The sequence below is a fragment of the Azohydromonas lata NBRC 102462 genome (assembly GCF_001571085.1).
Classification (GTDB): domain Bacteria; phylum Pseudomonadota; class Gammaproteobacteria; order Burkholderiales; family Burkholderiaceae_C; genus Azohydromonas; species Azohydromonas lata.
The window spans coordinates 1-56,711 of record NZ_BCTC01000012.1 but is presented as its reverse complement, the minus strand read 5'-3'; the positions used below and the strand labels follow the sequence as shown (position 1 = coordinate 56,711).

Here is a 56,711-nt window from a genome sequence, read left to right as displayed (position 1 = left end):
CACGGCGCAGGCGCAGGCCGAGGCGCAGGCCGCCGTGGTGGCCGCGGACCGCGCCGCGCTGGATGCCGCCAAGGTGGCGCTGTCCTACAGCCGCATCACGGCGCCGGGGGACGGGCGCATCGGCACCGTGAACGTCTATCCCGGCACCAGCGTCTCGCCCACGGGCGCGGCGCTGCTCACGCTCACGCAGATCGACCCCATCGCCGTGGCCTTCAACCTGCCGCAGCGCGAGCTGCCCGCGCTGCTGGAGCTCATGGGCCAGGGCGGCGGCCAGGTGCAGGCCGTGCTGCCGGAAGGCCGCAAGCCCCGCACCGGAAAACTCCAGTTCGTGGACAACGCGGTGGACCTGGCGTCGGGCACGGTGCGCGTGAAGGCCCAGTTCGACAACGCCGACCAGTCGCTGTGGCCCGGCGCCTTCGTGGACGTGAGCCTGACCGTGCGCACGCTGCGCGGCGCGGTGGTGGTGCCGCAGGCGGCCGTCATCCAGGGCCCGCGCGGAACGACCCTCTTCGTGATCGAGGGCAACAAAGCCGCGGCGCGGCCCGTCACGGTGACTTACGCCGCCGGCAACGACGCGGTGGTGGACGGTGTGCGCGCGGGTGAACGCGTGGTGGTGGACGGCAAGCAGAACCTGCGCCCCGGTGCCCCGGTGGTCGAGCGCGGCGCGGGGGCCCCCGCGGGCCGCGGCGGCGAAGGCCACGGCGGGCAGGGCGGCGGTGGCGCGGGTAGTGCCGGGAGCGGCAGCGGCGGTGCCGCGGCGCCCGATAAATCGGTGGCGCTGGCCACGGCGGCGTCGCAGGCGGAGGCGCTGCGGTGAACCTGTCGGAGCTGTTCATTCGCCGTCCGGTGATGACGGTGCTGCTCAACCTGGCCATCGTCGTGGCCGGTGTGCTGGCCTATGGCCGCATCCCGGTGGCGGCGCTGCCCAGCTACAACACGCCCGTCATCAACGTCTCGGCCTCGCTGCCCGGCGCCAGCCCCGAGAACATGGCCACCTCGGTGGCGTTGCAACTGGAAAAGCAGTTCCAGACCATTCCGGGCCTGAACGTCATCAGCTCCACCAGCACGCTGGGCAACACCTCGGTGACGCTGGAGTTCGACGAGGGCCGCGACATCGACGCCGCCGCCGTGGACGTGCAGGCCGCGCTGCTGCGCGCGCAGCGCCAGTTGCCGCAGGACATGACGCAGCCGCCGTCCTACCGCAAGGTCAACCCCGCCGACGCCCCCGTGCTGCTGCTGGCGCTGACCTCGCCCGCGCTGAGCCTGCAAGACCTCAACGACTACGCCGAGCACCTCATCTCCCCGACGCTGTCCACGCTGCCCGGCGTGGCGCAGGTGAACATCTACGGCCAGAAGCGCTTTGCCGTGCGCGTGCGCGTGCTGCCGGACCAGCTTGCCGCCCGCAACATCGGCCTGGACGAAGTCGCCGGCGCCCTGCGCGCGGCCAACGCCAACACGCCCGTGGGCACGCTGGAAGGGACGAGCCAGACGCTCACGCTGCAGGCCAACCGCCAGTTGCGCAACGCGGCCGAGTTCTCGGAAGTGATCGTTGCCAGCCGCAACGGCAACGCCGTGCGGCTGCGCGACGTGGCGCAGGTCGAGGACAGCTACGAGATCGTCCGCAACTTCAACAGCTTCAACGGCGAGCGCTCCATCACGCTGGCCATTCAAAGGCAGCCCGACGCCAACACGGTGCGGGTGGTGGACTCCATCAAGGCGGCGCTGCCGGGGTTCCAGGAACAGTTGCCGCAGTCGGTGAAAGTGAGCCTGGTCAACGACCGCTCGGTGTCCATCCGCGAGGCGCTGCACGACGTCAACCTCACGCTGCTGGGCACGGTGGTGCTGGTGGTGCTGGTGATCTTCCTGTTCCTGCGCCGCTTCGTGGCCACCGTCATCCCGTCGCTGTCGCTGCCGGTGTCGCTGGTGGGCGCGCTGTCGCTGCTGTGGGGGCTGGGCTACTCGCTGGACAACATCTCGCTGCTGGGCCTGACGCTGGCCGTGGGCCTGGTGGTGGACGACGCCATCGTGATGCTGGAGAACATCATCCGCCACGTGGAGGAGGGCGTGCCGCCCTTCCAGGCCGCGCTGCGCGGCTCGCGCGAGGTGGGCTTCACCATCATCTCCATCTCCACCTCGCTGATCGCGGTCTTCATCCCCATCTTCTTCATGCCCGGGGTGATTGGGCTGTTGTTCCACGAGTTCGCCGTGGTGGTGTCGCTGGCCATCGTGGTGTCGGCCTTCGTGTCGCTCACGCTGGTGCCCATGCTGGCCAGCCGTTTCCTGAGCGACGAGGCGCACAAGAAGCCGCCCGGGCTGCTGGTGCGCGGCTTCGAGCACGCTTTCGATGCCGTGCTGCGCGTCTACAGCCGCACGCTGGACGCCGCGCTCAAGTTCCGCGGCGTGGTGATGCTGGTGGCGCTGGGCACCCTGGTGGCCACGGTCTGGCTGTTCATGACCATTCCCAAGGGCTTCTTCCCCGAGGAAGACATCGGCCAGCTCTCGGTGAGCACGGAAGCGGCGGAGGACATCTCCTTCCAGGGCATGGTGCAGTTGCAGGAGCGCGCGGCGGCCATCATCCGCGACGACCCCAACGTGCTCAGCGTCAACTCCTTCCTGGGCGGCGGCGGCAACACCACCAACACCGGGCGCATGTTCGTCAACCTCAAGCCGCGCAAGGACCGCGCGAGCATGAAGGAAGTGGTGGAGGGCCTGCGGCGCAAGCTGCGCACGGTGGCGGGCATCACCGTCTACATGCGCCCGGTGCAGAACCTGCAGCTCGGCGGCCGCTCCAGCAAGGCGCAGTACCAGTACATCCTGCAAAGCGTGCAGGCCGGCGAGATCTACGAATGGGCCACCAAGCTGCAGGAAAAGCTGCGCGGCGATGCGCTGTTCCGCGACGTCACCAGCGACGCGCAACTGCGCGGGCTGCAGGCCTCGCTGTCCATCGACCGCGACCGCGCCAACACCCTGGGCGTGTCCATAGACGCCGTGCGCACCGCGCTCTACAGCGCGTTTGGCGAGCGGCAGGTCTCCACGATCTACACCAACACCGACAACTACCAGGTGATCATGGAGGCGGCGCCGCAGGCCAAGGAGGACGAGGCGGACCTCTCGCGCATCTACGTGCGCTCCGCCGGCGGCACGCTGGTGCCGCTGTCGGCCTTCGCCACCGTCTCTCGCACGGTGGGGCCCATCTCGGTCAACCACGTGGGCCAGCTGCAGGCGGTGACGGTGTCCTTCAACCTCGCCCCCGGCGTGGCGCTGGGCGACGCGACGGAGAAGCTGGAGGGCTACCGCACGGCCATAGGGATGCCCGAATCCATCATCACCCGCTACGGCGGCGACGCGGCCGTTTTCAAGAGCTCGCAGGGCAGCCAGGCGATATTGATCGTGGCGGCGCTGCTGGTGATCTACGTGCTGCTGGGCGTGCTGTATGAGAGCTACATCCACCCGCTGACCATCCTGGCGGGCCTGCCCTCGGCCGCCGTGGGCGCGCTGCTGATGCTCAAGTTCTTCGGCCAGGACCTGACCATCATCGCCACGATCGGCATCCTGTTGCTCATAGGCATCGTCAAGAAGAACGCGATCATGATGATCGACTTCGCGCTGGAGGCGCAGCGCGAGCGCGGCATGAAGCCGGTGGAGGCCATACGCGAGGCCTGCGTGCTGCGCTTTCGTCCCATCATGATGACCACGCTGGCCGCGCTCATGGGCGCGCTGCCCATCGCGCTGGGCATAGGCGCCGGCGCCGAGCTGCGCCAGCCGCTGGGCCTGGCGGTGGTGGGCGGCCTGGTGTTCTCGCAGGCCGTGACGCTCTACATCACCCCGGTGATTTACCTCGCGCTGGACCGCTTCAGCGGCAAGGGGCCCATCACGGCGCCGGAGCAGGGCGAGGCGGATGAGCCGGGGCAGGCGGCCAAGGCGGCTTGAGCCGCCAGGCGCCGCCCAATGAAAAAGCCGGCCCGCGGGCCGGCTTTTTCGCGTCGGGCAAGCGCTGTCAGCGCGGCGACACCAGCAGCCTCAAGCCCAGGATGAGCATGAGCGCGCCGCTGAAGCGGAAGGTGCTCACCACCGCGCGCGGGTTGCGGCGCAGCGCCTGGCTCAGCGATCCGGCCACCCAGCCCGCCACGGCCTGCACCGGCACGCCAATGGCGCCAAAGGCCAGGCCCAGCAGCACCGTGTCCAGCGCCGGCGAGGCGCTGTCGGCCGGGACGAACTGCGGCAGGAAGGCCAGGAAGAAAAGGGCCAGCTTGGGGTTGAGCAGCGCGGACAGGGCGCCTTGCAGGAAGAGGGCGCGCGGGCCCAGGCGGTCAGACGCGGCGTGGATGTCCATGCTCGGCGCCGCGCGCCACAGCTGCACGCCCATCCACAGCAGATAGCAGGCGCCCGCGACCTTGAGCGCCGTGAAGGCGATCTCCGAGGTCTGCAGCAGCACCGTCACGCCGAAGGCGGCGAAGAAGGTGTGGGCCGCCACGCCCAGCGTCAGCCCGGCCGCGGAGATCAGCGCCGCCTTGCGGCCCTGCGCCAGCGCGCGCGAGACGACGTAAATCATGTCCGGCCCCGGCGTGAGGGCCAGCGCCGTGGCAGCGGCGAGGAACAGGTCCCATTGGATGCCGGAGCTCATGCCTGTACTTCCTTCTCTTTACTTCGGCGCTGTCAGTGCAGCGTTTCGTCGCGCGGCGCGCCGGGCGGCGGGGCCAGGAGGGCCAGCACGCTGTCGCCGACGCTGCCGGCCTCGATTTCTTCCTCGGTGGCCTCGCGCACGTCGCGCACCTTGATGTGCAGCTGCAGCGCGATGCCGGCCAGCGGGTGGTTGCCGTCCAGCACCACGTGCTCCGGGTACACCTCGGTGACCATGTAGACGGTGTCGGCGGGCATGCCGGTGGTGGCGCTGCCCTCAGGCAGCCCTTCGAAGGCCATGCCGGGCTCGACCTGCTCGGGGAACAGGCTTCTGGCCTCGAAGCACACCAGCTCAGGCTTGTAGTCGCCGAAGGCGTGCTCGGGCTCCAGGTGCAGCCAGGCCTCGTGGCCGGTCTCGTGGCCGGCCAGGGCTTCTTCGACCTTGGGCAGGAGGTCTTCGCCGCCGTAAAAGAATTCGACCGGATCGGCCAGCTCGTCGATGGTCTGGCCTTGTGCGTCGGCCAGCGTCCAGGAGAGGCTGACCACGCAAGGTGCGTTGATGTTCATCGTCCGAGGATGCCACAGCGGGCATGACAATCCCGGGAATGCAGATTGACCAAGCCACGACCCTTCTCGGCGGCATCAGCCCCGCCACCTTCATGCGCCGCTACTGGCAGAAAAAGCCCTTGCTGGTGCGCCAGGCCCTTCCCGGCATCACGCCGCCCATCACCCGTGCCGACATGTTCGCGCTGGCGCAGCAGGAGGACGTCGAATCCCGCGTCATCGTCGCCAAGGGCGACGCCTGGAAGCTGCGCCACGGGCCGCTGCCGCGCCAGGCACTGCCCGCGGTCAAGCAGCCGCGCTGGACGCTGCTGGTGCAGGGGCTGGACCACCACGTGCCGGCCGCGCACGAGTTGCTCTCGCGCTTTCGCTTCGTTCCGCAGGCGCGGCTGGACGACCTGATGATCTCTTGGGCCAGCGAGGGCGGCGGCGTCGGCGCCCACATGGACAACTACGACGTGTTCCTCATTCAGGTGCAGGGCAAGCGCCGCTGGCGCATAGGCCCGGTGCAGGACGAATCCCTGGTGCCCGGCGTGCCGCTGAAGCTGCTGGCCAACTTCCAACCCACCGAGGACGTGGTGCTGGAGCCCGGCGACATGCTCTACCTGCCCCCGCGCTGGGGCCACGACGGCACGGCCGTGGACGGCGAGTGCATGACCTGCTCGGCGGGCTTCCGCGTGCCCTGCGAGGACGACCTCGCCCGCGAGTTGCTGCAGCGCCTGCCGGAGCTCATGGACGAGGAGGAGAAGGGCCGCCTCTACCGCGACCCCAAGCAGCCCGCCACCGCCACGCCGGGCGAGATTCCGCAGGCGCTGTCGGACTTCGCGCGCCGCGCTCTGGAGCGTGCGCTGCGCGACCCGGCGCTGCTGCAGGCGGCGCTGGGGGAGATCCTGAGCGAGCCCAAACCCATCGTGTGGTTCGAGCAGAACGAGGACGCGGACGTCGCGGGCGGCGTTGCCCTGCACCGGCGCAGCCGCATGATGTATGACGAGAAATTCGTCTTCATCAACGGCGAGTCCTTCCGCGCCGGCGGGCGCGACGCGCGGCTCATGCGCCGCCTGGCCGACGAGGGCCGGCTGTCCGCGCGCGACGTGGCCGCATTGAGCGAGGACGCACACGAATTGCTCCGCGATTGGGCCTGCGCCGGCTGGGTGCAGCCGCTGGAAGCTTGAGGCCTCAACTTCCAATCAAGGCAGCAATCGTTACAGGCACGAAAGTGATGCGTGGCCGCAACGCTTGCACCGTCCAAGGGCGCAGCGGCCCGTTGCAGTAGGGACCTACCCTAGTGCAACGGTATAATTTCAGGTTGGACAAGGTTCACAAGTAACGATCCGCGTCCCCGTGAGTCGGGGCTTCGAACACCCCAGCCGATTGGTAATTGTTCGACTACTTTTCGAATTCGAGGACACACAAATGAACAAGTCGCTCCTGCTGGCTGCCGTCATTGCCGCCGCTGCCCTGACCGCTTGCGGCAAGAAGGAAGAAGCTCCTGCCCCCGCCCCGGCTCCCGCTCCCGCCGCTGCTCCGGCCGCCGAGTCTGCCTCCGCTGCCGCTTCCGCCGCTGCTGGCGCCGCCGACGCTGCCGCTTCGGCCGCTTCCGCCGCTGCCTCTGCCGCTTCGCAGTAATCTGCAAGCCACAGCTGGAAAAGAAGCCGCCTGCGGGCGGCTTTTTTTATGGCCGGGAGCGGATGCGGCCCGGGACGGGGCGAAGAGCGGGATGCGCGATGCGCTCCACAAGCCGCCTGCGCTTCACTTGCGGCGTGGCGCCGGACGATTCGTGCGCACGCATGCACGCTCCGGGACGCGGGAGCCGTGCTGGGGACATTGAAAAGCGCGCCGTGGCGCGCGCCCGTTCAGTGCAGGTCCAGCCAGCCGCAGCCGTGCACGGGGTCGGCGACGAGCACGTCCTGCACGCCCGTGCCCAAGGCCGCGGCCAGCGCCTGCGCGGCCAGCTCAGGCGTGTTGTTCTGGCGGCTCAGGTGCGCGGCCACCACGTGGCGCAGCCCGGCGTGGTGAAGCCGCTGCAGCAGCGCGGCGGACAGGCTGTTTTCCAGGTGGCCGAAGCGGCCGCTGATGCGGCGCTTGAGCACCCAGGGATAGGGCCCGGCGGCCAGCATGTCGCGGTCGTGATTGGTTTCCAGCAGCAGGGCATCGCAGCCGCCAAGGGCTTGGGCGACGGCGTCCGTCACCTCGCCCAAGTCGGTGAGCAGGCCCAGGTGGTGCTGGCCATCGTGCACGCGCAACTGCAGCGGCTCGCGCGCGTCATGCGGCACGCCAAAGGGTTGAAGCTGCAGCGCGCCCAAGTCCAGCCTGTCGCCGCAGGCCAGCACCTGCAGGAAAGCGGGCTCGGCGTCGGACTCGTCCAGCCCCGCCTTGCGGCGCAGCGCGGCCCAAGTGCCCGCGCTCATGCACAGCCGCACGCCATGGCGGCGTGCCAGCGTGAGGGCGCAGCCCACGTGGTCGCCATGCTCGTGCGTGACGAACACGGCGTCGATCTGCCCAAGCTCCACGCCGCGCAGCGCCAAGCGCCGGCCCAGCTCGCGCATGGAGAAGCCGCAGTCCACCAGCAGCCGCGTGGGCCGGCCGGCGGGGCCGGCCTCGACCAGGGTCGAATTGCCTGAGCTGCCGCTGCCCAGGTTGCTGAAGCGCATCACCCGCGGTACTGCCGGGAAGAGGTTGTCAGCGAAAGGCTTACTTCAGGTCGTCCAGCAGCGCCTGCACGATGCGCTTGGCGACTTCACCGCCGTCCGGCGCACCTTGGGCGTTCTGCACCGACACGGTGCTGGCGTTGCCCTCGGACTTGACGGCCACGCGGTAGCGGTCCGTCACGGCGCGCTTCTCGTCGCGGCCGAAGAGGCGGCTGAAGAAGCCGGGCTCCTCGCGCTTGACTTCCTTGGGGTCGACGTAGCGCACGTAGTACAGGCCGCTGGTGCGGTCCCGGTCCTCGACGGTGAAGCCGCTGCGGTCCAGCGCCACGCCGACGCGGCGCCAGGCGCGGTCGAAGCTGTCGTCCAGTTGCAGCGCGGCGGCCTGGCCGTCAAGCGCGCGGGCGCGCGGGGCCTGCACCGGCGCTTGGGCCACGGTGGCGCGGGCCACTTCCTCCTTGGCGCCGAGCTTGACCATCAGGCGGCTGAGGAATTCGGCCTCCAGGCCCGGATCGCTGGGACGGGCGGTCCACTTGGTCTGGTCGCGCATCTGGCTGACGAAGACCTCTTCCATCCCGCGGTGCGTGATGGTGATCTCGGTGCCGCGCGTGGTGCGCTCCACGCGGGTGCGGAACATGTCGCGCTCGCTGGTGGAATAGGCGCCGTCAAAGATCTTGCCGATGGAGCGGCGGATGAAGTCCTGCGGCAGCTTGGCGCGGTTCTCGGCCCACTCGGTCTCGATCACGCCGGCCTGGGCATCGTCCTTGGCGATGTTGAAGCCGCGCTCCTGCCAGAAGGCCACGAGCTGAGGCCAGAGCTGGTCGGGCGTGGCCGAGGTGACCAGCCAGCGCTCGTTGCCCGCGCGCTCGATGCGCATGTCGCCGAGCTGCGTGGGTGCCACGGCACCCGTGCCGGCAGTGGCGGCGCCGCCCGCGGCGGGCGTGGCCGCCGCCGTGGGGGCGGCCCCTGCGGCTGGCGCGGCCTGCTGGTAGGTGGCGGCGCTGACCGGGCCGTTTTGCGGCTGGTAGCGCTGCTGGTCGCGGGCGAGCTGGGTCAGGTCCGGCGGGATTTCCAGCGGCGCGGTCTTGGTGGCCTGGCTGCGGTAGTCCAGCTTGTCGCCGGACAGCGCGTTTTCCATGGTGGAGCAGCCGGCGAGTCCAAGGGCCAGCACAAGCGCGGACGGGACGACGAGACGGTTCATTTCAGGCATCGCGAAAAGCCGCCGCCGCGCGGCGGACGGAAGGTCTGGAGGGCGAGAGCGGCGCAGCCGGCGTTGTGGCCGGCTGCCGGGTCGGCTCAGAGCAGGCCGCTGTCGCGCAGGGCCTGTTCCACCAGCGGCTGCGCCGCCTCGGACAGGCCGGTGAGCGGCAACCGCAGCGCCGGGCCGCAACGGCCCATGCGCGCCAGCGCCCACTTCACGGGAATCGGGTTGGGCTCCACGAAGAGCTGCTTGTGCAGCGGCAGCAGTTGCATGTGCAGCTCCACGGCGCGCTTGGCGTCGCCCGCGATGGCGGCCTTGCACAGCTCGGCCATGGCGCGCGGGGCCACGTTGGCCGTGACGCTGATGTTGCCGTGGCCGCCGGCCAGCATGAGGGCGAAGGCGGTGGGGTCGTCGCCGGAGTAGATGCCAAAGCCCTGCGGCGCCTGCTTGATCAGCCACGTGGCGCGGTCGATGTTGCCGGTGGCTTCCTTGACGCCGATGATGCCGGGCACCTGCGCCAAGCGCAGCACGGTGTCGTGCGCCATATCGGCCACGGTGCGGCCGGGCACGTTGTAGAGCACCACGGGGATGTCCACGGCCTCGGCGATGGCGCGGAAGTGGCGGTAGATGCCCTCCTGCGTGGGCTTGTTGTAGTAGGGAACGACCTGCAGCGTGCAGTCGGCGCCGACCTTGCGGGCGAACTCCGACAGCTCAATGGCTTCGCGCGTGGAGTTGGCGCCGGCGCCGGCCATGATGGGCACGCGGCCCGCGGCCTGCTCGACGGCCACGCGGATGATCTCGCAGTGCTCCTCCACCGACACCGTGGGCGATTCGCCCGTGGTGCCCACGACGCCTATGCAGTCGGTGCCTTCGGCGATGTGCCAGTCGATCAGGCTGCGCAGCGCGGCGTAGTCCACGCTGCCGTCTTCGTGCATGGGCGTGACCAGTGCAACGATGCTTCCGGTGATGGGTTTCATGGGAGAGAAGCTTCCTTTAATCGCGAGATTCTATCCGGCCCGTTTCGGCAGCCCGCCGGGCCGGGTCTACAGAAGACGGCGCGCCGGTGCGGCGTCCGGCGCGGGTGGGGCTTCGCGCACGGCGGCAATGCGCTGCACGAAGCGCGCGGGCTCCTGCAGGAAGCCGTCCTCGAATGCCACCACGCGCAGGCCACGCGCCACGTCGAGCAGCTCGCCCGGGCGCAAGAGGAAATCCGGGCTGCGCGGGCGGCCCACCGTCTCGTTGCCCGCGGCGAAGGTTTCATAGAGCAGCACGCCGCCGTCTTGCAGGCTCTCCAGCAGCCGCGGCAGCAGCGGGCGCCACAGGTAGTTCGTGACCACCACGGCGCCGAAGCGCTCGCCCGGCAGCGGCCAGGGGCCGTTTTCAATGTCGGCCACCACCACGCGCGCGATGCCCCGCAGCGGTGCCACGGCCTCGGCGTCGCGGTCCAGCGCCACCACCTCGTGGCCCCGTTGCGCGAACCAGTGCACGTGGCGGCCGCCGCCGCAGGCCACGTCCAGCACGCTGCAGCCCGCAGGCAGCAGCGGCGTGAAGCGGCGAATCCAGGGCGAAGCGGCGTCAGCGGGGGAGGAGCTGGAATGCATGCGCAGAACTCAGGTTGAAGCGGGGGGCGCCGCCGGCTCTAGAAACAGCTCCAGAGCTGGTTGGCGACGCTGAACACCATGGACGGGCGCAGGTAGGCCAGGAACACCAGGGCCAGCACCAGCGCGGCCACGGCCCAGCCGAGCAAGCGCCTGGTGCGAGAGCGCGGTGCCATGGCGGTGCGCCATCAGGCTGCGGAGGCCGTGGCGGGCGTTGGGCGGGCAATGGGCTGCTCGCGCACGGGCTGGTTGATCAGCGCCGCGACCACGCCCAGGGCCACCGCGATCCACCACACCACGTCGTAGCTGCCCGTGGCGTCGAAGAGCTTGCCGCCCAGCCACACGCCCAGGAACGAGCCCACCTGGTGGCTCAGGAACACGAAGCCGCCCAACATGGACAGGAAGCGCACGCCGAAGATCTGCGCCACCACCGCGTTGGTCGGCGGCACCGTGGACAGCCACAGCACGCCCATGACCGAGGCGAACACGTACACGCTCATGGGCGACAGCGGCAGCGTGATGAAGGCCGTGATGGCCACCGCGCGCAGCGCGTAGATGGCCGAGAGGATGTGGCGCTTGGCCAGGCGCTGGCCCAGCGTGCCCGCGGCGTAGGTGCCGAACACGTTGAACAGGCCTATGAGCGCCAGCGCCGTGGTGGCCACCTGCGGCTCCAGCCCGCGGTCCTTGAGGTAGCTGGGCAGGTGCACGCCTATGAACACCACCTGGAAGCCGCAGACGAAGTAGCCGGCGGTCAGCAACTGGAAGCTGCGCGAGCCCAGCGCCTCCTTGATCGCCGCGCCCATGCTTTGCTGCGGCGCGCCGCCCGCGGCCGGCACGGCGCGCGGCTCGCGCAGGCCGAAGGACAACGGGATGATGGCCAGCGCCGCCGCGCCCAGGATGAAGAGGGCGTTCTGCCAGCCCACCCCGCCGATGAGGCCGTTTTCCACCGGCACCATCAGGAACTGGCCGAAGGAGCCCGCCGCCGCAGCCACGCCCATGGCCCAGCTGCGCTTTTCCGGGGCCACGTGGCGGCCGATGACGCCGTAGATCACGGCGTAGGTCGTCCCCGACTGCGCCATGCCGATGAGCAGCCCCGCGCTGCCGGTGAAGGCCAGCCCCGTGGTGGACAGCCCCATGAGCACCAGGCCCAGCGCATACAGCAGCGAGCCGCTCACCAGCACGCGAAACGCCCCGAAGCGGTCGGCCAGCATGCCGGCAAAGGGCCCGGCCAGGCCCCAGGCGATGTTCTGCACCGCCAGCGCGAAGGCGAAGGTCTCGCGCGTCCAGCCCCGCTCGGTGGTCACGGGCTGCAGCCACAGGCCAAAGCCGTGGCGTATGCCCATGGACAGCGTGACGATGGCGGCGCCGCACAGCAGCACCTGGGTCATGGAGAGACGGGTCGGGGAGGAGGTTGGCGCGGGGCTCATCCCGCCACTGTAGCGACCGCGGCACGGCCGCTTGGGCCGCGGTGTTTCCATGCGCCGCTGCAGCGGCGCGGGAAGCCGCGTTTGGCCCTTACAACAGCTGTTCAAAAACACAGCACTGCGCCTGGGGTCCTTACAATCAAGCCATGGCGACGAAAAGCACCAACTCCGCCCCCGTTTACGGCGAAAGCTCCATCCGCGTCCTGAAGGGCCTGGAGCCCGTCAAGCAGCGGCCGGGCATGTACACCCGCACCGACAACCCTCTGCACATCATCCAGGAGGTCATAGACAACGCCGCCGACGAGGCGCTGGCCGGGCATGGCCGGCGCATCGCCGTGACGCTGCATGCCGATGCCTCCGTTTCCGTGGAGGACGACGGGCGCGGCATCCCCTACGGCCTGCATCCCGAGGAGAAGGTGCCGGTGCTGGAGATCGTGTTCACCCGGCTGCACGCCGGGGGCAAGTTCGACAAAGGGGCCGGCGGCGCCTACAGCTTCTCCGGCGGCCTGCACGGCGTGGGCGTGAGCGTGACCAATGCGCTGGCGACCCGGCTGCAGGTGGAGGTCTGGCGCGAGGGCAAGGCCGCGAGCCTGGCCTTCAGCGGCGGCGACGTGATCGAGCCGCTGGCCGTGCGCAAGGCCACCGGGTCCGAGAAGAAGTCGGGCACGCGGGTGCGCGTGTGGCCGGACGCCAAGTACTTCGAAAGCTCCGATCTGCCGCGCCAGGAGATCGTCCACCTGCTGCGCAGCAAGGCCGTGCTCATGCCCGGCGTGAGCGTGACGCTGCACGTGGAAAAGAGCGGCGAGACGCTGGAGTGGCTCTACAAGGGCGGCCTGCGCGACTACTTGCAGCAAAGCCTGAGCGCCGACGCGCTCATCCCGCTGTTCGAGGGCGAGCGCTACGCCACGCCGGCCGAGACCGAAAACTTCGCCGAGGGCGAGGGCGCGGCCTGGTGCGTCGCGTTCACGGAAGAGGGCGGCACGCTGCGCGAGAGCTACGTCAACCTCATCCCCACGGTGGCCGGCGGCACGCACGAGGCGGGCTTAAAGGACGGCCTCTTCACGGCGGTCAAGGGCTTCGTGGAGCTGCACGGGCTGCTGCCCAAGGGCGTGAAGCTCATGCCCGACGACGTGTTCTCGCGCGCGAGCTTCGTGCTGTCGGCCAAGGTGCTGGACCCGCAGTTCCAGGGCCAGACCAAGGAGCGGCTGAACTCGCGCGACGCGCTGCGGCTGGTGTCGGCCTTCGTCCGTCCCGCGCTGGAGCTGTGGCTGCACCAGCACGTGGAGCACGGCAAGAAGCTGGCGGAGCTGGTGATCAAGCAGGCCCAGACGCGCCAGCGCGCGGCGCAAAAGGTCGAGAAGAAGAAGGGCTCCGGCGTGGCCGTGCTGCCGGGCAAGCTCACCGACTGCGAAAGCCGCGACATCGCGCTCAATGAGCTTTTCCTGGTGGAAGGCGACAGCGCCGGCGGCAGCGCCAAGATGGGCCGCGACAAGGAGACGCAGGCCATCCTGCCGCTGCGCGGCAAGGTGCTCAACGCCTGGGAGGTCGAGCGCGACCTGCTGTTCAAGAACAACGAGATCCACGACATCGCCGTGGCCGTGGGCGTGGACCCGCACGGGCCCAACGACCAGCCCGACCTCTCGGGGCTGCGCTACGGCAAGGTGTGCATCCTGTCGGACGCGGACGTGGACGGCTCGCACATCCAGGTGCTGCTGCTCACGCTCTTCTTCCGCCACTTTCCCAAGCTCATCGAAGCGGGTCACGTGTTCGTGGCCAAGCCGCCCCTCTTCCGCATCGACGCCCCGGCGCGCGGCAAGAAGCCCGCGGCCAAGCTCTACGCGCTGGACGAGGGCGAGCTCGAAGCCATGCTGGACAAGCTGCGCAAGGAAGGCGCGCGCGAGGGCAGCTGGACCATCAGCCGCTTCAAGGGCCTGGGCGAGATGAATGCCGAGCAGTTGTGGGACACCACGCTCAACCCAGATACCCGGCGGCTGCTGTCCGTGGCTTTCGGCCAGCTCGATTTCGCCGCCACCACCGAGTGGCTGAGCAAGCTCATGGGCAAGGGCGAGGCCGCGGCGCGACGCGAGCTCATGGAGCTGCACGGCGACGCGGTGGAGGTGGACGTCTGAGGAGCGTCCGGGGACGCCGCCACAGGCGCGGTTTTCACAACCCATTCAACGGCGGCAGGCCTTTGGAGCCTGCCGCCCTCAGTCCTTGAGGGCTGGCGAAACAACAAGACATGGACCAAAGCACGCTTGAATTCGATGGCGGCAGCGAGGGCGGCGACGGCGCCGCCAGCGATGCCATCACCCTGGCGCATTACGCGCAGCAGGCTTACCTGGAGTACGCGCTCAGCGTGGTCAAGGGGCGGGCGCTGCCGGACGTGTGCGACGGCCAGAAGCCGGTGCAGCGCCGCATCCTGTACGCCATGCAGCGCATGGGGCTGTCCTTCACGACGGCCGCCGGGCCCAAGCCCGTCAAGAGCGCGCGCGTGGTGGGCGACGTGTTGGGCCGCTACCACCCGCACGGCGACACGGCTGCCTACGACGCGCTGGTGCGCATGGCGCAGGATTTCTCCCTGCGCTACCCGCTCATCGACGGCCAGGGCAACTTCGGCAGCCGCGATGGCGACGGCGCCGCGGCCATGCGCTACACCGAGGCGCGGCTGGCGCCCATCACGCGGCTGCTGCTCGACGAGATCGACGAGGGCACGGTGGAGCTGGTGCCCAACTACGACGGCTCCACCGCCGAGCCCAAGCTGCTGCCCGCGCGGCTGCCCTTCGTCCTGCTCAACGGCGCCTCCGGCATCGCCGTGGGCTTGGCCACCGAGGTGCCCAGCCACAACCTGCGCGAGGTCGCGGCGGCCACCGTGGCGCTGCTCAAGAACGAGCAGCTTTCCGACGACGAGCTCTACACGCTGCTGCCCGGCCCCGACTTTCCCGGCGGCGGCCAGATCATCAGCAGCCCGTCCGAGATACGCGACGCCTACGCCGGCGGCCGCGGCAGCCTCAAGGTGCGCGCGCGCTGGAAGATTGAAGAACTGGCCCGCGGCCAGTGGCAGGTCGTCGTGACCGAGCTGCCCCCGGGCGCCAGCGCGCAAAAGGTGCTGGAGGAGATCGAGGAGATCACCAACCCCAAGGTCAAGGCCGGCAAGAAGGCGCTCACCGCCGAGCAGCTGCAGCTCAAGCAAAGCGTGTTGGGCGTGCTGGACGCGGTGCGCGACGAGTCCAGCAAGGACGCGCCGGTGCGCCTGGTGTTCGAGCCCAAGAGCCGCACCGTCTCGCAGCAGGAGTTCATGACCGTGCTGCTGGCGCACACCAGCCTGGAAGGCAGCGCGCCGCTGAACCTGACCATGGTCGGCGCCGACGGCCGGCCCACGCAAAAGAGCCTGCGCCAGGTGCTGCTGGAGTGGATAGGCTTCCGTATCGACACGGTGCAGAAGCGCACCCGCCATCGCCTGGCCAAGGTGCTGGACCGCATCCACGTGCTGGAAGGGCGCCAGCTCGTCCTGCTCAATATCGACGAGGTCATCCGCATCATCCGCAACGCGGACGAGCCCAAGCCCGCGCTCATGGACCGTTTTCGTCTGAGCGACCGCCAGGCCGAGGACATCCTGGAAATCCGGCTGCGCCAACTGGCGCGGCTGGAGGCCATCAAGATCGAGCAGGAGCTCAAGGCGCTGCGCGCCGAGCAGGAGAAGCTCGAAGCCATCCTGGCCTCGCCCGCGGCGCTCAAGCGCACGGTGGTCAAGGAGATCGAGGCCGACGCCAAGACCTTTGGCGACGAGCGCCGCACGCTCATACAGGCCGACAAGCGCGCCAGCGTCGAGCTCAAGGTGGCCGACGAGCCGGTGACGGTGGTGGTCAGCCTCAAGGGCTGGGTGCGCGCGCTCAAGGGCCACGAGGTGGACGCCGCCACGCTCGCCTTCAAGGCCGGCGACTCGCTCTACGGCGTCTTCCCCTGCCGCAGCGTGGACACGCTGCTGGTGTTCGGCAGCGCGGCCAAGGGCAGCGGCCGCGTGTACTCGGTGGCCGTGTCGGCGCTGCCGGGCGGGCGCGGCGACGGCGTGCCCATCACCAGCCTGATCGAGCTGGAGGCCGGCACGCAGCCCGCGCATTACTTTGCCGGCAACGCCGCCACCACGCTGCTGCTGGCGCACACGGGCGGCTTTGGCCTGATGGCGCGGGTGAGCGACCTGCAGGGCCGCAACCGCGCCGGCAAGGCCTTCCTGACGCTGGAGGACGGCGAGCTGCTGCTGCCGCCCTCGGTGGTGATGCCCGCGCACAAGCAGGTGGCTTGCCTCACGCTGGACGGGCGGCTGCTGGTGTTCCCGCTCACCGAGCTCAAGCTGCAGCCCGGCGGCGGGCGCGGCCTGGTGCTGATGGAAGTCGACGCCAAGGAGCCGCTGCTGTCGGCGGCCACCTTCGCCGAGGTGCTGACCGTGATGGGCAGCGGCCGCGGCGGCAAGGCCAAGGAGGAGGTGCTGCGCTGGGCCGGCGTGGCGCCTTACCTGTCCAAGCGCGCCAAGCGTGGCCGCAAGGTCGAAGGCTTCGTGAAGGCCTTGCGCGTGGTGGGCTGACGCGCCCAAGCTGCCCACGGCCGGCACCGGGTTCGCGGTGCCGGCCGCTCTTTGCGCGCAATGCGCCCATGCCCGGCCCCGCGCGGGCATGACGTTGCTTAAGACAGCGTGATTTTATTGGCGCTTGTCGTCTCTTCAATTCTGCACTTGTCCCCTACAGTATTCGTCTGCACTAATAAGTGGCGACTTTATAGGATGTATGGACGCCAGATTTGAATATCAAAACGCGTTTTCCAGGAATATCGGTTGGGTAACGCGTGCCGAACAAAATATATTGCGCGGCAAACGTGTGGCCATTGCCGGCATGGGTGGCGTGGGGGGGGTGCATCTGCTCACGCTGGCCCGCCTGGGCATTGGGGCCTTTCATATTGCTGATTTTGACGTTTTCGACGTCGTCAATTTCAATCGCCAGGTGGGTGCCACCATGAGCAGCCTGGACCGTCCAAAGGCCGAAGTGCTCAAGGCCATGGCGCTGGACATCAATCCTGAGCTTGATATCAGGGTGTTCGGCCAGGGCGTGGACAAGGCCAATATCGATGCCTTTTTTGATGGTGTCGATTTGTATATAGATGGGCTGGATTTTTTTGCGTTTGCCGCGCGGCAAATGGTTTTCGAAGCCTGTCATGTCAAGAAAATTCCGGCCTGCACGGCGGCGCCATTGGGCATGGGTTCGGCGGTGCTGAATTTCCTGCCCGGGCGCATGTCCTTTGAGGAGTATTTCGGCTGGGGCGATTTGCCGGACGGCGAGAAGGCGCTGCGTTTCCTGCTGGGCCTGGCGCCGGCGGGGCTGCACGGGGCCTATCTGGTCGATCCCTCGACGCTGAACCTGGCCGAGCGGCGCGGGCCGTCCACCATCATCGGCTGCCAGCTTGCGGCCGGGATGGCAGCGGGCGAGAGCGTCAAGCTGCTGCTGGGCCGCGGCAAGGTGTGGCCTGCGCCCTATGGGCTGCATTTCGACGCCTACCGCAACAAGTACGTGCGCACCTGGCGCCCGGGCGGGCACCGCCACCCGCTACAGCGCCTGGCCTTGTCGGTGGCCCGCCGGCGCATGGGCGCAGCCCTGGAGGTATTGCATGCCGCTTGAATCCCAAGACATCCTGCGCGCCATCCTGGACCTGGCCCGTTGGGCGCCCAGCGGCGACAACACGCAGCCCTGGCGCTTCGAGGTGGTGAATGAGCGTCATGTCGTGGTGCACGGCTTCGACACGCGCGAACACTGCGTCTACGACCTGGACGGCCACGCCAGCGAGCAGTCGTTGGGCGCGCTGCTGGAGACCATGGCCATCGCGGCCTCGGTGCGGGGCTGGTCCATGCGCTCGACACGGCGTGGCGATGCGCCGCTTGGGCGGCCCACCTTCGACGTGCATTTCAAGCCGGACCCCCGGCTCAAGGCCGACCCGCTGGCCGCCAGCATCGAGTCGCGCAGCGTGCAGCGCCGCGCCATGAGCGCGCGGCGGCTCACGGCGCAGGAGAAGCAGGCGCTGGAGGCGGCGGTGGCGCCGCACTACCGCGTGGTGTGGCGAGAGGATTTCACGCAGCGGCTGGACATGGCGCGGCTGCTCAGCGCTTTTGCCAAGGTGCGGCTGACCATGCGCGAGGCCTACCTGGTGCACCGCGAGATCATCGAGTGGAATGCCCGCTTCAGCGTGGACAAGGTGCCGGACCAGGCCTTGGGCGCGGACCGAATGACGGTGAAGATGATGCGTTTCGTTCTGGGCAGTTGGGGGCGCGTGCGCTTCTTCAACCGCTGGCTGGCCGGCACGGTGGCGCCGCGGCTGCAGATGGACCTGATTCCCGGCTTGGCCTGCGGGGCGCATTTCGCGCTCGTGGCGCCGCGCGAGCCGCACATGGTGGACGAGTTCGTAGCGGCAGGGCGCGCCATGCAGCGCTTCTGGCTGGCCGTCACGCGGCAGGGGCTGAACCTGCAGCCGGCCATGACGCCGCTGATCTTCGCCCGCTACCTGCGCGAGGGACGTTCCTTCACGGCGCAAGCCGATGTGCATGCCAATGCCGTGCATGCCGCCGAGCGACTGCAGGCCTTGTTGGGTGTGCAGGAAGTGCAGCGCTGCGTCTTCATGGGCCGTATTGGCGCCGGGCCCGCGGCGCAAAGCCGCTCGATTCGCCAGCCGCTGCAGCAGCTGGAGGTCAGTGGCGCTGCGACACGCACCAACCAGCCCATGTCGCCGCACGGCAACCTTCAGAGCATGAGCAAAGTCGCGGGCTGACCGGGGCCCGCCGTCACGTAAGGGGCGCCCGCAGGCGTTTTTCCATCGGCGGTCTTTGGCCGCCGGAACATCCTTGGGCGGTCCGTACACCGCTTTTGCGGTTCTGCAGCACGCTGCATGGAGAGCATGAGTTCTCTTGCGGACAAGCCCGCATGGCCTTGTGCACTGGTGGAGGCGCATGAGCGGGAAAGGTGGAAATCCCTGTCAAACAACTTTGTTGTATTTGGTTTCTTAAGATAATTTTTGATACGATTCAAGTCGACAAACCTATGTCGGAAAACTTGACACTGATTGCGTAAAGTTGGTTTGTATCTATCTGTATTTTCTTAAAAATCAAGGACTTAGGGTGATTTTTCAAGGTTGGCATTGACCTTGCTTTTACTGTGCAGTCACACGCAGTTTGACAAGTTGAAACTTGTAGTCCGCGAAAGAATTTTATGAAGTGCCGTTTTCTGCCCTCTCTCGGCTTGGTGGCCGGGGCCGCCTTGTCCTCGCTGGGGGGCGTTTCTTCTGCCTACGCTTATCCGGCCTTTCAGGTTCACGAGGATGCAATTTCCGGCACGCCGGCCAACACCGTTGCAGCGGACCGCATGTCCTACGCCTACGGCGCCAGGATTGCCCAGACTGTCACGGGCGGCAATGGACTGGCGGGCAGCGGCGACCTCTTCCGTGAGGCGGGCTACCTTTCCCTGTCGTCGTACGCCAACAGCTCCGGCAGCGTCAGTTCCTACATCAACAGCCCTGGATCTGCGGGTTACCAGCTCTACGCCACCTTCATCATCAATGGTGAGACGGACTACGGGCAGGGCAACAACTTGATCCACGCAGCTTTTGCGTCGGTCAGCCTCAGCCTTTACGCGGACGTCAACAGCAACACGCGGTTGGGCACTACGGGCTCGACCATCAGTGGCGGCACGCAGGTCAACTTCACCCGCAGCAACAGCAGCGACGACGTGCTGCTGGGCTCGGCGACCTTGGCCCTGGGCGAGGCGAACATCTACAACGGCCTGGCTTCCGGCGACTTTGGCGTGTCTTTGCTGCTGTCGCTCAACGCTGCCGGCAAGCGGCTGTTCAACGTGCCTAACGACTTTTATCCGTACATGCACGTGAACGGCACGACGAGCGCGGCTTCCAATGGTCCGGCACTGCTGACTGGCGGCATGTCCACCATCAGTGGCGGCGGCACGCTGAGCTTCTCCAATACCCCGACCGCGGCTGTGCCCGAGCCCGGCTCGATGCTGCTGCTGGGTGGCGGACTGCTGGGCTTGTATGCCACCAGCCGCCGTCGCAGCCGCAAGGACTGAACGCGCATGCGGGGCTTTTGGCCCGCGGCTCACGCATCGCGGCGCACATTTCGTGCGCCGCTTTTTATTGGGATGGGCGATGGCCTAAGACGGGGCCGGTGTGAGTCTCTGCGGAGGCGCTGAGATCTACGCCGCAGGTAGGGGTGCGGTGGAGGAGAACAGGAAAGCGGTGCGCGTCAGGAGCCGCCGGCCAGACGCTGCCACAGCGCCATGAGCCAGACCATGGCGCACAGAACGAGCGAGAGGAACACCGCGGCGCTGGCCAGATCCTTGGCGCGCTTGGAGAGGTCGTGCAGCTCCAGCGAAACGCGGTCTATGGCGGCCTCTATGCCGGAGTTGAGCAGCTCGACGATGAGCACCAGCAGCACGCTGCCCAGCAGCAGCGCGGTCTCGACCCAGGTGCGCCCAAGCCACAGGCCCAACGGCAGCAGCACGGCGGCCAGCCAGACTTCCTGGCGGAAGGCCTGCTCGCCGAGATAGGCCATCCTGAGCCCGTCCATGGAGTAGCGCGTGGCGCGCATCACGCGGTCCAGCCCGGTGCGGCCCTTGTGAGGATTGGTCATCGGCGTCGGAATGGTGTCGGCGCTGGGCGGACGGTCGTGCATGGGTTCACTTGCGCTTGCGCGGCGGTGGGCGGCTGACGACGAGTTGCGTGCCGCAGAGGCGATCGTGCCAGTACTGGCGCTGCGGGTGCAGCAGGGCCAGCAGGGCGTAGGCAAGCATGCCGGCCAGCAGCAGTCCAAAAATGGCGGTGCTGGAGGGCAGGTGAGCCAGCCGCGCAGTCAGCAGGGCCGGGACGAACCATATCCAGCTGGCCAGGTAGCGGCAGAGTGCGCGCTTGGGAGCCACCGGCGCGCCTTGAGCGTCCAGCAGCTTGATGTGCCAAGCCTTCATGGCCACAGTCTGGCCGCCGTGCGTCCAGAACCACACGAAGTACAGGCCCAGGATGACGAACAGGAAGGCCTGCATGCCGGCCTGGCCCTGCAGCGCGTGGCGCTGCTGCGTGAGACCGGAGTAGATGAAGCCCGCGAACATGAGCACGCCAAACAGCAGCACGCCCTCGTAGGCCATGCAGGCCAGTCGGCGCTTCAGGCTGGGGGTCTGCAGCGCGCCGGTGAGGGGCGCGGTCACTGGCGGCCAACCGCCTGCGAGGCGGCCGGTTCGCTGAGCGTGGCGGCGGCTTGAGCGCCGCGCTTGGGCAAAAGGGTGTTCTTGTCCACGAAAGTCGGAGTGGCGGCCATCTTGGGCAGCCCGGGTTGCTGGTGCAGCGGCGGCGTAGGCGCACGCGTGACGCTGGTGGTGGTGGCGCCGGGCGCCACCTGCACCTGCGTCGCCCCAACCGGCTTGAGCACGGGCGGGGCGGCGGGCACGCGCACTATCGTGGATTTTGCGCTGGGCTCGGCCGCCTGACCGGCGCCGCGCGCGGGCGTGGGCATGGCGCGCAGGGCTAATTCACGCTTTTCCTCAGGTGGCAGGGCCTGATAGGCCTCCCATCCGGCTTGGCGCTGCTGCGGGCTGATCTGGCGCACCTCTTGGAACTGCACGCGGGCGCGGCCGCGCTCTTCCGGCGTCATGCGGGCCCACTCGGTCATGCGCTCCTGCACGCGCTGCTGCTCCTCGGTCGACATGCGCGGGAATCGCATGGCGATTTCCAGCCACTTGCGCTGGCGCAGCACGTCGATGTTGTGCCAGTCGCGCTCCAGCGGCGCCAGCGTGGTGCGCTGCGCCGGCGTGAGCGAGGCCCAGGCCGACGAGCGCTCGGTGGCCCCGGCGTGGGTTGTGGCGTCCGGGGTCGGTGCCGGCTGTGACCAAGCGGTGCCGGCCGCCACGGCCAGCGCGGCCGCAATAAGAAGGGAGCGCCCGGGGCGCTGGCGGCGGATCACGATGTCGGTGGTCCTTGTCAGCGGTCCTGCTGTTTGCGCAGGAATTCGACGAAGCCGGGATCGCTGTAGGCCGCGGGCGGCAGGTCATCGGTGAGCAGATCGGCGTCTATCTGCACCGCGGCCTCAATTTGGGCGTGGGTCTGGTTCCAGTGAATGAGTGCCATGCCGCCCACCAACACCGCCAGCGGCAATGCCATGGCCATGGCGCGCTCCCACCAGCTGCCGCCCTTGTCACGCGGGCCGCCACCCAAAGCGAGCGTGCTGCCTGCGGCCTGAACTGTCGCGGGTTGTTGCGTCACCACCGCCTTGCGCCGCTCGCGGGCGCGCTCCAGCGCCTGCTGGCGCGCAAAGCGCAGCCGCTCTTCTATGGCATGGGGCTGTCGCGCCGCGCCCTCGCTCAGCCGCGCCGTCAGGCGCAGGGCAAAGCGTGCTTCAAGTGCTTGCGCATCAAGCGGCGTGGAGAGGGTTCTGGAGTAGTTCATGGCGCAATTCCCTTGGCGCGCAGAGCCTTGGCCAGGGCATGCACTGCCCTGGAACAGTGCGTTTTGACACTGCCTTCAGAGCAACCCATGACCTCCGCGGTCTCGGCAACATCGAGTTCTTCCCAGTAACGCAGCAGAAACGCTTCGCGTTGACGCGCTGGCAACTGTGCTACTTCATGTTCGATGACGTGCAACATCTGCGCCCGCGAGGCCTGATCGTCGGCGCCTTCGGCACCCAGGCTGCCGTCCTGCGTCTCCAGCAGTTCCAGCAGATTGAAATCCTCGTCGTCGGCGCCGCCTTCAAAGGTGGAGAAGTTGCTCTCCACGGCTGAGCGCACCTTGCGGCGGCGAAACCAGTCCATGGTCGCGTTGGAAAGGATGCGCTGGAACAGCAGCGGCAATTCCGCGGCAGGGCGGTCCGCGTACTTTTCCGCCAAACGGATCATGGCGTCCTGCACGATGTCGAGCGCCGCATCGTCGTCACGGACGGTGTAGGCGGTGCGCTTGAAAGCGCGTTTCTCAACGCTGGCGAGGAAATCGGAGAGTTCTTTGTCGGTGGCCAAGAGGGGCGGGCCGGCGGCGGCAAACGCGCGCGATTATGCCTGCTGGCGTGACGCTGCTCACCATTCGTCAAGACCCTGGTGCGGCGGTGATGCCATAATCGATGGTTCGCACAACGCTTTTTGGTCTCAAGCTGTCGCCCGAACACGGGTGTCTCGTTTTTGACCGCGCAGGTTCCGAATCCGCTCCACAAGGGTGCGAGGAGGGACACCGATGGTTTTTCGTCAGAGAAATTCGCAAAGGTTCTTCATGGACATGTCTGCCGCGGAAGTCAAGGGTGCCCTCCGGGCCCAACCGCAATCTCCCTCCGCCGAGCTCAACGGCTCTGAAATCCTCGTCCGCAGCCTGCAGGCCGAGGGTGTCAAGTACCTCTGGGGCTATCCCGGCGGCTCGGTGCTCTACATCTACGACGCGCTGTACAAGCAGGATTCGATCCAGCACGTGCTGGTGCGCCACGAGCAGGCGGCCGTGCACGCTGCTGACGGCTATGCGCGCGCCACCGGCGACGTGGGCGTGGCGCTGGTGACCTCGGGTCCGGGCGTGACCAATGCCGTCACCGGCATCGCCACGGCCTACATGGACTCCATCCCCATGGTGATCATCACCGGGCAGGTGCCCACGGCCGCGATTGGCCTGGACGCCTTCCAGGAGTGCGACACGGTGGGCATCACGCGTCCGGTGGTCAAGCACAACTTCCTGGTGAAGGACGTGCGCGATCTGGCCATGACGCTGAAGAAGGCCTTCCACATCGCCCGCACCGGCCGTCCCGGCCCGGTGGTGGTGGACATCCCCAAGGACGTCTCGCTCAAGACCACGACCTTCAGCTATCCCGACAAGGTCGAGATGCGCTCCTACAACCCGGTGCGCAAGGGTCATGGCGGTCAGATCCGCAAGGCGGTGCAGCTGCTGCTGCAGGCCAAGCGCCCCTATATCTACAGCGGCGGCGGCGTGGTGCTGGCCAACGCGGCGGCCGAGCTGCGCGAGCTAGCCGACCTGCTGGGCTACCCCTGCACCAACACGCTCATGGGCCTGGGCGCCATTCCCGCGAGCGACCCGAAGTTCCTGGGCATGCTGGGCATGCACGGCACCTACGAAGCCAACATGACCATGCAGCACTGCGACGTGCTGCTGGCCGTGGGTGCGCGCTTCGACGACCGCGTGATCGGCAACCCGGCGCACTTCGCTTCGGTGGAGCGCAAGATCGTCCACGTGGACATTGACCCGTCCTCCATTTCCAAGCGCGTGAAGGTGGACATCCCCATCGTGGGCGACGTCAAGGAAGTGCTGCAGGAGCTGATCGCACAGATCCGCGAGGCCCAGCAGCGCCCGGACCAGCAGGCGCTCTCCCACTGGTGGAGCCAGGTCAACGGCTGGCGCCAGCGCGAGTGCCTCTCGTACAAGAACAGCTCCGAGGTCATCAAGCCGCAGTTCGTGGTGCAAAAGCTCGCCGAGCTCACCCGCGGGCGTGACACCTACATCACCTCGGACGTCGGCCAGCACCAGATGTTTGCCGCGCAGTTCTACGGCTTCGAGGAGCCGCGGCGCTGGATCAACTCCGGCGGCCTGGGCACCATGGGCGTGGGCTTGCCCTACGCCATGGGCATCAAGCTGGCCAAGCCCGAGAGCGACGTGTTCTGTATCACGGGCGAAGGCTCCATACAGATGTGCATCCAGGAGCTCTCGACCTGCCAGCAGTACAAGACGCCGGTCAAGGTGATCTCGCTGAACAACCGCTACCTGGGCATGGTGCGGCAGTGGCAGGAGCTCGACTACGAAGGCCGCTACTCGCACAGCTACATGGATGCGCTGCCGGACTTCGTGAAGCTGGCCGAGGCCTACGGCCACGTGGGCCTGAAGGTCGAGCGTCCGTCTGACGTGGAGCCCGCGCTGCGCGAGGCCATGCGCCTGACCGAGCGCACGGTGTTCCTGGACATCCGCACGGACCCGACCGAGAACGTCTGGCCCATGGTGAAGGCGGGCAAGGGCATCTCCGAGATGCTGCTGGGCTCCGAGGACCTGTAACCGCACCCGGCCGGCGGCCACAGCCGGCGCGGGGCAGGGCGTTACCGCGCCTTGCCTTGGCGCCGCGCGGGGCGGCGGCCGACAAGCCTTTTTCTGCTGACTTCGAACGCGGGGCCAAGGTGCCGGCAGTTACCGCTGCCGGGGCCGAGGAGCCCTGGAGGACGAACCCATGAAACACATCATTGCGCTGCTGCTGGAAAACGAGCCCGGCGCGCTCTCCCGCGTCGTGGCCCTGTTCTCGGCGCGCGGCTACAACATCGAGAGCCTCACCGTGGCGCCCACCGAGGACGCCTCGCTCTCGCGCATGACCATCGTCACCACCGGCAGCGACGAGGTGATCGAGCAGATCACCAAGCACCTGAACCGCCTCATCGAGGTCGTGAAGGTGGTGGACCTCACCGAGGGCAGCTTCATCGAGCGCGAGCTCATGCTGGTGAAGGTGCGCGCCGTGGGCAAGGAGCGCGAGGAGATCAAGCGCACTGCCGACATCTTCCGCGGCCACATCGTGGACGTGACGGACAAGAGCTACACGGTGGAGCTCACCGGCGACAGCAGCAAGCTTGACGCCTTCCTGCAGGCGCTGGACCGCAGCGCCATCTTGGAAACCGTGCGCACCGGCGCCAGCGGCATTGGCCGCGGCGAGCGCATCCTGCGTGTCTGACGCGGCAGGCCTCGTTTCTTTTCCGTGAAGCGTGAAGAGTGAAGGGTGAGCGAAAAAGGGCCGCAGTGCTTTTTTCGTCCCTTGCTGTTCCGGCGTCCGCACGCTTCACCACTCACCCTTCACGCCTTCGAAGACCCCCACTAGGAAGCATCACATGAACGTCTACTACGACAAGGACGCGGACCTGAGCCTGATCAAGGGCAAGAACGTCACCATCATCGGCTACGGCTCGCAGGGCCACGCCCACGCGCTCAACCTCAACGACAGCGGTGTGCGCGTCACGGTGGGTCTGCGCCGCGGCGGCGCCTCGTGGGTCAAGGCCGAGAAGGCCGGACTGAAGGTGGCCGAGATCGCCGACGCGGTGAAGGAAGCCGACGTGGTCATGATCCTGCTGCCTGACGAGCAGATCGCCGGCGTCTACAACGCCGAAGTGGCCCCCAACCTGAAGCCCGGCGCCTCGCTGGCCTTCGCCCACGGCTTCAACGTGCACTATGGCCAGGTCGTGCCGCGCGAAGACATCGACGTGTGGATGGTGGCCCCCAAGGCCCCGGGCCACACCGTGCGCTTCACCTACACGCAAGGCGGCGGCGTGCCCCACCTGATCGCCGTGTACCAGGACAAGACCGGCCGCGCCCGTGACCTGGCCCTGTCCTACGCCGCGGCCAACGGCGGCGGCAAGGCCGGCATCATCCAGACCAACTTCCGCGAAGAGACCGAGACCGACCTCTTCGGCGAGCAGGCCGTGCTGTGTGGCGGTACCGTGGAGCTGATCAAGGCCGGTTTCGAGACGCTGGTGGAAGCCGGCTACGCGCCCGAGATGGCCTACTTCGAGTGCCTGCACGAGCTCAAGCTGATCGTGGACCTGATCTACGAAGGCGGCATCGGCAACATGAACTACTCGATCTCCAACAACGCCGAATACGGCGAGTACGTCACCGGCCCGCGCGTGGTGACCGAGGAGACCAAGAACGCCATGCGCCAGTGCCTCAAGGACATCCAGACCGGCGAATACGCCAAGAGCTTCATCCTGGAGAACAAGGCCGGCGCCCCGACGCTGATCTCGCGCCGCCGCCTCACGGCCGAGCACCCGATCGAGCAGGTCGGCGAGAAGCTGCGCGCGATGATGCCCTGGATCAAGGCCAACAAGATGGTGGACAAGAGCCGCAACTGATCACGGCTCGGATTCCACATGATGAAAGCCGCCTGCGGGCGGCTTTTTTCATTCGGGTATCCTCGCGCGCATGAAAATTCGACCCCCCAAGCGCGGCCCAAGAGGCCGCGTTCGTGCTGCATGAGCGACGACGTGATCCACGACCGCGACGCCGATGACGCCGAGGCGCACGAGCCGCCGCGTCCGCGCCGCAAGGGCATTTACATCCTGCCCAACCTGTTCACGCTGGCCGCACTGTTCGGCGGTTTCTATGCCGTGGTGATGGCGATGAACGGAAGCTTCGAGCAGGCGGCCATCGGCATCTTTTGTGCCGCCGTGCTGGACAGCTTGGACGGGCGTGTGGCGCGCATGACCAACACGCAAAGCGCCTTCGGCGAGCAGATGGACAGCCTCTCCGACATGGTGAGCTTCGGCGCGGCGCCGGCGCTCATCGTCTACGAGTGGGCGCTCAAGGGCCTGGGCAAGCCCGGCTGGATTGCCGCCTTCGTCTACTGCTCCGGCGCGGCGCTGCGGCTGGCGCGCTTCAACACCAACATCGGCGTGGTCGACAAGCGCTTCTTCCAGGGGCTGCCCAGCCCGGCGGCGGCGGCGCTGATCATCGGCTTCATCTGGGTGATGGATGCCGCCGGCTGGCGCGACGCCTGGAACGTGGAGTGGCTGCGCTGGACGGCCTTCGCGCTCACGCTGTATGCGGGCCTGACCATGGTGACCAACGTCCCCTTCTACAGCTTCAAGGACGTGAGCTTCAAGCGCACGGTGCCCTTCATCGTGATCGTGGCCATCGCGCTGGGCATTGCGGTGATCAACATCCACCCGCCCATGGTGCTGTTCGCGCTGTTCGTGGTGTATGGCTTCTCCGGCTACGCGGTCTATGCCTACAAGCGCAGCAAGGGCAAGCCGGTGAGCGTGATCGCCACGTCCACCGACGAGCCTGACGAGGCGGGGCTGCACCGCTGAATCTCCTGGGCCGATTCGCGTGCCGCGTGCACGCTATCGGCGCGATGGACAACCCCCCAAGGGGTGCCCCGAAAGGGGCGTGCTATATTGAGCCGATGTCGTCCCGCGCCGCTGTCTTTTCGCTACTGCTTCTAGGAGTGCCGCGGGCGCGCTGATCGACTTCGTCCTTACACACGGATCAACGGCCCGCCAGCGTCTCGCAGCGGGCCGTTTTGTTTTTTCATTCCGTGGCTGCGAGTCTTCGTTTTCTCCAGGAGATCTTGATGCCGATGTTGTCCGACCCCGCCCAGAAATACCGTGCTTTCGCGCCGGTGCGGCTGGCCGAGCGCACTTGGCCGGACGCCGTGATCACGCGCGCGCCGCTGTGGTGCAGCGTGGACCTGCGCGACGGCAACCAGGCGCTGATCGAGCCCATGGATCCGGCGCGCAAGATGCGCCTGTTCAGCACGCTGGTGGACATCGGCTTCAAGGAAATCGAGGTGGGCTTCCCCTCGGCCTCGCAGGCGGATTTCGACTTCGTGCGCCAGCTCATCGAGGGCGGCCTGATCCCGGACGACGTCACCATCCAGGTGCTCACCCCGGCACGCGAGCCGCTGATCCGCCGCACCTTCGAGGCGCTGCAGGGCGTGCCGCGCGCCATCGTCCACGTCTACAACGCCACCGCGCCCATGATGCGCCGCGTGGTGCTTGGGCTGGACGAGGACGGCATCGTGGAGCTGGCCGTCTCGCACGCGCGGCTCATTCGCGAGCTGGCCGCCGGCCATCCCGAGACGCAGTGGACCTTCCAGTACTCGCCGGAGATGTTCTCGGGCACGGAGCTGGAGTTCAGCAAGCGCGTGGTGGACGCGGTGACGGCCGAGTGGGCGCCCACGGCCGAGCGCAAGTGCATCATCAATTTGCCCTCCACCGTGGAGCACTCCACGCCCAACGTGTTCGCGGACATGGTGGAGTGGATGCACCGCCACCTGCAGCGGCGCGAGGCCATCGTGCTGTCCGTGCACCCGCACAACGACCGCGGCACGGGCACGGCGGCGGCGGAGCTGGCCCTCATGGCCGGCGCCGACCGGCTCGAAGGCTGCCTCTTCGGCAACGGCGAGCGCACGGGCAACCTGGACATCGTCAACGTCGCGCTCAACCTCTATTCCCAGGGCGTGTCGCCCGGGCTGGATTTTTCTGAGATCGACGACATCCGCCGCACCGTGGAGCACTGCAACCAGTTGCCCGTGCCGGCACGCCATCCGTATGTGGGCGATCTGGTCTACACCTCCTTTTCCGGCTCTCACCAGGACGCCATCAAGAAGGCCTTTGCCGCGCGCAAGGAAGGCGACGTCTGGGAAATGCCCTACCTGCCCATAGATCCGCAGGACCTGGGCCGCAGCTACGAGGCCGTCATCCGCGTCAACAGCCAGTCGGGCAAGGGCGGCATCGCCTACTTGCTGGAAAAGGAATACGGCCTGGTGCTGCCGCGCCGGCTGCAGATGGAGTTCAGCCGCCGCGTGCAGCAGGTCATGGACCTCGAAGGCCGCGAGCTCGGCGCCGCCGACCTGTGGGCGCTGTTCGACCGCGAGTACCGGCTGGAGCGCGTCGCGTTGGGCGCCGTGCGGCTGGAAGAGGCCGGCAGCGCCATGCGCGTGCAGGCGCAGGCCACGGTGGAGGGCCAGGCGCTGCTGCTGCACGGCGAGGGCAACGGCCCGGTGGATGCCTTCGTGGCCGCGCTGCGTGCGCACACCGGCGCGGAAGTGCAGGTGCTCGACTACCACGAGCACTCGTTGGGCGCGGGCGCACAGGCACGCGCGGCCGCCTACATAGAAATGCGCGTGGGCGCGCAGGTGCTGTTTGGCGCCGGCGTGGACGCCAACATCGTCAACGCCTCGCTCAAGGCGCTGCTGTCGGGGCTGGCGCGCGCCGGCACCGGGGTGATGCCCGCCGCGGCGCAGGAACAGGCTGCCTGAAGGAGACACGGACATGAGCGACAAGCTGATCATTTTTGACACCACCTTGCGTGACGGCGAGCAGTCGCCCGGCGCCTCCATGACCCGCGACGAGAAGCTGCGCATCGCGCGGCAACTGGAGCGGCTGCGCGTGGACGTGATCGAGGCCGGTTTCGCCGCCGCCAGCCCCGGCGACTTCGAGGCCGTGCGCACCATCGCCTCGCACATCCGCGAGGCCACCGTGTGCTCGCTGGCCCGTGCCAATGACCGCGACATTGCCCGCGCCGCCGAGGCGCTCAAGGAGGCGCCGCGCTCGCGCATCCACACTTTCATCGCCACCAGCGAGCTCCACATGGAGAAGAAGCTGCGCATGACGCGCGAGCAGGTGCTGGAGCAGGCGCGGCTGGCGGTGCGCTTCGCGCGCAACCTCTGCCCGGACATCGAGTTCTCTCCGGAAGACGGCTACCGCTCCGACCCCGACTTCCTGTGCCGCGTGCTGGAGGCCGTGATCGAGGAGGGCGCCACCACCATCAACGTGCCCGATACCGTGGGCTACGCCATTCCTGAGCTGTACGGCAACTTCATACGCATGCTGCGCGAGCGCGTGCCCAACGCCGACAAGGCCATCTGGTCCGTGCACTGCCACAACGACCTGGGCATGGCCGTGGCCAACTCGCTGGCCGGCGTGAAGATAGGCGGTGCTCGCCAGGTGGAATGCACCATCAATGGCCTGGGTGAGCGCGCCGGCAACACCTCGCTGGAAGAAGTCGTGATGGCCGTGAAGACGCGGCGAGACCACTTCGACCTGGAGGTGGGCATCGACACCTCGCAGATCGTCCCGGCCTCGCGCCTGGTGGCGCAGACCACGGGCTTCGTGGTGCAGCCCAACAAGGCGGTGGTGGGGGCCAATGCCTTTGCGCACGCCAGCGGCATCCACCAGGACGGCGTGCTCAAGGCGCGCGACACCTACGAGATCATGCGTGCCGAGGACGTGGGCTGGAGCGCCAACAAGATCGTCCTGGGCAAGCTCTCAGGCCGCAACGCCTTCCGCCAGCGCCTGCAGGAGCTGGGCGTGGAGCTGGAGTCAGAGGCCGAGCTCAACGCCGCCTTTGCCCGCTTCAAGGACCTGGCCGACCGCAAGAGCGAGATCTTCGACGAAGACATCATCGCGCTGCTGGGCGACGAGAGCGTTACCAGTGAACACGAGCATTACCGTTTGCTCTCCCTGGCTCAGCGCTCCGAGACCGGCGAGCGGCCCTTTGCCCGTGTGGTGTTTGCTGCCGGCGAGGCGGAGCACCATGCGGAAAGTGAAGGCAACGGCCCGGTGGATGCCAGCCTCAAGGCGATTGAGTCGAAAGTAAGAAGTGGTGCGGAACTGTTGCTGTATTCGGTCAATGCCATCACCTCAGGCAGCACAGAATCTCAGGGCGAGGTGACGGTGCGTTTGCAACTCGGTGGCCGGGTGGTCAACGGTGTGGGGGCTGACCCCGACATCGTCATCGCCTCGGCCAAGGCTTATCTGTCGGCTCTCAACAAGCTGCAGAGCCAGGCCGAGCGAGTGGCTGCGCAGGGCTAGCAAGGGGTGCGGCTGGCCCGCAGGGACTGGATCATGTGCAAGTCGAACTTGAGGAAGTCTCTCTAAGTTTTTGATATTGCATATGTTTTTGCCCTCCCGTAAACTCTGCCGCCCCCGCAGTCCGGAAGTTCTACCGTGCGTCGCCTTCATAACCTCCGCTTGATGAGTTGGTCGCTGACCTTGTTGGTCGGCGCGGCCTTTTTGCAGCCTCATGTGGCCGAAGCGGCCGCCCGAAAACCGGTGCGAAAGGTCGCGCCGCGCGTCGAGGCCAAGGTGGAGAAGACGAAGGTGCGCGCGGTGCTGGCGCGCCGCAGCGTGGTGGCCGACGAGCCGGCGCCGGCTCGCGCCTCTTTCGGACAGATCTACGGGCTGCACAGCACCAGCGATCCGCTGGACTTGAAGTCCAGCGTCGCGCTGGTGATGGACCAGGACACCAACGAAATCCTGTTCAGCAAGAACCCGCAGGCCGTGCTGCCCATTGCCTCCATCACCAAGCTGATGACGGCAGTGGTGGTGACCGAGGCCAAGCTGCCTATGGACGAGGTGCTGACGGTCACGCAGGAAGACGTGGACACCGAGAAGAACAGCAGCTCGCGCCTGGCCGTGGGCACTCGGCTCACGCGTGAAGAGATGCTGCACTTGGCGCTGATGGCCTCCGAGAACCGCGCCGCCAGCGCGCTTGGGCGCCACTACCCCGGTGGCGAGGAAGCCTTTGTCGCGGCCATGAACCACAAGGCACGCGAGCTGGGCATGAACGATACCCACTACGCCGAGCCCACCGGGCTCTCCAGCCGCAACCAGTCCAGCGCGCGCGACCTCGCGGCGCTGGTGAAGTACGCGCACGGCAGCAACCCGGTGGTGCGGGAGTTCTCGACCTCGACCGAGCATCAGGTGATGGTAGGCAGCCGTCAGGTGACTTTCCACAACACCAACGGCCTGGTGCGCGGCGGCACCTGGGACATCGGCCTGCAAAAGACGGGCTACATCACCGAGGCGGGCCGCTGCCTGGTGATGCAGGCCGACCTGGCCGGGCGCAAGCTCATCATGGTGCTGCTGGATTCCGCCGGTAAGTACTCGCGTATCGGCGATGCCGAGCGGCTGCGCAAGTGGCTGTTGCAAGGTGCCGAGTCCGGCGTCAAGGCGATGGCCAAGCACGGCGACTGATTCCAGCCTGGGTTCCAATGCGAAAGGCCTGTCCAGCGGACAGGCCTTTTTTCATGGACCGGTGGAGCGGAAGGACGGCGGACTTCCAGGCGTCCCGTGTCGTCCCTCTTCAGCCCTGGTGGGCCTGCTGGCCCAGGGCGCGTGAAATCTCGGCGGCGGTGGACTTGATGCGCTCTATCCAGCCTTCTTCCAAGCGGTCGGAAGGGGCCGACAGCGACAGCCCGGCCACGAGCTGGTTCTGGTCGTCGTAGATACCCGCGGCCATGCAGCGCACGCCCAGCTCCAGCTCCTCGTCGTCGCGGGCAATGCCTTGCTGGCGCACGTTGCCGAGCTCGCGCTCCAGCCGCTGCAGGTCCGTGATGCTGTTGCGCGTGTGCCCGGCCAGGCCCGTGCGCGCGGCGTAGGCGCGCACGCGCTGGGGTTCGTCGTGGGCGAGAAAGAGCTTGCCCACGGAGGTGAGATGCAGCGGCGCGCGGCCGCCCACGGCGCGCACCACCTGCATGCCGGAGCGTTCGCTGTAAGTGCGCTCGATGTAGACGATCTCGTCGCCCTGGCGCACCGAGAGGTTGACCGTCTGGTGCGTGATCTTGTGCAGCTCGCGCATGGGGTTGAGCGCCGCGTCGCGCACGTCCAGCCGTGCCTTGACGAGGTTGCCCAGCTCCAACAGCCGCATGCCCAGGCGATAGCTGCCGGCCTCGGGGCGGTCCACGAAGCGGCCGGCGGCCAGGTCGTTGAGGATGCGGTGCGCCGTCGAGGGGTGAAGTCCGGTGCGTTCGCTGATTTGCTTCAAAGAAACCGGTTCCCGATGCGCAGCCAGTACATCCAGCAGGGCAAAGCTGCGCTCCAGGACCTGGATCGTGGGCGTCTGGAGTTCCTTTTTCTGCATGGGGCTGATTGTGCTGTGGTTGCCAATATTTTGCATCGCGAAAATTCACTTTGCTGCTTGACATGACCGCTAGGGGTTTCTCCGCAGTGTGCAGCCTTGCACGGCAGGGGCGAAGCACATAGCCCCAGGGTTGGCCCGGCGTGCGCAAAGGTGCCGCCTGGCGGGGACACAAGCCTCAGCTGGGGGCGTTTTCCAGGGCGTGGACGGCGGCGATGCCGGCACGCACCGCACCTTCCAGCGTGGCGGGATAAGGCCCTTGCACATAGTCTCCGGCCGCCCACAGGCCCGGCGCGACCTGCGCCGGCGGGCGTTGCAGCGACGGTGTGCAGGCGAAGGTGGCGCGGCGCTCGGCCACCACGCGCTTGACGCTGGGCGGATTGCGCCAGATGCCGGCGGGGAAGTCGCGCAGCAGCTGGGCTTGCACGGCCTCGCCCGTGGCCTGCAGGCCGCGCGCGGTCCAGGGCGCCGCGCCGCTGACCACGGCGGCAAAGCGGCCCGGCGTGCCGCCCAACACCCCATGGTCGAAGACGAATTGCGCCGGCGCGGTGTCGGATTCATGCAACTGCAGCATGGGCAGCGGCAGTCGGCTGCCGGCGCTTTCCAGGTAGACGGTGACGATGGGCTCGTACTGCAGCGCCGCCGTCTGCGCGGCCCATTGCGGGGCAAGCGGTTGGGCCAGCCGCGAAGCCTCGGTGGCGCTGGCGGCCAGCACCACGGCGTCGAAGCGCTCGTCCTGCACCAGCCATGTGTGGCCTTCGCGCGACACGGCCTGCACGCGGCTGGCCACGCGCAGCGTGGCGCCGTGGCGGCGCAGCCAGTCGCCGGCCGGCTCCGGCAGCAGGGCCGAGAGCGGGCGGCGCGGCAACAGCAGGTCGGCCGCGCCGGCGCCGCCGAAGAGGGCGTCCTTGAGCACGCGCAGGAACACGGTGGCGCTGGCGCGGTCGGCGGGCGTGTTGAGCGCGGCCACGCACAGGGGATCGATCAGCTCGGCGCGCACGCGCGGCGACAGGCTTTCGCACAGCGTCGCCACGCTCCAGTCGGCCGGGCAGGTGAAACGCATGGCCGCCCAGCGCAACGAGGCGCCCAGCAGCCCAAGCCGCTCACGCAGGCTCCAGCCCGGGCGGCGCATGACGGCCCAGCCGAAGGTGGCCAGCGGCGGCCCCGGCGGCAGGCGCAGCCCGCGGCCGTCCGGCGTCACCAGGGCCAGCGGCAGCCGCTGCAGCACCTGTGCGGGGTCCACGCCGACGCGGCGCATGATCTCCAGCGTCTGGCGGTAGGCGCCAATGAGGATGTGCTGTCCGTTGTCCAGCACGCCATCGGGCAAGGCGCGGGCGCGTCCACCCAGGCGCGGCGCCATCTCGAAAAGCGTGACGTGATGGCCGCGTGAAACCGCCTCCACCGCCGCGGCCAGGCCCGCCCAACCGCCGCCGATGACGCCCACGCGCAGTGGCCGCGCCGCGCGTTGGGGCAGGGCGGGCGCGGCCACGTCAGCGCGCCTGCCAGTTGGTGCGCATGGCGATCCACACCTTGCGCAGCGGCGTGAGCGAGATGCGCTGGTGCAGCACCTGGAAGTCGGCGGCCTCGATCTCGCGCAGCAGCGTGCGGTAGATCTCGGCCATCATCAGCCCGGGGCGCTGCTCGCGCCGGTCGGCGTCCGGCAGCAGGGCCAAGGCCTCGTCGTAGAGACGGTGTGCGCGCTCGGCCTGGAAACGCATGAGGGCGGTGAAGCGATCGCTGTAGCCCCAGGGCGCCTCGCGCTTGAGCAGCTCGTGGGCCTTGACGTCAAAGCGCTGCAGCTCATTCACCGGCAGATAGATGCGCCCGCGCCGCGCGTCCTCGCCCACGTCACGGATGATGTTGGTGAGCTGCATGGCCAGACCCAGCGTGTGCGCGTACTGCAGCGTCTTGTCCTGCGTGCGGCCGAAGATGCTGGCGGCCACTTCGCCCACGATGCCGGCCACCAGGTGGCAATAGCGCTGCAGGGCAGGGAAGTCCAGATAGCGCGTTTGCTGCAGGTCCATCTCGCAGCCCTCGATGACGGCAAGGAGCTGGCGCGCTTCCATGCCGTAGTCGGCCACGTGGGGCGCGAGCGCGCGCATCACCGGGTGGTTGGGCTTGCCGGCGAAGGCCGACGCCACCTCCTGGCGCCACCAGGCGAGCTTGGTGGCGGCCACGCCGGGGTCATGGGCCTCGTCCACCACGTCGTCCACTTCACGGCAGAAGGCATAGAAGGCCGTGATGGCCTCGCGCCGCGGCGGCGGCAGGAATCTGAAGGCGTAGTAGAAGGACGAGCCGCTGGCGGCCGCCTTGTCCTGCACGTACTGCTGCGGCGTCGTCGTCATGCGGGGCTCCGGGCCGTGGCGGGGCGGGCGCGCATGCCCAGGGCGCGCCAAAGCAGGCGCGGGGCATCCAGGGCGGCCAGCTTTGGGCGCCGTGCGAGGGTGGCGTGATTCATTTGCTCGATTTTCTCAAGGATGCGCAGCCCACCCTGCACCACCAGGCGCAGCTCCCAGCCGGCACGTCCCGGCAGCCGGTGGACGAGCGGGGCGCCGCTGAGCATGAGTTCGCGCGCCCACAGGCACAGCTCGCGCACCAGGGTGCGCGTGGCGGGGCTGTCCTGCTGCATTTGAAGCTGCTCCAGCGTGAGGCCGTGGCGCGCGGCGTCGGCCACCGGGGCGTAGTGGCGCCCGCGCGGCAGGTCCACGCTGAAGTCCTGCCAGAAGTTGATGAGCTGCAGCGCGCTGCAGATGGCGTCGGACTGCTGGAGCGCCACCGCGTCGCGCACGCCGTAGAGATGCAGCAGCAGCCGGCCTATGGGGTCGGCCGAGCGGCGGCAGTAGTCCAGCAGCGTGGCGCGGTCGGGGTAGCGGGGGTTGCCGGTGTCCTGCTCGAAGGCGCTCAGCAGATCGGCCAGCAGCTGCGGCGGCAGCGCGAAGCGGCGCATCTGCACGGCCAGCGGGCCAAAGACGTGGAGCCAGCGCGCGTCCTGCGCGGGTTCGCCCGCGGCGCAGCGCTGCAGCTCGATGCGGTAGGCGGCCAGGTCCGCAAGGCGCTGCGACTCCGGTGCGTCGCCCTCGTCAGCGATGTCGTCGGCCGTGCGCGCGAAGTGGTAGATCGCCACCACCGCCGGGCGCAGGGACGGCGGACACAGCACGGAAGCGACGGGAAAGTTCTCGTAGTGGTCGATGCTCACGGGGCCGAATTGTCCATGCTGCACCCCTGTTGTCGGGGAAGAGCGCCGCAGCAGGCTAAAATCCAAAGTTTGCCGAATCACTGCGCGCTGCCGCCTCGCTCGGGCAGCAGCGCTGGGACAACGGCGCGGGTGGCGAAATTGGTAGACGCACCAGGTTTAGGTCCTGACGCCAGCAATGGCGTGCCGGTTCGAGTCCGGCCCCGCGCACCACACAAGCAACGAAAGAGCACGACATCATGACGGTCCAAGTGGAAACCCTCGAGAAGCTGGAGCGCCGCATCACGCTGACGCTGCCCGCTGACGCCATCAACAACGAGGTGCAGTCGCGCTTGAAGAAGCTGTCGCGCACCGTCAAGGCCGACGGCTTCCGTCCGGGCAAGGTTCCGATGAGCGTGGTCGCTCAGCGCTATGGCTTCTCGGTGCAGTACGAGGTCATGAACGACAAGGTGGGCGAGGCCTTCGCCAACGCCGCCACCGAGGCCAAGCTGCGTGTGGCCGGCGCGCCCAAGATCACGCAGAAGGACGAGGCCGGTGAAGGCCAGCTCGCCTTCGACGCGACCTTCGAGGTCTACCCGGACGTGAAGATCGGCGACCTGGCTGGCGCCGAGGTCGAGCGCGTGGCCACCGAGGTCAGCGACGAAGCCATCGACAAGACCCTGGACATCCTGCGCAAGCAGCGCCGCAGCTTCGCCGAGCGTGCCGCCGAGGAAGGCGCCGCCGAGGGCGACCGCGTCACCATCGACTTCGAAGGCAAGATCGACGGCGAGCCTTTCGCCGGCGGCAAGGCCGAGGGCTTCCAGTTCATCATCGGCGAAGGCCAGATGCTGGAGCAGTTCGACAAGGCCGTGCGCGGCATGAAGACCGGCGAGAGCAAGACCTTCCCGCTGCAGTTCCCCGAGGACTATCACGGCAAGGACGTCGCGGGCAAGGAAGCCGACTTCCTGGTCACGATGAAGAAGATCGAGCTGCAGAACCTGCCGGCGGTGGACGAGGAATTCGCCAAGTCGCTGGGCATTGCCGAAGGCACGGTCGAAGCGCTGCGCAGCGACATCAAGAAGAACCTGGAGCGCGAGGTCAAGTTCCGCGTGCAGGCCAAGAACAAGGCCGCCGTGATGGACGCGCTGGTCAAGGCCGCCGAGCTGGATCTGCCCAAGGCGCTGGTGGAAGACGAAGTCGCCCGCATGACCGAAGGCGCCCGCGCCGACCTCAAGCAGCGCGGCATCAAGGACGCCGACAAGGCTCCCATCCCCGCTGAAATCTTCGTGCCCCAGGCCGAGAAGCGCGTGCGCCTGGGTCTGGTCGTGGCCGAGCTGGTGCGTGCCAACAACCTGCAAGCCAAGCCGGAGCAACTGCAGGCGCACATCGAAGAGATGGCGCAGAGCTACGAGAACCCCGCCGAGGTGGTGCGCTGGTACCTCAGCGACCGCCAGCGCATGGCTGAGGTCGAGGCCGTGGTGATCGAAAACAACGTCACCGAGTTCGTCCTGGGCCAGGCCAAGGTCACCGACAAGGCGCTGCCGTTCGAGGAGCTGATGGCCGGCTAAGGCCTTGCTTTCAGAGGGCCGCAGGGCGCCGCGCCGCAAGGCCGGCGCCCTTGTTTTCTTCGCGACATAATCGTCGCGGAACCTCCCCTGTAAGGACAATCCTCATGAGTGCGCTGGATACGAACAATCTGGGCATGGTGCCCATCGTCATCGAACAGTCGGGTCGCGGCGAGCGGTCTTACGACATCTACAGCCGGATGCTGCGCGAGCGCGTGATCTTCCTGGTGGGGCCGGTGAACGACCAAACGGCCAACCTGGTGGTGGCGCAGCTGCTGTTCCTGGAAAGCGAGAACCCGGACAAGGACATCTCGCTCTACATCAACTCGCCGGGCGGCAGCGTGAGCGCGGGCATGTCGATCTACGACACGATGCAGTTCATCAAGCCGGACGTCTCGACACTTTGTATGGGTATTGCCGCCAGCATGGGCGCCTTCCTGCTGGCCGCCGGTGCCAAGGGCAAGCGCTTCTCGCTGCCCAACTCCAAGGTCATGATCCACCAGCCGCTGGGCGGCGCGCAGGGCCAAGCCACGGACATTGAGATCCACGCCCGTGAAATCCTCAAGACCCGCGAGCAGCTCAACCGCATCCTGGCCGAGCGCACCGGCCAGCCGCTCGAAAAAATCCAGGCCGACACCGAGCGCGACTACTTCATGTCCGCCGCCGAAGCCAAGGGTTATGGGCTGATTGATCAGGTTATTGATCGCCGGCCCTGAGCGGGCACGCGGCACGTCCCTCGACAGAGAGACAAGGGCGTGCGGCGTGTCTTCTTAAGCACCTTGGGCGACGGGGCTCTCCGCACACGGGGAGCCCCGTTTCTCATTGCACTATCATTGTCCCGACCCCCCAACGCGCATTTGCGACCCTCAATTCCATGGCCGACAAAAAAGGCGCTTCAAGCGAAAAGGTGCTGTATTGCTCGTTCTGCGGCAAGAGCCAGCACGAGGTAAAGAAGCTCATTGCCGGCCCCTCGGTGTTCATCTGCGACGAGTGCATCGAGCTGTGCAATGACATCATCCGCGACGAGGTGCCGCCCGAAGGCGCCGCCAAGTCCGCGAAGTCCGACCTGCCTACGCCGGGCGAAATCAAGACCAGCCTTGACCAATACGTGATTGGCCAGGAAGTGGCCAAGCGCACGCTGGCCGTGGCGGTCTACAACCACTACAAGCGCCTGAAGCACATGGGCAGCGGCAAGGAGGAGGTGGAGCTCAGCAAGAGCAACATCCTGCTCATTGGCCCGACCGGCTCGGGCAAGACGCTGCTGGCGCAGACGCTGGCGCGGCTGCTGAACGTGCCCTTCGTCATCGCTGACGCCACCACGCTCACCGAGGCGGGCTACGTGGGCGAGGACGTCGAAAACATCATTCAGAAGCTGCTGCAGAACTGCAATTACGACGTCGAGCGTGCGCAGCGCGGCATCGTCTACATCGACGAGATCGACAAGATCAGCCGCAAGGCCGACAACCCCAGCATCACCCGCGACGTTTCGGGCGAGGGCGTGCAGCAGGCGCTGCTCAAGCTCGTGGAAGGCACCATGGCCAGCGTGCCGCCGCAGGGTGGGCGCAAGCATCCGAACCAGGACTTCCTGCAGATCGACACGACCAACATCCTGTTCATCTGCGGCGGCGCCTTCGACGGGCTGGAGAAGGTGATCCAGAACCGCACCGAGAAGTCCGGCATCGGCTTCGCCGCCACCGTGCACAGCAAGAGCGAGAAGCGGGTCTCCGACCTGTTCCGCGAAGCCGAGCCGGAAGACCTGATCAAGTTCGGCTTGATTCCCGAACTGGTGGGCCGCCTGCCCGTGGTCGCCACGCTGGGCGAACTGACCGAGGACGCGCTGGTGCAGATCCTCACCGAGCCCAAGAACGCACTGCTCAAGCAGTACCAGCGTCTGTTCGGCATGGACGGTGTGGAGCTGGAAATCCGCCCCTCGGCGCTGTCGGCCATTGCACGCAAGGCATTGGCGCGCAAGACCGGCGCGCGCGGCCTGCGTTCCATCATGGAGCACGCGCTCATTGACACCATGTTCGACTTGCCCACGCTGGACGGCGTGGCCAAGGTCGTGGTCGATGAACACAACATTGAAGAGGGCGCCAAGCCGCTGCTCGTGTACCGCGAGCAAAAGGCCAGTGCCTGAGACAGCTCTCACGACGCTTTTTTCCAGACACGGCGGCGGCCGTTCCCGCTTGTAAATCAATGCTCGGGCCCCATGTGGGCCGGAGAAAGAGAGGAACCCATGTCAGGACATCCTGTATTGCCCGCCGACTCGACCACGCTGCCGCTGCTGCCGCTGCGCGATGTCGTGGTGTTTCCCCACATGGTGATCCCGCTGTTCGTGGGGCGGCCCAAGTCGATCAAGGCGCTGGAAGCGGCCATGGAGGCTGGGCGTCAGATCATGCTGGTGGCGCAGAAGGCTGCCGGCAAGGACGAGCCGAAGGCGGACGACATGTTCCAGATCGGCTGCGTCTCCAGCATCCTGCAGATGCTCAAGCTGCCTGACGGCACGGTGAAGGTACTGGTCGAGGGCACGCAGCGCGCCACGACCACGGAAATCACCGACAACGGCGACCACTTCGTGGCCGAGGTCAGCCCCATTCCGCCGGAAACCGACACCAAGCCTGAAGTCGAAGCCCTGCGCCGCGCCGTGACGCAGCAGTTCGACCAGTACGTCAAGCTCAACAAGAAGATCCCGCCGGAGATCCTGACCTCCATCGCGGGCATCGACGACGCCGGCCGCCTGGCCGACACCATCGCCGCGCACCTGCCGCTCAAGCTCGAAGCCAAGCAGTCGGTGCTGGACCTGCACGAAGTGGACAAGCGGCTGGAGAAGCTGCTGGAGCTGCTGGAGCACGAGGTCGACATCCTGCAGGTGGAAAAGCGCATCCGCGGCCGCGTCAAGCGCCAGATGGAGAAGAGCCAGCGCGAGTACTACCTCAACGAGCAGGTCAAGGCCATCCAGAAGGAACTCGGCGACGGCGAGGAAGGTGCCGACATCGAGGAGCTGGAGAAGAAGGTCATCGCGGCCAAGATGCCCAAGGAGGCCCGCAAGAAGGCCGACAGCGAGGTCAAGAAGCTCAAGCTCATGTCGCCCATGTCGGCCGAGGCCACCGTGGTGCGCAACTACATCGACACGCTGATCAACCTGCCCTGGGCCAAGAAGACCAAGATCAAGCACGACCTGGCACATGCCGAGGAGGTGCTCAACGAGGACCACTACGGCCTGGAGAAGGTCAAGGACCGCATCCTCGAATACCTCGCGGTGCAGCAGCGCGTGGACAAGGTCAAGGCGCCCATCCTGTGCCTGGTCGGCCCCCCGGGCGTTGGCAAGACCTCGCTGGGCCAGAGCGTGGCCCGCGCCACGGGTCGCAAGTTCGTTCGCATGGCGCTGGGCGGCGTGCGTGACGAAGCCGAGATCCGTGGCCACCGCCGCACCTACATCGGCTCCATGCCGGGCAAGGTGCTGCAGAGCCTGACCAAGGTCGGCACGCGCAATCCGCTGTTCCTGCTCGACGAGATCGACAAGCTGGGCATGGATTTCCGCGGCGACCCGTCGTCGGCCCTGCTGGAAGTGCTGGATCCTGAGCAGAACCACACCTTCAGCGACCACTACGTCGAGGTCGACTTCGACCTCTCGGACGTGATGTTCGTGGCGACTTCCAACTCCATGAACATCCCGCCCGCGCTGCTGGATCGCATGGAAGTGATCCGCCTGTCGGGCTACACCGAGGACGAGAAGCTCAACATCGCCCGCCGCTACCTGCTGCCCAAGCAGCAGAAGAACAACGGCGTGCGCGACGAAGAGATGGAAGTCACGGAAAGCGCCCTGCGCGGCATCGTGCGCTACTACACGCGTGAAGCCGGCGTGCGTTCGCTGGAGCGCGAGGTCTCTAAGATCTGCCGCAAGGTGGTCAAGGGCCTGCTGCTCAAGACCTACGAAGGCAAGGTCGTCGTGACCGAGGAAAACCTCCACGACTTCCTGGGCGTGCGCAAGTACGACTTCGGTCGCGCCGAGAAGAAGAACCAGGTGGGCCAAGTGGTCGGCCTGGCCTGGACGGAAGTGGGCGGCGATCTGCTGACCATCGAGTCGGTGGTGATGCCCGGCAAGGGCAACATCATCCGCACCGGCCAACTCGGCGACGTGATGAAGGAGTCGGTGGAAGCCGCACGCTCAGTGGTGCGCTCGCGTGCCCGCCGTCTGGGTATCAAGGATGAGATGTTCGAAAAGCGCGACATCCACATCCACGTGCCTGACGGCGCCACGCCCAAGGATGGTCCCAGCGCGGGCATCGCGATGACGACGGCCTTCGTCTCCTCGCTCACCGGTATCCCGGTGCGCGCGGACGTGGCGATGACCGGCGAGATCACGCTGCGCGGCGAGGTGACGGCCATCGGCGGACTCAAGGAAAAGCTGCTGGCCGCGCACCGCGGCGGCATCAAGACCGTGCTGATCCCCGAGGAAAACGTCAAAGACCTCCAGGACATCCCGGAGAACGTGAAGAACCAGCTCGAGATCGTCCCGGTCCGCTGGATTGACCGCGTGCTCGAAGTTGCCCTGGAAACGGCTCCGGAAGCGCTGCCCGACGAGGAACTGCCGGCAAAGGACGCCGCCAAGCCCGAGGCCGCTCCGGCGGCCACTGGCGAAGCGATCAAGCACTGAAAAAAGTGCTTGCGCAGTTCTAAAAATTTGGTCTATACTGCGAGTCTTCGCTGAGCAGCAATGTGAAGTGAAGACAACGCGGGAATAGCTCAGTTGGTAGAGCGCAACCTTGCCAAGGTTGAGGTCGCGAGTTCGAGCCTCGTTTCCCGCTCCATATACCGAAAAGGAAGCCCCGGCTTCCTTTTTTCATGCAGCGGCGCGGTAGCAAAGCGGTTATGCAGCGGATTGCAAATCCGTCCAGGGCGGTTCGACTCCGCCCCGCGCCTCCAAAGAACTCTAAATAAACCCAATCTTCAGCGGCCCCTTGTGGGCCGCTTTTCTTTTTTGGGTTCAAGTTCTCGACACGCTACGTCTTGATGCCTTGGCGTCCGTGGCGCTTGAGCGCTTCGGGTCCGCTTCAGAACATCCCTCGGTACAGCGCGCAGGAACGGCACAGGCTGGGCGATTCATGGGCCGCCGCGCAGGGCCATGGCCTCCTCGCCGTGCCAGCGGGCTTGAAGGCCATCGGAGGACGCAAACACGTCGCCGAAAGTGGCGCGGTCCGCACTGGCAGCCAGGCAGTAGGGCAGCATCTGCCCGGCCGCGGTGACGTAGAGCTGCTCCCAGGGCCAGTCACAGCGCGGGCCGCTCGATGTGCGCACCGCCCGCGTATGCAGCCGCATGCCCAACTGACGCTGTCCAGCCACACCGACAGCGCGCTCGGCCCGAATCCACGCAGCGCTGCGCCCGCGCGAGCGTCAGCAGCGTGAGATGGATGTTTGCCGACACCCGGATGCCCCGCGCCGCGGCCATCTCCACCATCGCCAAGAAGTGCGGATGCAGCATGTGGGCTCGCCCAGCCCTTGCAGATGCAGCTTCTGCAGCCCCGGTATCTCGTCCAGCGGGGCTGGTGTAGTACTCCAGGGACAGTTCCGCCACCGCGCCGCTCGGTCGGTGCGCCGGGAGCCGTTTTGCGGCAGGCCGGCAAAGGCGGTCGCCACACAGGTACCCGCATGTGCGCTGAGCCATCGGCCGCAACCGAACACGGCGTCATCGAGATGGAGGCGAAACCAGGCGTGCGGGCCTGTGTGCGCTGCAGCAAAAGCCTCGCTGCGTTGCGGCAATCACCACGCCCGTGTGTGGTGCGGGGCACGTTCGCAAGCAGGCGAGGACCTGCGTTCCCGGTCCGGGGTGAAACCTCAAGGCCCGGCTGCGGACCTGGGCCAACCCGTCCCAAGCACAATGCACGCTCCAGCAGGACAGCCGGGTGCCGCATCCGGCGCATGCCGTTTCGCGCCGGGAGTGGATGGCCCATGAAAACCTTGAGGCTTGGCTTGATCGCCCTGGCCGCCGTGCTGCCGGCCGTGGTGGCGGTGCCGGCTTGGGCCGACGTCAACGTGGGCGTCACGCTGTCCATCACCGGCCCGGCGGCCTCGCTGGGCGTTCCGGAGATGAACACCGTCGCGCTGCTGCCCACGGCCGTGGCCGGGCACAAGCTCAACTACATCGTCCTGGACGACGCCTCCGACCCCGCCACCGCCGCCGCCAACGCGCGCCGCCTGGTGGCCGAGCACAAGGTGGACGTGCTCATCGGCTCCACCACCGCGCCCAACTCGCTGGCCATGATGGACGTGGCCGCCGAGACGCAGACGCCCATGGTGTCGCTGGCGGCCAGCGCCCGCATCGTCGAGCCCATGGATGCCAAGCGGCGCTGGGTCTTCAAGACGGCGCAGAACGACATCGCCATGTCGCTGTCGATTGCCGAGCACATGGCGGCCCACGGCGTGGAGAACGTGGCCTTCATCGGCTTCAACGACGCCTACGGCGAGGGCTGGTTCCAGGAGTTCAGCCGCGCCGCAGCGCTCAAGCGCATCAAGATCGTGGCCAACGAGCGCTACGCGCGCACCGAAAGCCAGGTCGCGTCCCAGGTGCTGCGCATGCTGATGGCCAGGCCCGCCGCCGTGCTGATAGGCGCGGCCGGCCTGCCGGCGCTGGTGCCGCAAAAGGCGCTGCGCGACCGCGGCTACGCCGGCCGCATCTACCAGACGCACGGCGTGGCCAACGAGGATTTCATCCGCCTGGGCGGCAAGGACGTGGAAGGCACGCTGCTGCCGGCCGGTCCCGTGCTGGTGGCCGAGCAGCTGCCCGCCACGCACCCGGTCAAGAAGAGCGCCCTGGCCTACGTCGCGCTGTACGAGGCCGCGCACGGCAAGGGCAGCGTCTCCACTTTCGGCGCCCATGCCTGGGACGCCGGGCAACTTGTCGCCGCCGCCGTGCCCGTGGCGCTCAGGAAAGCCCAGCCGGGCAGCGCTGATTTCCGTGCCGCGTTGCGCGAGGCGCTGGAGGGCACGCACGAGCTGGCCGGCGCGCACGGCATCTTCAGCCTCTCGCCGCGCGACCACCTTGGGCTGGACCAGCGCGCGCGCGTGATGGTGCGCATCGAAAACGGCGCCTGGAAATACCTGCCGCCGGCCCCACCCTGAGCTTTGCCCTGGGTCGCCAGGGCCGCCGGCTTGCCCTTGCAAACCGGCGCACCGCGCCGCGAAGGCCCTCCGCAGCGTCTTTACGCTGCAGCAAAGGAGGCGCAGCGGCCGCGTCACAAGCGAAGGTCAAACTTCAAGGCGTGAAGCAATCAGTGATTCATTCCGCTGCGCTGCGGCGGGCCGCCGTGCTGGCCGCGGTGGCGCTGCTCTCCGGCTGCGCCGCCATCCGGCCGCCTGCCGGCACCGCCGCCGCGTCCCTTCCCACCGACGCCACCACCGCCGTGCAGCAGCACGCCGGTGGGGCGGCGTCACCGGCGGCCACGGCCTCCTGGTGGGCCCAGTTCGGCGATCCGCTGCTGCCCGGCCTGGTGCAAGAGGCGTTGCAGGCCAGCCCGCAGGTCACGTCCGCGCAAGCGACGCTGCGGCAGGCGCGCGCTCTGCGCGACCTCGCGGCGGCGGGGCTGGTTCCCAACGTCGGCACCTCGGCGTCGGCCGGCCGCAACCGCGCCCGCAACGTGAGCAGCAACCAGTTCCAGGCCGGCTTCGATGCGGGCTGGGAGCCTGACCTCTTCGGCCGCACCCGCGCCGGCGTGGCCGCGGCGGAAGAAGACGCCGCCGCCAGCGCGCTGTCGCTGGCCGACGTGCAGGTGTCGCTGGCGGCCGAGGTCGCCGTGGATCTCATCACCCTGCGCGGCCTGCAGGCGCGGCTGGCCATCGCCCAGGCCAACCTGGCCAGCCAGCAGGAAACCAGCCAGATCGCGCAATGGCGGCTGCAGGCCGGCCTGGCCACCTCGCTGGAGGCCGAGCAGGCCCGCGCCGCGGCCGAGCAGACGCAGGCGCAGATTCCGTCGCTGCAGCTCGCCATCGCTCAATACGCCAGCGCCCTGGCCGTGCTCACCGGCCGCCCGCCGGCTGAAGCCCAAGCGGAGCAGCTCACCCCCCTGGCGGCCATTCCCAAGGCCCCGGATGCGCTTGCGCAAAGCCTGCCCACCGACACCCTGCGCCAGCGCCCCGACGTGCGTGCGGCCGAGGCGCGGGTGCGGGCGGCGCTGGCCCGCGTGACGCAGGCCGACGCGGCGCGCTATCCCAGCTTCAACCTCAGCGGCTCGCTGGGCCTGAGCGCGCTCACCGTGGGCGGCCTGACCGGCCCCGGCGCCGTGGTCAGCTCGCTGCTGGCCAGCCTGTCGCTGCCGCTGTTCGACGGTGGCGCCATCAACGCCCAAGTGCGCGCGCAGGACGCCGCGGCGCAGCAGACCGCGGCCACGCTGCAGTCCGTGGCGCTCAATGCGCTCAAGGAGGTGGAGGACGCCCTCGTGGAGCTGCGCAGCAGCCGCGAGCGCCAGGCCACGCTCATGCGCGCGGCCGAGGCCGCCTCCAACGCCGCGCTGCTGGCCACCCAGCAATACGGCGGCGGCCTGGTGGACTTCCAGACCGTGCTGCAGACCCAGCGCACCCAGCTTGCCCTGCAGGACAGCCTGGCCAGTGCGCAGGCCGACGCCGCCGTGGCCCATGTGCGCCTCTACAAGGCCCTGGGCGGCGGCTGGCAGCCGGACGCCACCTCGACGGCGACGGCCACGCCCTGAACCACAGCCCGCCGGCCGCACCGTGCCTGAAGCTCCCGAGCCCGCCCGCCCTCGAATCGAACCCACGCCATGAAGTCCAAAGACACCGCCCCCGAACTCGAAGCGCTGCTGGGCCCCGACGCCAAGCCGCGCGCCTGGTGGCGCCGCAAGACCCCCTGGTTCACGGCCGCGCTGCTGGCCGCCGCCGTGGCCGGCGGCATGGCCTACCGCGCGCGCCAGGCGCAGGACGCCGCGCCCGTGTACGTCACCGAGCCGGTGACGCAAGGCGACCTGAACCTCAGCGTCAGCGCCAACGGCACCCTCCAGCCCACGCGCACCGTCAACATCGGCTCCGAAATGTCGGGCACCGTCGCGCGCGTGCTGGTGGACGTGAACGACCAGGTCAAGAAGGGGCAGGTGCTGGTCGAGCTGGACCAGACGCGCCTGGCGGGCCAACTGGAGCGCTCGCGGGCGACGCTGGCCTCCAACCGCGCCAAGGTGACGCAGGTGGAGGCCACGCTCAAGGAGGCGCAGGCGCAGTTGGGCCGCTTCGAGGAGGTGGCGCGGCTGTCCGGCGGCAAGGTGCCCTCGCAATCCGAGCTGGACACCGCCCGCGCCACCGTGCAGCGCGCGCAGGCCGACCTCTTGGCCGCCCGCGCCGCCGTCACGGACGCGCAGGCGCAGGTGCTCATCGACGAAACCAACCTGGCCAAGACGTCGATACGCGCGCCCATCGACGGCGTCATCCTCACCCGCTCGGTGGACCCCGGCAACGCCGTGGCCGCCTCGCTGCAGGCCGTGACGCTGTTCACCCTGGCCGAGAACCTGCAGCACATGCGGCTGCAGGTGAACGTGGACGAGGCCGACGTGGGCTCGCTGCAGGTGGGCCAGAAGGCCGACTTCAGCGTCAGCGCCTGGCCGCAGCGCCGCTACCCGGCCACCGTCACCCGCGTGGCCTACGGCTCCACCACCACCGACAACGTCGTCACCTACCCGACGCTGCTGGAAGTGGAGAACGAAGACCTGTCGCTGCGCCCGGGCATGACGGCCACCGCCACCATCCACAGCGATCCGCGCCGCAACGTGCTGCTGGTGCCCAACCAGGCGCTGCGCTTCACCCCGGCCTCGGCCGCCGCGCCGCAGGACGGCGCCGGGCCCGGCGGCGGTGGTGGTGGCGTGGCCGGCGTGCTCATGCCGCGCATGCCGCGCGGCGCGCGCAAGCAGGCCGGCGACGCCACCGGGGGCGGCGGCACCAAGACCTTGTGGCTGCTGCAGGACGGCCGCCCAACTGCCGTGGCTGTGAGCACCGGCGCCAGCGACGGCCGCCGCACCGAGGTGCGCGGCGAGGGTATCCGAGCCGGCCTGCCCGTGATCGTGGACCAGCGCTCCGGCAAGCCGCGATGAGCGCGTCCGCTTCACCCGCGGCGGCTGGCGTGCCGGCCTCCACCACGGAGCGCATGCCGCTCATCCGGCTGCGCGGCATCACCAAGCGCTATGGCCAGGGGCAGGCCGCCTTCCTGGCGCTCAAGGGCGTGGACCTGGACATCGGCGAGGGCGAGTTCGTTGCCGTCATGGGGCCGAGCGGCTCCGGCAAGAGCACGGTGATGAACCTGCTGGGCTGCCTGGACGTGCCCACCAGCGGCCAGTACTTCTTCCGCGGCGTGCCGGTTCATGAGCTGAGCCGCGACCAGCGCGCCCGCCTGCGCCGCGAGCAGCTCGGCTTCGTCTTCCAAGGTTTTAATTTGCTGGCCCGCACGTCGGCCTTGGAAAACGTGGAGTTGCCTTTGCTTTATCGCGGCACGCCGGCCAAGGAGCGGCGGCGGCTGGCGCTGGAGTCACTGGACACCGTGGGCCTGGCGCAATGGGCCACGCACACGCCCGGCGAGCTCTCCGGCGGCCAGCAGCAGCGCGTGGCCATCGCCCGCGCGCTGGTCACGCATCCCAAGGTGCTGCTGGCCGACGAGCCCACGGGCAACCTGGACACGCAGCGCAGCCGCGAAATCATGGAGCTGCTGTGGCGGCTCAACAGCGAGCGCGGCATCACCGTGCTCATGGTCACGCACGAGAGCGACATGGCGGCCTACGCGCGCCGCATCGTCCGCTTCGTGGACGGGCTGGTGGACAGCGACGAACGCAACCTGCACCCGGCGGGCGAGGGCGGCGCCGCCCAGCCCGTGGCCGCACAGGGAGGGGCGCACTGATGCTTTGGAACAGCCTGCTGCTGGCGCTGCGCGAGATCCGTCGCCACCTGCTGCGCAGCTTTCTCACCATCCTGGGCATCGTCATCGGCGTGAGCGCCGTCATCACCATGGTGACGCTGGGCAAGGGCGCCACGCAGGCGGTGCAGGACCAGATCACCAGCTTGGGCACCAATTTGCTCATGGTGCGGCCGGGCCAGCGCCTGGGCCCGGGCGCCTCCGGCGCCGGCGCGCCCAGCTTCACCGTGGAGGACGTGCAGGCCATACGCACGCAGATCGGCGGCGTGGCCGCGGTGGCGCCCGAGGTGCGCTCCGGCGTGACGGTGGTGGCCAATGGCCGCAACTGGGCCACCAGCGTCACGGGCACCACCAGCGACTACTTCTTCACCAACAACTGGACGATTGGCGCGGGCCGCGGCTTCGAGGACGCCGAGGAGCGGGCCGGCGCCGCCGTGTGCCTGATTGGCGAGACCGTGCGCCGCGAGCTGTTCGCCGCCGACGCCGCGTCGGTGCTGGGCCAGCGGCTGCGCGTGAAGCAGTTCAGTTGCGACGTGGTGGGCGTGCTGGCCTCCAAGGGGCAGGGCGCCATGGGCAACGACCAGGACGACGTGGTGATCATGCCGCTGGCCACCGTGCAGCGCCGCGTGACGGGCAGCACGCGGGTGCAGACCATCCTGATCTCCATGGCCGAGGGCAGCGACGCCGAGCGCGTGAAGGCCGGCATACGCGACCTGCTGCGCGAGCGCCGCAAGCTCGCCGCCGCCGACGAGGACAATTTCAACGTGCTGGACACCGCGCAGCTCGCGCAGACCTTCTCCAGCACCACGCGCGTGATGACGATGCTGCTGGGCGCCGTGGCGGCGGTGAGCCTGCTGGTGGGCGGCATCGGGATCATGAACATCATGCTGGTGAGCGTGACCGAGCGCACGCGCGAGATCGGCGTGCGGCTGGCCATTGGCGCGCTGGAGGCCGAGGTGCTGCTGCAGTTCCTGATCGAGGCCGTGGCGCTGGCCGCGCTCGGCGGCGTGGTGGGCATCGTGCTGGCGGCCATCTTCTCCATCACCGGCTCGCGGCTGATGGACGTGCCCTACCAGTTCGACGTGCCCATCAACGTGCTGGCTTTCCTGTTCTCGGCGGGCATAGGCGTGCTGTTCGGCTACTTCCCGGCCCGGCGCGCGGCGCGGCTGGACCCGATCGAGGCGTTGCGGCACGAGTGAGCGGCGGGCGTGCGCGCCGGGGCGGGCGCGTCGTTTGCCTAAGCGCGGTCGCGGCCCCTTGAGACGACCGCCTGCCCATGAACGACCGCCCAACCGACACCGCCATCACCCCCCGCCCCGCGAAGTCCGAGATCAACCGCACACGCAGCAGCGCGCTGGAGTACCGCAGCCTGCTGTGGCTGCTGGTGCTCATCACGCTGGCCTTCGGCTGGATCCTGCTGCCCTATTACGGCGCGGTGTTCTGGGCCGTGGTGACGGCCATCCTGTTCGCCTCGGTGCAGCGGCGCATTCGCAAGAACCTGCGCGGGCGCGCCAACGTGGCGTCGCTGCTGACGCTGCTGATCGTGCTGGTCATCGTCGTCCTGCCGCTGGCCGTCGTCAGCTCCATGCTGGTGCAGGAGGCCATGTCGGTGGTGGAGCGCGTGCAGAGCGGCGACATCAACTTCACGCGCTACGCCGAGCAGATTTATGCGGCGCTGCCGGCCTGGCTCACGGGGCTGCTGGAGCGCTTCGGCCTGGCCGACCTGGCCGGGCTCAAGTCCGTGCTGGGGCAGCGGCTGACGCAGGCCACGCAGACGCTGGCCACGCACGCGGTGAGCTTCGGCCAGGACACGTTCAACTTCGTCATCGCCTTCGGCGTGATGCTGTACCTGCTGTTCTTCCTGCTGCGCGACGGCAACGTGCTGGCGGCGCGGGTGCGCAAGGCCATCCCGCTGGCCGAGGACGACAAGCGCGAGCTGCTCTCGCGCTTTGCCGCGGTGATACGCGCCACGGTCAAGGGCAACATCGTCGTGGCCGTGGTGCAGGGCGGCCTGGGCAGCCTGGCCTTCTGGTTCCTGGGCATCCACGGCGCGCTGCTGTGGGGCGTGGTGATGGCGGTGCTGTCGCTGCTGCCGGCCGTGGGCGCGGCCATGGTGTGGGGGCCGGTGGCCGTCTACCTCATGGTCACGGGCGCGATGCTCAAGGGCGTGGGCCTGGTCGTGTGGGGCGTGGTCGTGATCGGCCTGGTGGACAACGTGCTGCGGCCCATCCTGGTGGGCAAGGACACCAAGATGCCCGACTACCTGGTGCTGATCTCGACGCTCGGCGGGCTGGCGGTGTTTGGGCTCAACGGCTTCGTGCTGGGGCCCCTCATCGCCGCGCTCTTCATGGCGGCCTGGGACATCTTCATCGAGCGGCGCGAGCAGGCGTCGCGCTGAAGCGTCCGCGCCCGCTGGGTGTGCCGCCGTGCCGGACTGCACGGCGCGCCGCTGCGCGTGCAGGGCCTTGGCGGCGCGAGCCGTCGCGAAAGCCGCACAGCACTTAGACTCCCGCGCCCTGCGCGCTGACGGCGCGTGCATATGTTTGAGCAGTAAGGAGTCGATGGTGATGGTTGGGACGGTGTGGCACGCGGCGGCAGCCGGGTTCGAGGCGGCGCGGCGACTGGTGAACGTCCCGCCCGCGCATCGCGCCCGCAACCTGCACGGCCATGGCTTCCAGGTGCGCGTGCGCGGCGAGCTGCCCGGCGATTGGGCGGGCTTTCCCGGCGGCGAGGTGCAGCGCCTGTCCGACGAGCTGCGCGACGTGGCCGCCATGCTGGACTTCCGGCTGCTCAACGAAGTGATAGACGAACCCAGCGACGAGCGCCTGGCGCGCTGGTTCAGCGGCCAGATGGGCCTGCCGCTGGAAGTGGGCGTGCAAAGCATGGCCGACCGCGGCGTGGACCTGGACGGCACCGGCCGCGCCCATGCCTGGCGCCGCTACGCCTTCCATGCCGCGCACCGCCTGCCCAACGTGCCGGAAGGCCACAAGTGCGGCCGCATGCACGGCCACGGCTTCGAGGCGCTCATCCACGCCCACGGCGCCACGCACGAGCAGCTCGATGCCGCCTGGGCGCCCGTGCAGCTCCAGTTGCACATGAACTGCCTGAACGAGCTGGACGGGCTGGAGAACCCGACCAGCGAAATGCTCTCCAGCTGGATCTGGTCGCGCATGGCCCCCGTGCTGCCGGGCCTGGCCAACGTGACGGTGTTCGAGACCGCCTCCTGCGGCGCCTGCCACGACGGCCGCCACTGGCGCACCTGGAAGGATTTCACCCTGGACAGCGCGCTGCAGTTGAAGCGCGCGCCCGAGGGCAGCCCGCTGCGCCGCCTGCACGGCCACACCTACTTGCTGCGCCTGCACCTGGAAGCGCCGCTGGACGAGGTGATGGGCTGGACGCTGGACTTCGGCGACGTGAAGCGCCTGTTCGACCCCGTCTTCCGCATGCTGGACCACCACCCGCTGCACGAGCGCGCCGACCTGGCCGACTGCGATGCCGCGACGCTCTCGCGCTGGGTGCTGGGCCAGGCACGCGAGCGCCTGCCGCAGGTCAACCGGGTGGATCTGCACGAGACAGCCGGCTGCGGCGCCACCGTGTACCTGGGCGCCGAGGCGCCGTCGCTGCCCATCTGAGGCGGGCGCAGCGGGACGAACGCATGAGCTACGCCGTCAAGGAAATCTTCTACACGCTGCAAGGCGAGGGCGCCCAAGCCGGCCGCGCGGCGGTGTTCTGCCGCTTTGCCGGCTGCAACCTGTGGAGCGGCCGCGAGCAGGACCGCGCCACGGCCGTGTGCCGCTTCTGCGACACGGATTTCGTCGGCACCGACGGCGCCGGCGGCGGCAAGTTCGCCGATGCCGCGGCCTTGGCCGACGCCGTGGCGGCGCAGTGGCCGGGCGGTGGCCGCCCGCTGGTGGTGTGCACCGGCGGCGAGCCGCTGCTGCAACTGGACGCGCCGCTGATAGCGGCGCTGCACGCGCGGGGTTTCGAGATCGCCGTGGAAACCAACGGCACGCAGCCCGCGCCGGCCGGCCTGGACTGGATTTGCGTGAGTCCCAAGGCCGACGCGCCGCTGGCGCTGGCGGCCGGGGACGAGCTGAAGCTGGTGTTTCCGCAGGTGGAAGCGATGCCGGAGCGCTTCGAGGGCCTGGCCTTCAAGCATTTCGTGTTGCAGCCCATGGACGGCCCGGATCGCGAGCGCAACACGCAGGCCGCGCTTCAGTACTGCCTGGAGCACCCGCAGTGGCGATTGGGGTTGCAGACGCACAAGCTGCTCAACATCCCCTGAGGAATGGCCCTTTCTTGCGGCGATAATGCGCGGCTTGCCAGCCGTGCCGACAAGAGCGCACGGCAGCCCGCCCGGGTGGCGAAATCGGTAGACGCAGCGGACTTAAAATCCGCCGCCGCTAAAACGGCTTACGGGTTCGAGTCCCGTCCCGGGCACCAAATCAAATCTTCTTCAAGCCGGTTCGCCGGGAGGCGCCCGGCGTTGGGCTGCGCCATTTATTTGATTTTCTGGGCGTTGGTGCCAATTTTTAAATTATTTTGAGAATTCAAAATTAATCGACTCTTGAATATATTTATTCAATTTCATTGGGCGCGATGGCCTGCCTTGATATTTAAAAAAACATTTTCCTTTTGCTCCCGGGACCATGGCTTGCCCGCTGCCGCCAAGGCATGCGCGGCTGATTTCAAAAGCCCGTGCCCCCTTTCAGCACAAGAGGAGACTTCTCATGAGCATTTCCCTCAACGGCCTGGCGAAAAGCCTGGGTGCCGTGACGCTTACCGCCATCCTCGCCTCCGCCGCCTGGGCCCAAAGCAGCACCACGGGCACTGCAGGCTCCACCACCGGCGCGGGCACCGCCGCCACCCCGGCGCAGCCCGTGGCCTCCGGCACCGCTGCCGGCGGCAACAAGGCGGCCAAGCCGCCTGTGGAAGAAAAGGCCGCCCAGGGTGCCGCCCCGGCCAAGAAGCCCGCCAAGTCCGGCACGCAGTCCGGTGCGGCCTCGGCGCCGGACATGGGCGCCAGCCGCTGAGCTGATTCCCCTCCGGCGTGGGCGGCGTGCAGGCGGGGCACACTCGCGGCCTCGTCTTGCCCTGCAACGCGGCTTCAGCCCAGGCGTTTGAAACGCCGGGCACCGGCCGCGGCCCGCGCCATGCCTTTGTTTCCTCAAGCCCTCCTGAACCCCGGCGTCCAAAAGCGCGAGGTTTTCGGCTGGGCCATGTACGACTTCGCCAACTCCGGCTACACGACGGTCGTCCTCACCGCCGTGTTCAACGCCTACTTCGTCGGCGTGGTCGCCGGCAACGCCGACTGGGCCACGCTGGCGTGGACGCTCACGGTGGCGGCGTCCAATGCGCTGCTCGTCCTGTTCATGCCGGCGCTGGGCGCCTGGAGCGACCTGCACGGCGCCAAGAAGAAGCTGCTGGCAGCCGCCACCGTCGGCTGCGTGCTGGGCTGCGCCATGCTGGCCGCCTGCGGCCGCGGCGACGTGGCGCTGGCCGTGGCGGCGGTGCTGGTCTCCAACGCCTGCTACGGCGTGGGCGAGTCGCTGATCGCCGCCTTCCTCCCCGAGCTGGCGCGGCGCGACGCCATGGGCCGCGTCTCCGGCTGGGGCTGGAGCTTCGGCTACTTCGGCGGCATGCTCACCCTGGGCCTGAGCCTGGCCTACGTGCTGTGGGCCCAGGCGCAAGGGCAGCGGGCCGAGCAGTTCGTCCCGGTGACCATGGCGATCACGGGCGTCCTCTACGCCGTCGCTTCGCTGGCGACGTTCATCCTGCTGCGCGAGCGGGCCCAGCCTCAGCAGGCCGCCGCGGACAGGGGCACGGGGGTGGTGGACTCGCTGCGCCGCCTGCGCGGCTCCTGGCAGGCCGCGCGCCGCTACCCGGACTTCGGCCGGCTGCTGGCCTGCACGGTGGCCTACCAGGCGGGCATTGCCGTGGTGGTGGCGCTGGCGGCGGTCTATGCCGAGCAGGCGCTGGGCTTCAAGCAGACGGAGACCATGGCGCTGATCTTCCTCGTGAACATCGCCTCGGCCCTGGGCGCCTTCGCCTTCGGCTACTGGCAGGACCGCGCCGGCCACAAGCGCACCCTGGGCTGGACGCTGGTGGGCTGGATCGCCATGACGCTCCTGGCCTGGGCCGCCACGGGGCCGGGCCTGTTCTGGTGCGCCGCCGTGCTGGCGGGGCTGTGCATGGGCTCCAGCCAGTCGGCCGGGCGCGCGCTGGTTGGGCTGCTCGCGCCGCCGCAGCGGCTGGCGGAATTCTTCGGCCTGTGGACGCTGGCGACCAGGCTGGCGGCCATCGCGGGACCGGTCACCTACGGGCTGGTGACCTGGGCCACCGGCGGCAACCACCGGCTGGCGATCGCGGCCACGGGGCTGTTCTTCGTCCTGGGGCTGGTGCTGCTGAAACCGCTGGATCTGCAGCGGGGGCAGGGGGCGGCCGCAGCTTGAGCGGCAATTCGGCCCGCCAGCGGGCCTCCTACAGGCACAGCCCAGCCATTGCCTTATGGCAACGACTTCGCCTCCACGTCCCACCCCAGCCAACGCCTGGCAAACGCGCTGAGCTGCCGCGGCTCCCCGCTGCTCCACAACTGCAGCGGCGGCAAATCGCCGGGCGAATCCGCCAGCCGTGCCGCCAGCGTGGCCGTGTGCCTCGCCACGGCTTCGGCCGTGTCCACCAGGGCCACGCCGGGTAAGGCCTCGCGGATCAGCGGGGCGGCGAAGGGGTAATGGGTGCAGCCCAGCACCACCACGTCGCAGCCGGCTTCGCGCAGCGGCGCGCTGTGGCGCTGCACCACCTCGCGCAGCTCGGCCGATTGCAGATCGCCGCGCTCGATCGCCAGCGCCAGCCCCGGGCAGGCCTGCAGGTGCACGGCCGCGTGCGTGGGCTGCGCGGCCAGCAGGCGCTGGAACTTGCGGCTGGACAGCGTCCCGGTGGTCGCCATCACGCCCACGTGCCCGCTGCGCGTGAGCGCCACGGCCGGCTTCACCCCCGGCTCTATGCCCACGATGGGCGTCTCGGCATGCGCTTGCCGCAGCGCTTCCACCGCGGCGGCCGTGGCCGTGTTGCAGGCCACCACCAGCATCTGCGCCCCTTGCGAGAGCAGAAAAGCCGCGATGTGCAGGGCGCGTTCGACCACGAAGGCCTCGGTGCGCTCGCCGTAGGGCGCGTGGCCGCTGTCGGCCACGTAGAGCAGCCGCGCGGCGGGCAGCGCCGTGCGCAGCGCCGGCAAAACCGACAGGCCGCCGACGCCGGAGTCGAAGACGCCGATGCAGCAGCCGGCGCGGGGAGCAGGGTTCATGGCGGCGGCAGTGTAGCGGTGCCCACCCTTGCGCCCGGGCGCGGTGCGAGGCCCACTCTAAAATCCGCCGTCAAGCCTCAAACATTCAGACAGGAGCGCACATGAAGCTGCTGGTGCCCGTGAAGCGGGTGGTGGACTACAACGTAAAGGTGCGGGTGAAGTCCGACGGGACGGGCATGGACCTCGCCGGCGTCAAGATGAGCATGAACCCCTTCGACGAAATCGCCGTCGAAGAGGCCGTGCGCCTGAAGGAAAAGGGCGTCGCCACGGAAATCATCGCCGTCTCCTGCGGCGTCACCCAGTGCCAGGAGACGCTGCGCACGGCC

49 protein-coding genes and 4 tRNA genes (1 of these 53 running past the window's edge) are annotated in these 56,711 nt (G+C 68.3%); 34 read left to right on the top strand and 19 right to left on the bottom strand.

Annotation, left to right across the window (positions count from 1 at the left end):
- Positions 1-817: the 3' portion of an efflux RND transporter periplasmic adaptor subunit gene (locus tag ALA01S_RS06815; protein ID WP_066333851.1), read on the top strand. The gene continues 485 nt to the left of window position 1, outside the view; only the last 817 of its 1,302 coding nucleotides appear in the window; its start codon lies beyond the left edge, outside the window; the stop codon is at positions 815-817.
- The gene (locus tag ALA01S_RS06810; protein WP_066333847.1) at positions 814-3,930 is read left to right on the top strand and encodes an efflux RND transporter permease subunit; all 3,117 of its coding nucleotides are present in this window, start codon (positions 814-816) and stop codon (positions 3,928-3,930) included. Before ALA01S_RS06815 ends, ALA01S_RS06810 begins: the two co-directional genes overlap by 4 nt.
- Before the next feature lie 67 nt (positions 3,931-3,997).
- On the opposite strand, the gene ALA01S_RS06805 is transcribed toward ALA01S_RS06810, so the two are convergent.
- On the bottom strand, positions 3,998-4,624 hold the full coding sequence (locus ALA01S_RS06805; protein ID WP_066333844.1) for a LysE family translocator: 627 nt from the start codon (positions 4,622-4,624) through the stop codon (positions 3,998-4,000).
- A 32-nt stretch (positions 4,625-4,656) separates the two neighbouring features.
- The gene (locus tag ALA01S_RS06800; protein WP_066333841.1) at positions 4,657-5,187 is read right to left on the bottom strand and encodes an FKBP-type peptidyl-prolyl cis-trans isomerase; all 531 of its coding nucleotides are present in this window, start codon (positions 5,185-5,187) and stop codon (positions 4,657-4,659) included.
- A 38-nt stretch (positions 5,188-5,225) separates the two neighbouring features.
- Between ALA01S_RS06800 and ALA01S_RS06795 the strand changes: the two genes are divergently transcribed.
- Complete coding sequence (locus ALA01S_RS06795) at positions 5,226-6,353, top strand: JmjC domain-containing protein (RefSeq protein ID WP_066333838.1); 1,128 nt, start codon at positions 5,226-5,228, stop codon at positions 6,351-6,353.
- 681 nt (positions 6,354-7,034) lie between these two features.
- On the opposite strand, the gene ALA01S_RS06790 is transcribed toward ALA01S_RS06795, so the two are convergent.
- The 6 genes from ALA01S_RS06790 to ALA01S_RS06770 all read right to left on the bottom strand — a co-directional run bounded on the left by ALA01S_RS06790 (position 7,035) and on the right by ALA01S_RS06770 (position 12,052).
- On the bottom strand, positions 7,035-7,832 hold the full coding sequence (locus tag ALA01S_RS06790) for an MBL fold metallo-hydrolase (RefSeq protein WP_307189670.1): 798 nt from the start codon (positions 7,830-7,832) through the stop codon (positions 7,035-7,037).
- A gap of 40 nt (positions 7,833-7,872) precedes the next feature.
- A complete protein-coding gene (bamC, locus tag ALA01S_RS06785; RefSeq protein ID WP_066333834.1) occupies positions 7,873-9,027 on the bottom strand; it encodes an NlpB/DapX family lipoprotein in 1,155 nt (384 codons plus the stop codon).
- A 95-nt stretch (positions 9,028-9,122) separates the two neighbouring features.
- Positions 9,123-10,004: a 4-hydroxy-tetrahydrodipicolinate synthase gene (gene dapA / locus ALA01S_RS06780; protein ID WP_066333832.1), complete on the bottom strand. Its 882-nt coding sequence runs from the start codon at positions 10,002-10,004 to the stop codon at positions 9,123-9,125.
- Positions 10,005-10,070: 66 nt separating this feature from the next.
- On the bottom strand, positions 10,071-10,628 hold the full coding sequence (locus ALA01S_RS06775) for a class I SAM-dependent methyltransferase (protein ID WP_066333829.1): 558 nt from the start codon (positions 10,626-10,628) through the stop codon (positions 10,071-10,073).
- A 38-nt stretch (positions 10,629-10,666) separates the two neighbouring features.
- Positions 10,667-10,801: a hypothetical protein gene (locus ALA01S_RS35160; RefSeq protein ID WP_259375506.1), complete on the bottom strand. Its 135-nt coding sequence runs from the start codon at positions 10,799-10,801 to the stop codon at positions 10,667-10,669.
- Positions 10,802-10,813: 12 nt separating this feature from the next.
- A complete protein-coding gene (locus tag ALA01S_RS06770; RefSeq protein WP_066333828.1) occupies positions 10,814-12,052 on the bottom strand; it encodes an MFS transporter in 1,239 nt (412 codons plus the stop codon).
- Positions 12,053-12,195: 143 nt separating this feature from the next.
- Between ALA01S_RS06770 and ALA01S_RS06765 the strand changes: the two genes are divergently transcribed.
- The 5 genes from ALA01S_RS06765 (at position 12,196) to pepA (ending at position 20,157) form a co-directional block, all read left to right on the top strand.
- Positions 12,196-14,178, top strand: a complete 1,983-nt coding sequence (locus ALA01S_RS06765) for a DNA topoisomerase IV subunit B (protein WP_066333826.1) — start codon at positions 12,196-12,198, stop codon at positions 14,176-14,178.
- Between the two features lie 110 nt (positions 14,179-14,288).
- Entirely contained in the window at positions 14,289-16,628 is a 2,340-nt protein-coding gene (gene parC / locus ALA01S_RS06760) for a DNA topoisomerase IV subunit A (RefSeq protein WP_066333825.1), read from the top strand.
- Positions 16,629-16,827: 199 nt separating this feature from the next.
- On the top strand, positions 16,828-17,712 hold the full coding sequence (locus tag ALA01S_RS06755; RefSeq protein ID WP_066333824.1) for a ThiF family adenylyltransferase: 885 nt from the start codon (positions 16,828-16,830) through the stop codon (positions 17,710-17,712).
- Positions 17,702-18,853, top strand: a complete 1,152-nt coding sequence (locus tag ALA01S_RS06750) for a nitroreductase family protein (RefSeq protein ID WP_084267274.1) — start codon at positions 17,702-17,704, stop codon at positions 18,851-18,853. Before ALA01S_RS06755 ends, ALA01S_RS06750 begins: the two co-directional genes overlap by 11 nt.
- Positions 18,854-19,290: 437 nt before the next feature.
- On the top strand, positions 19,291-20,157 hold the full coding sequence (pepA, locus tag ALA01S_RS06745; protein WP_066333822.1) for a flocculation-associated PEP-CTERM protein PepA: 867 nt from the start codon (positions 19,291-19,293) through the stop codon (positions 20,155-20,157).
- Between the two features lie 176 nt (positions 20,158-20,333).
- Here pepA and ALA01S_RS06740 read toward each other — a convergent pair whose 3' ends face one another.
- From ALA01S_RS06740 to ALA01S_RS06720, 5 genes are read right to left on the bottom strand one after another with little or no spacing between them, the layout of a single operon-like run.
- The gene (locus ALA01S_RS06740) at positions 20,334-20,762 is read right to left on the bottom strand and encodes a diacylglycerol kinase (RefSeq protein ID WP_373862977.1); all 429 of its coding nucleotides are present in this window, start codon (positions 20,760-20,762) and stop codon (positions 20,334-20,336) included.
- Positions 20,763-20,766: 4 nt separating this feature from the next.
- Positions 20,767-21,288 carry an RDD family protein gene (locus tag ALA01S_RS06735; protein ID WP_066333817.1) on the bottom strand — a complete coding sequence of 174 codons (522 nt, stop codon included), beginning with the start codon at positions 21,286-21,288 and terminating at the stop codon, positions 20,767-20,769.
- On the bottom strand, positions 21,285-22,040 hold the full coding sequence (locus tag ALA01S_RS06730) for a DUF3106 domain-containing protein (protein ID WP_169805859.1): 756 nt from the start codon (positions 22,038-22,040) through the stop codon (positions 21,285-21,287). The genes ALA01S_RS06735 and ALA01S_RS06730 overlap by 4 nt, the downstream gene beginning before the upstream one ends.
- Before the next feature lie 17 nt (positions 22,041-22,057).
- Positions 22,058-22,522 (bottom strand): DUF3619 family protein, encoded by a 465-nt coding sequence (locus ALA01S_RS06725; RefSeq protein WP_066333811.1) that lies wholly within the window; start codon positions 22,520-22,522, stop codon positions 22,058-22,060.
- On the bottom strand, positions 22,519-23,085 hold the full coding sequence (locus tag ALA01S_RS06720; protein WP_066333808.1) for an RNA polymerase sigma factor: 567 nt from the start codon (positions 23,083-23,085) through the stop codon (positions 22,519-22,521). The genes ALA01S_RS06725 and ALA01S_RS06720 overlap by 4 nt, the downstream gene beginning before the upstream one ends.
- 247 nt (positions 23,086-23,332) lie before the next feature.
- Here ALA01S_RS06720 and ALA01S_RS06715 point away from each other — a divergent pair, with 247 nt between their 5' ends.
- The 7 genes from ALA01S_RS06715 to pbpG all read left to right on the top strand — a co-directional run bounded on the left by ALA01S_RS06715 (position 23,333) and on the right by pbpG (position 32,565).
- Positions 23,333-25,105 carry an acetolactate synthase 3 catalytic subunit gene (locus ALA01S_RS06715; protein ID WP_066333807.1) on the top strand — a complete coding sequence of 591 codons (1,773 nt, stop codon included), beginning with the start codon at positions 23,333-23,335 and terminating at the stop codon, positions 25,103-25,105.
- A gap of 169 nt (positions 25,106-25,274) precedes the next feature.
- Complete coding sequence (gene ilvN, locus ALA01S_RS06710; protein WP_066333806.1) at positions 25,275-25,766, top strand: acetolactate synthase small subunit; 492 nt, start codon at positions 25,275-25,277, stop codon at positions 25,764-25,766.
- Between the two features lie 154 nt (positions 25,767-25,920).
- On the top strand, positions 25,921-26,937 hold the full coding sequence (ilvC, locus tag ALA01S_RS06705) for a ketol-acid reductoisomerase (RefSeq protein WP_066333804.1): 1,017 nt from the start codon (positions 25,921-25,923) through the stop codon (positions 26,935-26,937).
- A gap of 120 nt (positions 26,938-27,057) precedes the next feature.
- Positions 27,058-27,894, top strand: coding sequence for a CDP-diacylglycerol--serine O-phosphatidyltransferase (gene pssA / locus ALA01S_RS06700; RefSeq protein WP_066333801.1), 837 nt, complete (start codon positions 27,058-27,060; stop codon positions 27,892-27,894).
- Between the two features lie 269 nt (positions 27,895-28,163).
- On the top strand, positions 28,164-29,846 hold the full coding sequence (leuA, locus tag ALA01S_RS06695; protein WP_066333799.1) for a 2-isopropylmalate synthase: 1,683 nt from the start codon (positions 28,164-28,166) through the stop codon (positions 29,844-29,846).
- Positions 29,847-29,859: 13 nt separating this feature from the next.
- Positions 29,860-31,401: a 2-isopropylmalate synthase gene (locus ALA01S_RS06690; RefSeq protein ID WP_066333797.1), complete on the top strand. Its 1,542-nt coding sequence runs from the start codon at positions 29,860-29,862 to the stop codon at positions 31,399-31,401.
- 162 nt (positions 31,402-31,563) lie between these two features.
- A complete protein-coding gene (gene pbpG, locus ALA01S_RS06685; protein ID WP_066333795.1) occupies positions 31,564-32,565 on the top strand; it encodes a D-alanyl-D-alanine endopeptidase in 1,002 nt (333 codons plus the stop codon).
- 109 nt (positions 32,566-32,674) lie between these two features.
- On the opposite strand, the gene ALA01S_RS06680 is transcribed toward pbpG, so the two are convergent.
- The 4 genes from ALA01S_RS06680 to hpnC all read right to left on the bottom strand — a co-directional run bounded on the left by ALA01S_RS06680 (position 32,675) and on the right by hpnC (position 36,644).
- Entirely contained in the window at positions 32,675-33,451 is a 777-nt protein-coding gene (locus tag ALA01S_RS06680; RefSeq protein WP_066333792.1) for an IclR family transcriptional regulator, read from the bottom strand.
- A gap of 175 nt (positions 33,452-33,626) precedes the next feature.
- On the bottom strand, positions 33,627-34,937 hold the full coding sequence (hpnE, locus tag ALA01S_RS06675) for a hydroxysqualene dehydroxylase HpnE (protein ID WP_238455717.1): 1,311 nt from the start codon (positions 34,935-34,937) through the stop codon (positions 33,627-33,629).
- 1 nt (position 34,938) lies between these two features.
- The gene (gene hpnD, locus ALA01S_RS06670; RefSeq protein ID WP_066333789.1) at positions 34,939-35,793 is read right to left on the bottom strand and encodes a presqualene diphosphate synthase HpnD; all 855 of its coding nucleotides are present in this window, start codon (positions 35,791-35,793) and stop codon (positions 34,939-34,941) included.
- On the bottom strand, positions 35,790-36,644 hold the full coding sequence (gene hpnC / locus ALA01S_RS06665) for a squalene synthase HpnC (protein WP_084267273.1): 855 nt from the start codon (positions 36,642-36,644) through the stop codon (positions 35,790-35,792). Before hpnC ends, hpnD begins: the two co-directional genes overlap by 4 nt.
- A gap of 123 nt (positions 36,645-36,767) precedes the next feature.
- On the opposite strand from hpnC, the gene ALA01S_RS06660 reads away from it, so the two are divergent.
- The 7 genes from ALA01S_RS06660 to ALA01S_RS06630 all read left to right on the top strand — a co-directional run bounded on the left by ALA01S_RS06660 (position 36,768) and on the right by ALA01S_RS06630 (position 43,111).
- Positions 36,768-36,854 (top strand) — tRNA-Leu (locus ALA01S_RS06660).
- Between the two features lie 26 nt (positions 36,855-36,880).
- Complete coding sequence (gene tig / locus ALA01S_RS06655) at positions 36,881-38,188, top strand: trigger factor (RefSeq protein WP_066333784.1); 1,308 nt, start codon at positions 36,881-36,883, stop codon at positions 38,186-38,188.
- A 104-nt stretch (positions 38,189-38,292) separates the two neighbouring features.
- Positions 38,293-38,901, top strand: a complete 609-nt coding sequence (gene clpP, locus ALA01S_RS06650; RefSeq protein ID WP_066333782.1) for an ATP-dependent Clp endopeptidase proteolytic subunit ClpP — start codon at positions 38,293-38,295, stop codon at positions 38,899-38,901.
- Between the two features lie 158 nt (positions 38,902-39,059).
- The gene (clpX, locus tag ALA01S_RS06645) at positions 39,060-40,322 is read left to right on the top strand and encodes an ATP-dependent Clp protease ATP-binding subunit ClpX (RefSeq protein ID WP_066333781.1); all 1,263 of its coding nucleotides are present in this window, start codon (positions 39,060-39,062) and stop codon (positions 40,320-40,322) included.
- 99 nt (positions 40,323-40,421) lie between these two features.
- A complete protein-coding gene (gene lon / locus ALA01S_RS06640; protein WP_066333779.1) occupies positions 40,422-42,842 on the top strand; it encodes an endopeptidase La in 2,421 nt (806 codons plus the stop codon).
- 78 nt (positions 42,843-42,920) lie between these two features.
- A tRNA-Gly gene (locus tag ALA01S_RS06635) sits at positions 42,921-42,996 on the top strand.
- A gap of 41 nt (positions 42,997-43,037) precedes the next feature.
- Positions 43,038-43,111, top strand: a tRNA-Cys gene (locus ALA01S_RS06630).
- 177 nt (positions 43,112-43,288) lie between these two features.
- Here the strand turns inward: ALA01S_RS06630 and ALA01S_RS06625 are convergent.
- Positions 43,289-43,504, bottom strand: a complete 216-nt coding sequence (locus ALA01S_RS06625; RefSeq protein ID WP_157118794.1) for an SPASM domain-containing protein — start codon at positions 43,502-43,504, stop codon at positions 43,289-43,291.
- 630 nt (positions 43,505-44,134) lie between these two features.
- Between ALA01S_RS06625 and ALA01S_RS06620 the strand changes: the two genes are divergently transcribed.
- From ALA01S_RS06620 to ALA01S_RS06570, 11 genes are all read left to right on the top strand, one after another.
- Complete coding sequence (locus tag ALA01S_RS06620; RefSeq protein WP_084267272.1) at positions 44,135-45,304, top strand: ABC transporter substrate-binding protein; 1,170 nt, start codon at positions 44,135-44,137, stop codon at positions 45,302-45,304.
- A gap of 152 nt (positions 45,305-45,456) precedes the next feature.
- Positions 45,457-46,887 (top strand): efflux transporter outer membrane subunit, encoded by a 1,431-nt coding sequence (locus tag ALA01S_RS06615; protein WP_174548607.1) that lies wholly within the window; start codon positions 45,457-45,459, stop codon positions 46,885-46,887.
- Positions 46,888-46,956: 69 nt separating this feature from the next.
- The gene (locus ALA01S_RS06610; protein WP_066333772.1) at positions 46,957-48,270 is read left to right on the top strand and encodes an efflux RND transporter periplasmic adaptor subunit; all 1,314 of its coding nucleotides are present in this window, start codon (positions 46,957-46,959) and stop codon (positions 48,268-48,270) included.
- Positions 48,267-49,067 carry an ABC transporter ATP-binding protein gene (locus ALA01S_RS06605; RefSeq protein ID WP_238455716.1) on the top strand — a complete coding sequence of 267 codons (801 nt, stop codon included), beginning with the start codon at positions 48,267-48,269 and terminating at the stop codon, positions 49,065-49,067. The genes ALA01S_RS06610 and ALA01S_RS06605 overlap by 4 nt, the downstream gene beginning before the upstream one ends.
- Positions 49,067-50,281, top strand: a complete 1,215-nt coding sequence (locus ALA01S_RS06600; protein ID WP_066333770.1) for an ABC transporter permease — start codon at positions 49,067-49,069, stop codon at positions 50,279-50,281. Before ALA01S_RS06605 ends, ALA01S_RS06600 begins: the two co-directional genes overlap by 1 nt.
- Positions 50,282-50,358: 77 nt before the next feature.
- The gene (locus ALA01S_RS06595; protein WP_084267271.1) at positions 50,359-51,480 is read left to right on the top strand and encodes an AI-2E family transporter; all 1,122 of its coding nucleotides are present in this window, start codon (positions 50,359-50,361) and stop codon (positions 51,478-51,480) included.
- 163 nt (positions 51,481-51,643) lie between these two features.
- Positions 51,644-52,714 (top strand): 6-carboxytetrahydropterin synthase, encoded by a 1,071-nt coding sequence (locus ALA01S_RS06590; RefSeq protein WP_218011435.1) that lies wholly within the window; start codon positions 51,644-51,646, stop codon positions 52,712-52,714.
- Between the two features lie 23 nt (positions 52,715-52,737).
- Positions 52,738-53,367 (top strand): 7-carboxy-7-deazaguanine synthase, encoded by a 630-nt coding sequence (gene queE, locus ALA01S_RS06585; protein ID WP_066333768.1) that lies wholly within the window; start codon positions 52,738-52,740, stop codon positions 53,365-53,367.
- 69 nt (positions 53,368-53,436) lie between these two features.
- A tRNA-Leu gene (locus tag ALA01S_RS06580) sits at positions 53,437-53,525 on the top strand.
- A gap of 287 nt (positions 53,526-53,812) precedes the next feature.
- Entirely contained in the window at positions 53,813-54,115 is a 303-nt protein-coding gene (locus tag ALA01S_RS06575; protein WP_066333761.1) for a hypothetical protein, read from the top strand.
- Positions 54,116-54,235: 120 nt separating this feature from the next.
- Entirely contained in the window at positions 54,236-55,534 is a 1,299-nt protein-coding gene (locus tag ALA01S_RS06570; RefSeq protein WP_066333755.1) for an MFS transporter, read from the top strand.
- Positions 55,535-55,587: 53 nt separating this feature from the next.
- Here the strand turns inward: ALA01S_RS06570 and murI are convergent, their stop codons facing one another.
- The gene (gene murI / locus ALA01S_RS06565; RefSeq protein ID WP_066333753.1) at positions 55,588-56,385 is read right to left on the bottom strand and encodes a glutamate racemase; all 798 of its coding nucleotides are present in this window, start codon (positions 56,383-56,385) and stop codon (positions 55,588-55,590) included.
- Positions 56,386-56,486: 101 nt separating this feature from the next.
- Here murI and ALA01S_RS06560 point away from each other — a divergent pair.
- On the top strand, positions 56,487-56,711 hold a 225-nt coding region (locus tag ALA01S_RS06560), incomplete at its 3' end, for an electron transfer flavoprotein subunit beta/FixA family protein (protein WP_444979081.1).

Bases quoted from the DNA above. Each gene is read 5' to 3' on its own strand.
- ALA01S_RS06805 (WP_066333844.1), bottom strand. From the start codon at position 4,624: ATGAGCTCCGGCATCCAATGGGACCTGTTCCTCGCCGCTGCCACGGCG.
- ALA01S_RS06800 (WP_066333841.1), bottom strand. From the start codon at position 5,187: ATGAACATCAACGCACCTTGCGTGGTCAGCCTCTCCTGGACGCTGGCC.
- ALA01S_RS06795 (WP_066333838.1), top strand. From the start codon at position 5,226: ATGCAGATTGACCAAGCCACGACCCTTCTCGGCGGCATCAGCCCCGCC.
- ALA01S_RS06790 (WP_307189670.1), bottom strand. From the start codon at position 7,832: ATGCGCTTCAGCAACCTGGGCAGCGGCAGCTCAGGCAATTCGACCCTG.
- bamC (WP_066333834.1), bottom strand. From the start codon at position 9,027: ATGAACCGTCTCGTCGTCCCGTCCGCGCTTGTGCTGGCCCTTGGACTC.
- dapA (WP_066333832.1), bottom strand. From the start codon at position 10,004: ATGAAACCCATCACCGGAAGCATCGTTGCACTGGTCACGCCCATGCAC.
- ALA01S_RS06775 (WP_066333829.1), bottom strand. From the start codon at position 10,628: ATGCATTCCAGCTCCTCCCCCGCTGACGCCGCTTCGCCCTGGATTCGC.
- ALA01S_RS35160 (WP_259375506.1), bottom strand. From the start codon at position 10,801: ATGGCACCGCGCTCTCGCACCAGGCGCTTGCTCGGCTGGGCCGTGGCC.
- ALA01S_RS06770 (WP_066333828.1), bottom strand. From the start codon at position 12,052: ATGAGCCCCGCGCCAACCTCCTCCCCGACCCGTCTCTCCATGACCCAG.
- ALA01S_RS06765 (WP_066333826.1), top strand. From the start codon at position 12,196: ATGGCGACGAAAAGCACCAACTCCGCCCCCGTTTACGGCGAAAGCTCC.
- parC (WP_066333825.1), top strand. From the start codon at position 14,289: ATGGACCAAAGCACGCTTGAATTCGATGGCGGCAGCGAGGGCGGCGAC.
- ALA01S_RS06755 (WP_066333824.1), top strand. From the start codon at position 16,828: ATGGACGCCAGATTTGAATATCAAAACGCGTTTTCCAGGAATATCGGT.
- ALA01S_RS06750 (WP_084267274.1), top strand. From the start codon at position 17,702: ATGCCGCTTGAATCCCAAGACATCCTGCGCGCCATCCTGGACCTGGCC.
- pepA (WP_066333822.1), top strand. From the start codon at position 19,291: ATGAAGTGCCGTTTTCTGCCCTCTCTCGGCTTGGTGGCCGGGGCCGCC.
- ALA01S_RS06740 (WP_373862977.1), bottom strand. From the start codon at position 20,762: ATGCACGACCGTCCGCCCAGCGCCGACACCATTCCGACGCCGATGACC.
- ALA01S_RS06725 (WP_066333811.1), bottom strand. From the start codon at position 22,522: ATGAACTACTCCAGAACCCTCTCCACGCCGCTTGATGCGCAAGCACTT.
- ALA01S_RS06715 (WP_066333807.1), top strand. From the start codon at position 23,333: ATGGACATGTCTGCCGCGGAAGTCAAGGGTGCCCTCCGGGCCCAACCG.
- ilvN (WP_066333806.1), top strand. From the start codon at position 25,275: ATGAAACACATCATTGCGCTGCTGCTGGAAAACGAGCCCGGCGCGCTC.
- ilvC (WP_066333804.1), top strand. From the start codon at position 25,921: ATGAACGTCTACTACGACAAGGACGCGGACCTGAGCCTGATCAAGGGC.
- pssA (WP_066333801.1), top strand. From the start codon at position 27,058: ATGAGCGACGACGTGATCCACGACCGCGACGCCGATGACGCCGAGGCG.
- leuA (WP_066333799.1), top strand. From the start codon at position 28,164: ATGTTGTCCGACCCCGCCCAGAAATACCGTGCTTTCGCGCCGGTGCGG.
- ALA01S_RS06690 (WP_066333797.1), top strand. From the start codon at position 29,860: ATGAGCGACAAGCTGATCATTTTTGACACCACCTTGCGTGACGGCGAG.
- pbpG (WP_066333795.1), top strand. From the start codon at position 31,564: ATGAGTTGGTCGCTGACCTTGTTGGTCGGCGCGGCCTTTTTGCAGCCT.
- ALA01S_RS06680 (WP_066333792.1), bottom strand. From the start codon at position 33,451: ATGCAGAAAAAGGAACTCCAGACGCCCACGATCCAGGTCCTGGAGCGC.
- hpnD (WP_066333789.1), bottom strand. From the start codon at position 35,793: ATGACGACGACGCCGCAGCAGTACGTGCAGGACAAGGCGGCCGCCAGC.
- tig (WP_066333784.1), top strand. From the start codon at position 36,881: ATGACGGTCCAAGTGGAAACCCTCGAGAAGCTGGAGCGCCGCATCACG.
- clpP (WP_066333782.1), top strand. From the start codon at position 38,293: ATGAGTGCGCTGGATACGAACAATCTGGGCATGGTGCCCATCGTCATC.
- clpX (WP_066333781.1), top strand. From the start codon at position 39,060: ATGGCCGACAAAAAAGGCGCTTCAAGCGAAAAGGTGCTGTATTGCTCG.
- lon (WP_066333779.1), top strand. From the start codon at position 40,422: ATGTCAGGACATCCTGTATTGCCCGCCGACTCGACCACGCTGCCGCTG.
- ALA01S_RS06625 (WP_157118794.1), bottom strand. From the start codon at position 43,504: ATGCGGCTGCATACGCGGGCGGTGCGCACATCGAGCGGCCCGCGCTGT.
- ALA01S_RS06620 (WP_084267272.1), top strand. From the start codon at position 44,135: ATGAAAACCTTGAGGCTTGGCTTGATCGCCCTGGCCGCCGTGCTGCCG.
- ALA01S_RS06610 (WP_066333772.1), top strand. From the start codon at position 46,957: ATGAAGTCCAAAGACACCGCCCCCGAACTCGAAGCGCTGCTGGGCCCC.
- ALA01S_RS06605 (WP_238455716.1), top strand. From the start codon at position 48,267: ATGAGCGCGTCCGCTTCACCCGCGGCGGCTGGCGTGCCGGCCTCCACC.
- ALA01S_RS06600 (WP_066333770.1), top strand. From the start codon at position 49,067: ATGCTTTGGAACAGCCTGCTGCTGGCGCTGCGCGAGATCCGTCGCCAC.
- ALA01S_RS06595 (WP_084267271.1), top strand. From the start codon at position 50,359: ATGAACGACCGCCCAACCGACACCGCCATCACCCCCCGCCCCGCGAAG.
- ALA01S_RS06590 (WP_218011435.1), top strand. From the start codon at position 51,644: ATGGTGATGGTTGGGACGGTGTGGCACGCGGCGGCAGCCGGGTTCGAG.
- queE (WP_066333768.1), top strand. From the start codon at position 52,738: ATGAGCTACGCCGTCAAGGAAATCTTCTACACGCTGCAAGGCGAGGGC.
- ALA01S_RS06575 (WP_066333761.1), top strand. From the start codon at position 53,813: ATGAGCATTTCCCTCAACGGCCTGGCGAAAAGCCTGGGTGCCGTGACG.
- ALA01S_RS06570 (WP_066333755.1), top strand. From the start codon at position 54,236: ATGCCTTTGTTTCCTCAAGCCCTCCTGAACCCCGGCGTCCAAAAGCGC.
- murI (WP_066333753.1), bottom strand. From the start codon at position 56,385: ATGAACCCTGCTCCCCGCGCCGGCTGCTGCATCGGCGTCTTCGACTCC.